The organism is Barnesiella sp. B2-R-119 (genome assembly GCF_023656675.1).
Classification (GTDB): Bacteria; Bacteroidota; Bacteroidia; order Bacteroidales; family Barnesiellaceae; genus Barnesiella; species Barnesiella intestinihominis.
In genome coordinates, this window is sequence record NZ_JAMOKL010000007.1 from 57,672 (window position 1) to 115,342 (window position 57,671).

42 protein-coding genes, 1 tRNA gene and 1 pseudogene (1 of these 44 only partly in view) are annotated in these 57,671 nt (G+C 48.2%); 17 read left to right on the forward strand and 27 right to left on the reverse strand.

Annotation, left to right across the window (positions count from 1 at the left end):
- The 6 genes and pseudogenes from ltrA to NBH06_RS12340 form a co-directional block, all read right to left on the reverse strand.
- Positions 1-777, reverse strand: the 5' portion of a protein-coding gene (ltrA, locus tag NBH06_RS12315; protein ID WP_004316241.1) for a group II intron reverse transcriptase/maturase. 879 nt of this gene lie to the left of the window's left edge; 777 of the gene's 1,656 nt are visible here — the first part of the coding sequence; its start codon is at positions 775-777; the stop codon falls past the left edge of the window.
- 636 nt (positions 778-1,413) lie between these two features.
- Positions 1,414-1,629 (reverse strand): annotated as a pseudogene (locus NBH06_RS12320) (DUF4134 family protein); the annotation flags it as partial.
- Positions 1,630-1,830: 201 nt separating this feature from the next.
- Positions 1,831-2,559, reverse strand: coding sequence for a hypothetical protein (locus NBH06_RS12325; protein WP_004304280.1), 729 nt, complete (start codon positions 2,557-2,559; stop codon positions 1,831-1,833).
- 16 nt (positions 2,560-2,575) lie between these two features.
- Positions 2,576-2,929, reverse strand: coding sequence for a DUF3408 domain-containing protein (locus NBH06_RS12330; protein WP_004291505.1), 354 nt, complete (start codon positions 2,927-2,929; stop codon positions 2,576-2,578).
- A gap of 2 nt (positions 2,930-2,931) precedes the next feature.
- On the reverse strand, positions 2,932-3,372 hold the full coding sequence (locus tag NBH06_RS12335; protein WP_004291503.1) for a DUF3408 domain-containing protein: 441 nt from the start codon (positions 3,370-3,372) through the stop codon (positions 2,932-2,934).
- 2 nt (positions 3,373-3,374) lie between these two features.
- Positions 3,375-4,424: a ParA family protein gene (locus NBH06_RS12340; RefSeq protein ID WP_004291492.1), complete on the reverse strand. Its 1,050-nt coding sequence runs from the start codon at positions 4,422-4,424 to the stop codon at positions 3,375-3,377.
- A 20-nt stretch (positions 4,425-4,444) separates the two neighbouring features.
- Between NBH06_RS12340 and NBH06_RS13575 the strand changes: the two genes are divergently transcribed.
- The 4 genes from NBH06_RS13575 to mobC all read left to right on the forward strand — a co-directional run bounded on the left by NBH06_RS13575 (position 4,445) and on the right by mobC (position 8,549).
- Positions 4,445-4,576 carry a hypothetical protein gene (locus NBH06_RS13575; protein WP_004291490.1) on the forward strand — a complete coding sequence of 44 codons (132 nt, stop codon included), beginning with the start codon at positions 4,445-4,447 and terminating at the stop codon, positions 4,574-4,576.
- 269 nt (positions 4,577-4,845) lie between these two features.
- Positions 4,846-5,274, forward strand: coding sequence for a conjugal transfer protein MobA (gene mobA / locus NBH06_RS12345; RefSeq protein ID WP_004291488.1), 429 nt, complete (start codon positions 4,846-4,848; stop codon positions 5,272-5,274).
- The gene (mobB, locus tag NBH06_RS12350; protein ID WP_004291483.1) at positions 5,253-6,500 is read left to right on the forward strand and encodes a conjugal transfer protein MobB; all 1,248 of its coding nucleotides are present in this window, start codon (positions 5,253-5,255) and stop codon (positions 6,498-6,500) included. The genes mobA and mobB overlap by 22 nt, the downstream gene beginning before the upstream one ends.
- A 30-nt stretch (positions 6,501-6,530) precedes the next feature.
- A complete protein-coding gene (mobC, locus tag NBH06_RS12355) occupies positions 6,531-8,549 on the forward strand; it encodes a conjugal transfer protein MobC (protein ID WP_004291482.1) in 2,019 nt (672 codons plus the stop codon).
- A gap of 131 nt (positions 8,550-8,680) precedes the next feature.
- On the opposite strand, the gene NBH06_RS12360 is transcribed toward mobC, so the two are convergent.
- The 13 genes from NBH06_RS12360 to NBH06_RS12420 form a co-directional block, all read right to left on the reverse strand.
- Positions 8,681-11,935: a P-loop NTPase fold protein gene (locus NBH06_RS12360; RefSeq protein WP_004291481.1), complete on the reverse strand. Its 3,255-nt coding sequence runs from the start codon at positions 11,933-11,935 to the stop codon at positions 8,681-8,683.
- A gap of 16 nt (positions 11,936-11,951) precedes the next feature.
- Complete coding sequence (locus NBH06_RS12365; RefSeq protein WP_004291480.1) at positions 11,952-13,082, reverse strand: ATP-binding protein; 1,131 nt, start codon at positions 13,080-13,082, stop codon at positions 11,952-11,954.
- Between the two features lie 301 nt (positions 13,083-13,383).
- Positions 13,384-13,989, reverse strand: coding sequence for an RteC domain-containing protein (locus tag NBH06_RS12370; protein WP_004304269.1), 606 nt, complete (start codon positions 13,987-13,989; stop codon positions 13,384-13,386).
- 238 nt (positions 13,990-14,227) lie between these two features.
- The gene (locus NBH06_RS12375; protein ID WP_004291474.1) at positions 14,228-14,650 is read right to left on the reverse strand and encodes a dihydrofolate reductase family protein; all 423 of its coding nucleotides are present in this window, start codon (positions 14,648-14,650) and stop codon (positions 14,228-14,230) included.
- Between the two features lie 279 nt (positions 14,651-14,929).
- A complete protein-coding gene (locus NBH06_RS12380) occupies positions 14,930-16,252 on the reverse strand; it encodes a sigma-54-dependent transcriptional regulator (RefSeq protein WP_250794580.1) in 1,323 nt (440 codons plus the stop codon).
- Positions 16,245-18,563, reverse strand: coding sequence for a hybrid sensor histidine kinase/response regulator (locus tag NBH06_RS12385; RefSeq protein WP_004291467.1), 2,319 nt, complete (start codon positions 18,561-18,563; stop codon positions 16,245-16,247). Before NBH06_RS12385 ends, NBH06_RS12380 begins: the two co-directional genes overlap by 8 nt.
- Entirely contained in the window at positions 18,563-20,488 is a 1,926-nt protein-coding gene (tet(Q), locus tag NBH06_RS12390) for a tetracycline resistance ribosomal protection protein Tet(Q) (protein ID WP_004291466.1), read from the reverse strand. Before tet(Q) ends, NBH06_RS12385 begins: the two co-directional genes overlap by 1 nt.
- A 657-nt stretch (positions 20,489-21,145) precedes the next feature.
- Positions 21,146-26,962: a helicase-like domain-containing protein gene (locus tag NBH06_RS12395; RefSeq protein ID WP_004291462.1), complete on the reverse strand. Its 5,817-nt coding sequence runs from the start codon at positions 26,960-26,962 to the stop codon at positions 21,146-21,148.
- Positions 26,952-27,404 carry a DUF1896 domain-containing protein gene (locus NBH06_RS12400; protein WP_004304266.1) on the reverse strand — a complete coding sequence of 151 codons (453 nt, stop codon included), beginning with the start codon at positions 27,402-27,404 and terminating at the stop codon, positions 26,952-26,954. Before NBH06_RS12400 ends, NBH06_RS12395 begins: the two co-directional genes overlap by 11 nt.
- A 162-nt stretch (positions 27,405-27,566) precedes the next feature.
- Positions 27,567-29,654, reverse strand: a complete 2,088-nt coding sequence (locus NBH06_RS12405) for a type IA DNA topoisomerase (RefSeq protein WP_004291456.1) — start codon at positions 29,652-29,654, stop codon at positions 27,567-27,569.
- Positions 29,655-29,714: 60 nt separating this feature from the next.
- Positions 29,715-31,286: a DUF3945 domain-containing protein gene (locus NBH06_RS12410; RefSeq protein WP_004291455.1), complete on the reverse strand. Its 1,572-nt coding sequence runs from the start codon at positions 31,284-31,286 to the stop codon at positions 29,715-29,717.
- 20 nt (positions 31,287-31,306) lie between these two features.
- Positions 31,307-31,657: a helix-turn-helix domain-containing protein gene (locus NBH06_RS12415; protein ID WP_004291454.1), complete on the reverse strand. Its 351-nt coding sequence runs from the start codon at positions 31,655-31,657 to the stop codon at positions 31,307-31,309.
- Between the two features lie 3 nt (positions 31,658-31,660).
- Positions 31,661-32,086 (reverse strand): helix-turn-helix domain-containing protein, encoded by a 426-nt coding sequence (locus NBH06_RS12420; protein WP_004291432.1) that lies wholly within the window; start codon positions 32,084-32,086, stop codon positions 31,661-31,663.
- A gap of 138 nt (positions 32,087-32,224) precedes the next feature.
- Between NBH06_RS12420 and NBH06_RS12425 the strand changes: the two genes are divergently transcribed.
- Together NBH06_RS12425 and NBH06_RS12430 are read left to right on the forward strand one after the other, a co-directional pair.
- On the forward strand, positions 32,225-32,524 hold the full coding sequence (locus tag NBH06_RS12425) for a helix-turn-helix domain-containing protein (RefSeq protein WP_004291426.1): 300 nt from the start codon (positions 32,225-32,227) through the stop codon (positions 32,522-32,524).
- A 31-nt stretch (positions 32,525-32,555) separates the two neighbouring features.
- The gene (locus NBH06_RS12430) at positions 32,556-32,861 is read left to right on the forward strand and encodes a helix-turn-helix domain-containing protein (RefSeq protein ID WP_004291424.1); all 306 of its coding nucleotides are present in this window, start codon (positions 32,556-32,558) and stop codon (positions 32,859-32,861) included.
- Positions 32,862-32,938: 77 nt separating this feature from the next.
- Here NBH06_RS12430 and NBH06_RS12435 read toward each other — a convergent pair whose 3' ends face one another.
- Positions 32,939-33,301, reverse strand: a complete 363-nt coding sequence (locus NBH06_RS12435) for a hypothetical protein (RefSeq protein ID WP_004291423.1) — start codon at positions 33,299-33,301, stop codon at positions 32,939-32,941.
- A gap of 11 nt (positions 33,302-33,312) precedes the next feature.
- Entirely contained in the window at positions 33,313-34,548 is a 1,236-nt protein-coding gene (locus NBH06_RS12440) for a site-specific integrase (RefSeq protein WP_004291422.1), read from the reverse strand.
- A 427-nt stretch (positions 34,549-34,975) separates the two neighbouring features.
- Between NBH06_RS12440 and NBH06_RS12445 the strand changes: the two genes are divergently transcribed.
- From NBH06_RS12445 to NBH06_RS12460, 4 genes are read left to right on the forward strand one after another with little or no spacing between them, the layout of a single operon-like run.
- The gene (locus tag NBH06_RS12445; RefSeq protein ID WP_021891999.1) at positions 34,976-35,503 is read left to right on the forward strand and encodes a nitroreductase family protein; all 528 of its coding nucleotides are present in this window, start codon (positions 34,976-34,978) and stop codon (positions 35,501-35,503) included.
- Positions 35,504-35,517: 14 nt separating this feature from the next.
- Positions 35,518-36,285, forward strand: coding sequence for a Rossmann-like and DUF2520 domain-containing protein (locus NBH06_RS12450; RefSeq protein ID WP_250794621.1), 768 nt, complete (start codon positions 35,518-35,520; stop codon positions 36,283-36,285).
- Positions 36,286-36,296: 11 nt separating this feature from the next.
- On the forward strand, positions 36,297-36,821 hold the full coding sequence (locus NBH06_RS12455) for a KdsC family phosphatase (RefSeq protein WP_250794582.1): 525 nt from the start codon (positions 36,297-36,299) through the stop codon (positions 36,819-36,821).
- Positions 36,822-36,843: 22 nt separating this feature from the next.
- Positions 36,844-37,425 (forward strand): Maf-like protein, encoded by a 582-nt coding sequence (locus tag NBH06_RS12460; RefSeq protein ID WP_008862306.1) that lies wholly within the window; start codon positions 36,844-36,846, stop codon positions 37,423-37,425.
- A 117-nt stretch (positions 37,426-37,542) separates the two neighbouring features.
- On the opposite strand, the gene NBH06_RS12465 is transcribed toward NBH06_RS12460, so the two are convergent.
- The 3 genes from NBH06_RS12465 to NBH06_RS12475 all read right to left on the reverse strand — a co-directional run bounded on the left by NBH06_RS12465 (position 37,543) and on the right by NBH06_RS12475 (position 44,454).
- Positions 37,543-38,739 (reverse strand): TPR end-of-group domain-containing protein, encoded by a 1,197-nt coding sequence (locus tag NBH06_RS12465; protein ID WP_250794584.1) that lies wholly within the window; start codon positions 38,737-38,739, stop codon positions 37,543-37,545.
- A 481-nt stretch (positions 38,740-39,220) separates the two neighbouring features.
- On the reverse strand, positions 39,221-41,575 hold the full coding sequence (locus NBH06_RS12470) for a PKD domain-containing protein (RefSeq protein ID WP_155013202.1): 2,355 nt from the start codon (positions 41,573-41,575) through the stop codon (positions 39,221-39,223).
- Between the two features lie 14 nt (positions 41,576-41,589).
- Entirely contained in the window at positions 41,590-44,454 is a 2,865-nt protein-coding gene (locus NBH06_RS12475; protein WP_250794586.1) for a T9SS-dependent choice-of-anchor J family protein, read from the reverse strand.
- Between the two features lie 410 nt (positions 44,455-44,864).
- Here NBH06_RS12475 and NBH06_RS12480 point away from each other — a divergent pair, with 410 nt between their 5' ends.
- Positions 44,865-46,034 (forward strand): hypothetical protein, encoded by a 1,170-nt coding sequence (locus NBH06_RS12480; RefSeq protein WP_215664287.1) that lies wholly within the window; start codon positions 44,865-44,867, stop codon positions 46,032-46,034.
- Positions 46,035-46,973: 939 nt separating this feature from the next.
- Positions 46,974-48,311, forward strand: a complete 1,338-nt coding sequence (locus tag NBH06_RS12485; protein WP_250794594.1) for a DEAD/DEAH box helicase — start codon at positions 46,974-46,976, stop codon at positions 48,309-48,311.
- Between the two features lie 10 nt (positions 48,312-48,321).
- Here NBH06_RS12485 and NBH06_RS12490 read toward each other — a convergent pair whose 3' ends face one another.
- On the reverse strand, positions 48,322-49,005 hold the full coding sequence (locus NBH06_RS12490; protein WP_008862313.1) for an RluA family pseudouridine synthase: 684 nt from the start codon (positions 49,003-49,005) through the stop codon (positions 48,322-48,324).
- Positions 49,006-49,332: 327 nt separating this feature from the next.
- Between NBH06_RS12490 and NBH06_RS12495 the strand changes: the two genes are divergently transcribed.
- The gene (locus NBH06_RS12495) at positions 49,333-51,486 is read left to right on the forward strand and encodes an outer membrane beta-barrel protein (RefSeq protein ID WP_250794596.1); all 2,154 of its coding nucleotides are present in this window, start codon (positions 49,333-49,335) and stop codon (positions 51,484-51,486) included.
- Between the two features lie 70 nt (positions 51,487-51,556).
- On the opposite strand, the gene fabG is transcribed toward NBH06_RS12495, so the two are convergent.
- Together fabG and NBH06_RS12505 are read right to left on the reverse strand one after the other, a co-directional pair.
- Positions 51,557-52,303: a 3-oxoacyl-[acyl-carrier-protein] reductase gene (gene fabG / locus NBH06_RS12500; RefSeq protein ID WP_040296157.1), complete on the reverse strand. Its 747-nt coding sequence runs from the start codon at positions 52,301-52,303 to the stop codon at positions 51,557-51,559.
- 59 nt (positions 52,304-52,362) lie between these two features.
- On the reverse strand, positions 52,363-52,941 hold the full coding sequence (locus NBH06_RS12505; RefSeq protein ID WP_008862316.1) for a TetR/AcrR family transcriptional regulator: 579 nt from the start codon (positions 52,939-52,941) through the stop codon (positions 52,363-52,365).
- A gap of 240 nt (positions 52,942-53,181) precedes the next feature.
- Here NBH06_RS12505 and NBH06_RS12510 point away from each other — a divergent pair.
- From NBH06_RS12510 to NBH06_RS12525, 4 genes are all read left to right on the forward strand, one after another.
- Positions 53,182-53,253 (forward strand) — tRNA-Met (locus NBH06_RS12510).
- A 735-nt stretch (positions 53,254-53,988) separates the two neighbouring features.
- Positions 53,989-55,572 (forward strand): hypothetical protein, encoded by a 1,584-nt coding sequence (locus tag NBH06_RS12515; RefSeq protein WP_250794598.1) that lies wholly within the window; start codon positions 53,989-53,991, stop codon positions 55,570-55,572.
- Positions 55,573-55,609: 37 nt separating this feature from the next.
- Positions 55,610-57,190, forward strand: a complete 1,581-nt coding sequence (locus tag NBH06_RS12520; protein ID WP_250794600.1) for an NAD(P)/FAD-dependent oxidoreductase — start codon at positions 55,610-55,612, stop codon at positions 57,188-57,190.
- Positions 57,187-57,612: a GtrA family protein gene (locus tag NBH06_RS12525; protein ID WP_021890853.1), complete on the forward strand. Its 426-nt coding sequence runs from the start codon at positions 57,187-57,189 to the stop codon at positions 57,610-57,612. Before NBH06_RS12520 ends, NBH06_RS12525 begins: the two co-directional genes overlap by 4 nt.
- Positions 57,613-57,671 lie beyond the last annotated feature (59 nt).

The window sequence follows — 57,671 nt, forward strand, 5'->3', positions numbered from 1 at the left end:
GACACTCTTTTCCAACAAATCTTGCAGTCCGTCAAGTGCCATGTTTGCAAGAGTTGGGGATATTATGCCACCTTGTGGGGTTCCCTCTTCCGTAGGAAAGAGTTCTCCATTGAACACATATCCGCATTCGAGCCATTTGCGTAGTATCTCCTTATCCATAGGGATATTGTTGATTAACCACGCATGGCTGATATGGTCGAAGCATCCTTTGATGTCCCCCTCAAGAATCCATTCGGGAGCGACCGAACGAGAAAGAACGATGTAGCATTGCTCGATGGCATCATGTGTACAGCGATGTCTGCGGAATCCGTAGGAATGGCTGTCGCCAGTGGTTTCCGCTATCGGGTCAAGTGCCATTAGGTACAATGCCTGCATCGCACGGTCTTTCATCGTTGGTATTCCGAGTGGGCGTAATTTCCCGTTCTTCTTTTTGATATTTACACGTTTTAAAGGTTGTGGCTTGTAGCCATGTCTTTTCAGAGTGAATATGGCTTTGGCTTTCGCCAATGGAGAAGACCATGTAATCTTGTCAACGCCGGAAGTAGATTTTCCTTTGTTAGTCGTAACTCGTTTTACCGCCAATGCTTTGGCGTAGAACGAGTGGGTAAGCATCCATTGCAGGGCTTTCACCTTGTTATTTCTGCCTTCCCTTTGAGCCTTTACAATACGTGCTTGCAGCTTTTGGACAAAACGCTCACATTTGTCCCAGTCGATTTTCGACCAGAGTTCGTGAATGTCTATGTCTTCGGGCGCACACGCCAATTTCTTTGCGTTCATTTGCTTTCCTTTCTTTAAAAGTTCTGTAAACTATCTTGTAAAGTGTCACCATAGGCGGAAGTCTGCCCACTTTCGTGTCGGATGATGTTACCTTTACCAACCCGTGATATTGGCTCAATCCGTATCCTCCCCATTACAGGGAGGCATTCGCTTTTTCCGCTATCCTATACCCACACCCCATGTAGGCTTGCCTTGCGGCTTGCTTACCAGCTCTGATGAACTGGAGAGATACGGGCTTACCGTGTTTTACATAAGTGATAAATAAGCGGGTTAGGTCCTGTCTATTCCACCGGCAGTGCTAATGTCCGTGTGCCCCCAAAGTTCAAGAGGACAGCCGACTGCTTACCTTTTGGTCCGAGCCTGTCAACAGCCTTTGGCTCGTTATACCTTACGATGTTTATCGGACAGTTCACTTTCGTTGACCATACCGCTAAGCCAAGCTCCTCGTGCTGAATGGTGTTATCAGCCGTTGATTTCCCCTCACGGTTCAATCTTCTCCTTTTGGAAAGGCTACCTTGTCGGGACAGCTCCGTACAAAAGGATTACTCCCAATGCACGTGTCCGTAGGCTACTCCAGACGGAACTGGAGGTGTAATCTTGATGTTACACAATCACTTACGCAACTTCACGTCGCACAAACTTGCCGTACACTTTTACGCCCCCGATAAGCCCGACGACTGCACCGATGGCGTATATCAGTTTAGTTCCGGGGTCGAAATAAGAACTCACCATAGAGGTGGCTTCGTTGATGCCCGCGATGCCGTTTCCCTGCGCGAAAGCGGAGGCGGTTGCGGCGATGACAAGTGCCGCGGAGAGGATTGCTTTTCTGTTTTTCAAGATGTTCTTGTTCATAAACTGTTCTTGTTTTTTGCCGTCAAAAGGGTGGATGGTCCTTTGTCGGGCGGTTGATACTTTGTTTCTTTACTTTGGTTTTAGTGGATGCCCGTTTGTTTCCACGGACGTGGGCGTGTCCGTTGCGGATGGGGATGCGCCTTGCGTTTCCTCGCCGCGTGGGTTGATGTCATTCTTTCATGTTCATTTCTTTTATTGTTGTCATACATAGTTGCGAATGTCGAACTCCTCGATGTTGTCCGGCACGACGAACTCCTTTTCAGATTTCTTCAGCCGAATCTCGATAAGCCCCTTGATGCGGATGCCTATCTCCGAAGAGCCTTCCATCATTTTCTCGTACAACTCCGTGCCCTCCATGTCGGTGAACACCTTAGCCGCCTTTTCACGTTCCGCCTGTGTCGCGTCCGGGTTTTTGGCGGTCTTGCAGGCGTCGTCAATCTCGTCAAAGCTGCTGCCCGAAGCCCGTGGCGTGTCCGAGGCGTCCTCTTCCGGTTCGTCGTCCCCGTATCCCAGTTCCTCCGGCGGTATGCTCGTGAAGGTCTCATCGAGTTTTTCCTCCGGGACTTGTGCCGGGCGGGATGCGTTTCCCGTTTTTCCGTCGTCAAAAGTAGCCTCTTCCTCCGACAGCTCAATGCCTTTTTCAATAGTGGCGGCTTCTTGCGTCGGTATGGCAGCGGTTGTCCGGGTGGATGCCATCCTGAAACGGCTCTTGCCGATGATGTCCGCCTTTTCCGCAGGGACTTCCTCGTGTGCCGCTATGCGTTTAGCCTCATTCCCGTCCAGTGACCGCCATAATCCGACAATGCCCTTGAAGAAGCGGACAATCCGCGTGTCCATGATGCGCTCGTAAAGGAGCAGGAACAGGAACCAGAGGTTGCAGCCGACCGATACCGCCAGCAGAATGTCTGTCATGCTGATTGTGTAATTCATATCCTTCCGTTTTTGGTTAGAATACTGAATTGTAATTTCGGGCATAAAGGCTCTTTATCGCATCTTCGCACTGGTTGAAGTGGTGCGTCAGCACATGGTCGATGTAAGCGGACAGCGTAAGCCGGTCATGCCCGATTACACGGGTGATACGCATGATACGCTCGTGGTACTCCGGGCGCACATACGCCATCTTCCCCTCACGTGCCTTTACTTCCGGGTCGCGGATGAACAGGCGTTCATAGTCCTTCTCACTGCATTTGCCGCTTACCGGGACAGGCGACAGTATTTCCACACTCGCCTGCACTTGGGTAAACATACCTCCGCAGTCTTGCTGTGGTCTTTTTTCATTCGGTGTCATTTCTTTTTCCATTTTCAAATCAGATCTTCACGTTGTTTCTTGTACAGTTCGTTGATTCTCTCCTTGTGCTGTTCCAGATGCTGGCGCAGCACGGTATCCACATATCCGCCTACTGAGATTTCCCCTCCGGCGATGTCGTTCACGATTCTGAGGATCTTGCCGTGGACGTCACGGCTGATATAGACACATTGGCGGGTCTTTATCTCGTTGCGGCGCAGGAATAGCTCGTTGTAGTCCTCGTCCTGCCTTTTCCGGCGTCCACTTTCCCTCTGCGCTTTTTCCCGTGTTACGGGTTGCACAGGAGATGGTTCCGGTGCGGCGGTGTCCTCTTCGGTCGGTGCAGCTGCGGGTACTTCCTGTGCGGGGCGCAGTGTCCCGTCCTGTGTGCGCCGCCCGATGGAGGCTAACAGCAGTTCCTCGTCGATGCCTTCCGTGTTCACTTTCCTGCTGCCCATGCTCACTGCGGTCTGATGATGTCGCTTATCTCTTCGGAAAACTCCCGGATGCCACTCCCTTTCAGCAGTGCCGTGTCCATCGGGAAGATGGTGGAGCGGAAAACGCTCTTGCGCTCTTCCGAAAGGTCACGGCGGAACTTCTTGCTGTCGGGCAAGCGGGTGGAAAGTACCGGAAAGCCCATTTCGGCTATCACTTCCTCGTAGATGCCGTACAAGTCGTTCCTCTCCCTGCCGTCCACCATCGTCCAGAACAGATGCAGCCCCTTTGTTTTCGCCTGTCCGGTAGTCATCAGCCTGTCGCGGAACATCGTGACGAATTTCAGGGTACTCTCCACGACAAAGCGGTCGGCACTCAGCGGAGTGAAAATGTAGTCCATCTGCGAGAGCGTCTTTATCACGCCGTTGCTTCGGAGTGTGCCGGGCATGTCGAAGAACACCACGTCGGGTTTCACGTCCTCAGTGGCAATCATCCTCTCGGCATCGTCGAGGGCGTTCACCGCATTGCTTTTGACGATGGTGTAGGCGTTCTTTTTGATCCGGCGGAAATGGTCGCAAGCGAGAGCCTTGAAGTAGGTGCTGCTGTCGATAAGCCCCATTTCGTGTTCGCGCAGCCCGTGGATGCTGTGCTGCGGGTCGTCGCAGTCCACGACGGCGACATTGTAGCCTTTCACGTTGTGCAGGTAGCTGGCGGCAAGTGCCGTGACAGTGGATTTGCCGATGCCACCTTTCTGTGTTGCGAATGCAACGAAGATTTCCTTACTCATAGTTCCATTTATTTTAATTGTTGATGATTTGTTTTTCTGTTTCCATACGGATTTGGCTGTCGCACCATCCGCTTCCGTGACTACACACGCAGGCGGGTCGTCGCGTATCCGGTTCTGTGGTGAAGCGGTGCGTCGGACAAATGGTGATTGACGACATTGCGTCATGAAGTCATTGAATCCATACGTCACCGAATTGTCGGAGAACCGGGTTTCCGACGGTTCGGGTATCCGTTTCGGCAAGTATCCGAAGAAGCGGATTTCCGGGTATTTGAATGTTCCGTTTATCATATCTTCAAATCGTTCGTTTCTTGAATCATGCTGCAAATAAACAAGTATATTTTGGAACCTGTATCACTTCTCCGGCAAGTGGCGGCACGTTGCGCCGGTTGGCAGTCATTGACCGGGTCAAGCATCTGTCCGATACCGCTTTAAGGGCGTAACTTTGCACCCGGACAGCAGGGTTCGCCGATGACGCGCGGCCCGGAGTCCTGAAAGGTATTTTCCCAATCCGTCCCCTGACGGATTTTTATGTTCACCTGAACATAGCAAGATGTCTTTTCAGCCGCTCAAAATATTTTGAGCAGCCACGAAAAGCACTTGCCCTTGCAGGGGGCGGGCTTTCCCTCCGAAGTCGGGAAGCCTTTCAGAACTGCGGTGCTGTAATCCGAAGCGGCGGCTTATGCCGTCAATCCGCTAAATCCAAAGTAATATGAAAGAGAAAAGGAAAAGCAAATCAGGGAGAAATCCCAAACTTGATCCGGCGGTGTACCGGTACACCGTCCGTTTCAACGAGGAGGAACACAACCGTTTCCTCGCCATGTTCGGAAAATCGGGTGTCTATGCACGGTCTGTTTTCCTCAAAGCGCACTTCTTCGGGCAACCGTTCAAGGTGCTGAAGGTGGACAAGACGTTGGTGGACTATTACACCAAACTGTCGGATTTTCATGCACAATTCCGTGCCGTGGGTACGAATTACAACCAAGTCGTGAAGGAACTGAGGCTGCATTTTTCAGAGAAAAAGGCGATGGCGTTGCTCTACAAATTAGAGCAACACACCGTCGAACTCGTGAAACTGAGCCGCCGGATTGTGGAACTTTCAAGGGAAATGGAGGCAAAATGGTCGCAAAAATCAGTGTAGGAAGTTCGTTGTACGGCGCGATTGCCTACAACGGGGAGAAGATTAACGAGGCGCAGGGGCGGCTTCTCACCACCAACCGCATCTACAATGACGGTTCGGGAACGGTGGACATAGGCAAGGCGATGGAGGGTTTTCTCACCTTCCTGCCACCGCAGATGAAGATCGAGAAGCCGGTGGTGCATATCTCTCTCAACCCGCACCCGGAGGATGTGCTGACCGATATTGAGTTGCAGAATATCGCCCGCGAGTATCTGGAAAAACTCGGTTTCGGAAACCAGCCTTATCTTGTATTCAAGCACGAGGACATCGACCGCCACCACCTGCACATCGTGACGGTCAACGTGGACGAGAACGGGAAAAGGCTCAACCGGGATTTTCTCTACCGCCGCAGCGACCGTATCCGCAGGGAACTGGAACAGAAGTACGGATTGCATCCGGCAGAACGTAAAAATCAGAGATTGGATAATCCGTTGCGCAAGGTGGCCGCATCGGCAGGTGATGTGAAGAAGCAGGTAGGCAACACCGTGAAGGCTCTGAATGGGCAGTACCGTTTCCAGACGATGGGCGAATACCGTGCGCTCCTTTCCTTATATAATATGACGGTGGAGGAAGCGAGGGGCAACGTGCGCGGACGGGAGTATCACGGGCTGGTCTATTCCGTCACGGACGACAAGGGTAACAAGGTGGGCAACCCGTTCAAATCCTCGCTTTTCGGGAAGTCCGCAGGCTATGAAGCCGTACAGAAGAAGTTTGTCCGTTCCAAATCGGAAATCAAGGATAGGAAACTGGCAGACATGACGAAACGCACCGTCCTTTCCGTGCTGCAAGGCACTTATGACAAGGACAAATTTGTATCCCAACTCAAAGAGAAGGGCATCGACACCGTACTGCGCTACACAGAGGAAGGGCGCATCTATGGGGCTACCTTCATCGACCACCGCACGGGATGCGTGCTGAACGGTTCGCGCATGGGTAAGGAGCTTTCGGCGAATGCCTTGCAGGAACACTTCACCCTGCCATACGCCGGACAACCGCCGATACCGCTATCCATCCCTGTGGATGCTGCGGACAAGGCACACGGGCAGACCGCCTACGACAGTGAAGATATATCGGGCGGTATGGGCTTGCTCACTCCCGAAGGTCCGGCGGTAGATGCCGAGGAAGAGGCTTTCATCCGGGCGATGAAGCGCAAAAAGAAGAAAAAACGCAAGGGCTTGGGTATGTAATCAGAGTATCAACAATTAAAAAATCAATGTATGTCACAACAAGAAGACGATTTGAGGGCATTGGCGAAAATCATGGATTTTCTGCGTGCCGTGAGTATCATTTTAGTGGTCATGAACGTGTACTGGTTCTGCTACGAAGCCATCCGGCTGTGGGGCGTGAACATCGGCGTGGTGGACAAAATCCTTCTGAACTTCGACCGCACGGCGGGGCTGTTCCATTCCATTCTCTACACGAAGCTGTTTTCCGTCCTTTTGCTTGCCTTGTCCTGTCTGGGTACGAAGGGTGTCAAGGGTGAGAAAATCACTTGGGGGAGAATCTGGACAGCATTTGCCGTCGGGTTCGTGCTGTTTTTCCTGAACTGGTGGTTGCTGCCCCTGCCGCTGCCGCTTGAAGCGGTGACGGGACTGTATGTCCTTACCATTGGAACGGGCTATGTCTGCCTGTTGATGGGTGGTCTGTGGATGAGCCGCCTGTTGAAACACAATTTGATGGAGGATGTTTTCAACAACGAGAACGAGAGTTTCATGCAGGAAACGAGGCTTATCGAAAGCGAGTATTCGGTCAATCTGCCGACACGTTTCTATTACAGGAAACGCTGGAACAACGGTTGGATCAATGTAGTTAATCCCTTCCGTGCGTCCATCGTGTTGGGTACGCCGGGCAGCGGCAAGTCCTATGCCGTGGTAAACAATTTTATCAAGCAACAGATTGAAAAGGGCTTTAGTCAATACATCTACGATTTCAAGTATCCCGACCTATCTACTATTGCCTACAACCATTTGCTGAACCACCCGGACGGCTACAAGGTAAAGCCGAAGTTCTATGTGATCAACTTCGACGACCCGCGACGCTCTCATCGGTGCAATCCCATTCACCCGGATTTTATGGAAGATATTACGGATGCCTATGAGAGTGCCTACACAATAATGCTCAACCTCAATAAAACGTGGGTGCAAAAGCAGGGCGACTTCTTCGTGGAGTCACCTATCATTCTGTTTGCCAGTATTATCTGGTATCTCAAAATCTATCAGAACGGGAAGTTTTGCACGTTTCCCCATGCTATCGAGTTTCTGAACCGCCGTTACGAGGATATATTTCCGATACTGACCTCTTATCCGGAGCTGGAGAACTACCTTTCGCCGTTCATGGATGCGTGGCTTGGAGGGGCTGCGGAGCAGCTCATGGGTCAGATAGCGTCGGCAAAAATCCCGCTTTCGAGGATGATTTCACCGCAGCTCTACTGGGTGATGTCAGACAGCGAGTTTACGCTGGACATCAACAATCCCGAAGAGCCGAAAATCCTCTGCGTGGGTAACAATCCCGACCGTCAGAATATCTACGGTGCGGCACTCGGTCTGTATAATTCCCGTATCGTGAAGCTCATCAACAAGAAGGGGATGCTGAAGTCATCGGTCATCATCGACGAGTTGCCCACAATATACTTCAAAGGGTTGGACAATCTTATAGCTACCGCCCGAAGCAACAAGGTTGCCGTGTGTCTGGGCTTTCAGGATTTCAGCCAGTTAGTGCGTGACTACGGGGACAAAGAGGCGAAAGTGGTGATGAACACTGTCGGCAATATTTTCTCCGGTCAGGTGGTGGGGGAAACAGCCAAGACGCTCTCCGAGCGGTTCGGTAAGGTGTTGCAGAAACGGCAGTCCATCTCCATCAACCGGCAGGATGTTTCCACCTCCATCAACACGCAGATGGACGCGCTCATTCCACCGAGTAAGATTTCCGGGCTTACGCAGGGAATGTTTGTCGGTTCTGTATCCGACAACTTCAACGAGCGTATCGAGCAGAAGATTTTTCATTGCGAGATTGTGGTGGATGCCGAAAAGGTGAAACGGGAAGAAAGTGCCTACAAGAAAATTCCCGTCATTACAAACTTCACGGACGAGGACGGCAACGACCGCATGAAGGAAACGGTGCAGGCGAACTACCGGCGCATCAAGGAAGAGGTGAAGCAGATTGTGCAGGAGGAACTGGAGCGTATCAAAAACGATCCGGTGCTGTGTAAACTGCTACCAGATAATGAGACTGTCTAACAAGTCCCCAAAATTGAAAATTATCCCTATCGAAGTTTGAAGTGACCCCCAAAAGTTGGATACAATTTTTTTGGGGGGCACTTCAGTTCTGACGGGTAAAATCGTAAAATTCGGACTTGTTAGACAAATACTTACGCGGTTTCAACCTCAGGTACTGAATCTATCGAATTGACAAATTTAACCAATTGCGGATCTGAATCTTTTTGTATGAGGTTTCGGAGACTCTTTTTCAATTCATAAGCATCATCCCCTGCTGTATTTATTAAATCCATATAAAAATCTTTGTTTTGCAGAATCAATGAACGGCATGCCCCATCGGAAATTACAGGTTTCACTATTTTATCAATAACGTCTCCAGCTTGACTTTTCAAATTACCATGCGATCTAAGCCATGTTTCGAAAAATTGAAACTTTATTGCATTGATAGTCTTTTTACCGATGCAGAAATCATTTCTTATATCGGTAACTGTCGATTTAATTTTTCGTTTATCCAATCTTTCAACTATATTCTTGAAACAATTAGGGAAAGGATTCAAACTTTGAGTTCCAGAAGCAATATCCATCAGAATCTTTTTGCCAAATTCAGTCAAGTTATCTGGCAAGGATTTGATTTTAGCCAGTAAATGTTTTATTGCGACAAACCAATAATATGATGTATGTGCTGTTCTTTGGGCGTATAATGTATCAACACTTATTTCAGACAACGCTTCGAACGCTATTTTATTGATATGATCGGTCAGGACATTGCTTATTTTAGTGGTCAAATCGTAAAAAGATGCGTCAGGAATTACATCTTTAATATTGTTCTTAGTGATATACTTATCCAAATCGGTATTCCACTCTGCTAAATGCTCGATAAATACCTCATCCGTTACACCTATTCTGTTCTTAATATCTTCAAATTGGGGCAATATGTCTGAGAGCAATAATTTATAGCCAAGTTTATGATTTACCATGTATTGTAGTGTTTCATTTAATAGCGGTATATTCCATCCCACACTATTTACTAATAAGTCTCCATGATCCACATAATAGTCCATGAGTTCTGCAACATATTTTATATCTCCACCCTCTATTAAGGAAACGGAATGACCATGTGCCAATTGCATGGCGACTAAATCGTAATATCCAGACTCTTTAATGTTTCGGCCATCAGTTTCTAATTCAGAATGCAACTGATTTATGTAGGTTGAATCTAACGTTACAGGTAAAGGTCTTTCTTCGTCAGATGCCAATAAACGATAGGTTGTAAATATAGCCCCTATATTATCTTTATTTACATTCTGTTCATCAATGCAATTCGTGATCGCTTGCAAAAGCGTTGGAAACGTATAGGTAGAATTATCTTTTAACGTTTTTACAATATCTGCATGGTCGAAATTATCGGGTAGTAAGTTTGCCAAATAATTATCGAGCGCCTCCGAATTTGTTGCTACTTGATAATATTTATATGCTTTAGTTGTCGCGTTATCCCGATAGGCAGCATCTGTTGCATTTGCAGCTTGAATATAATCGATAAATGTATTTGGCTTGACTGTTTTTGCTTCAATCAATGACGTAAAATCGCACGCCAACTTATTTTGCGCAATAAACCTGTCTATTGCATCTAACGTTTTGAAATAGTCGCCGCCATTGAAGTCATTGAACCGAACTATCTTCTTATATAATTGAGCAATCACATGGTTTTGGCTTTCCGTGTCTAAATGCAACAGCAGTTCTTGGTATTCGACAGGGAACACCTGCTTCTCTATGGATTCTTTTAATTTCAATTGTGCTATTCTTTGCCATACACGCAGAATAACATCGCTCTTTCGAGTTAATTTATGCAAACAATGTATAATCTTATCGATAAGCGCATTGTCCATACATTGTATAACTTCTTCTAATACAGTGTCAAATTGTTTATTAGTCTCTGCATATTGATTTATGTCGTGGTCTTCTTCTCCGTTGATGCAGCCTTCAATATATTTTTTCAATGGAATTTGTCGAGCATCTTCAACATCGACACCATATACCAAAGCTGCAATTTCGCGTTGTGTTTGCAGATCATTGTTAATTATTGTTTGAATGCCATTCAGATAGTCGCCGGACAATATTTGTTCTACTGGATTTGCCAGAATATCCGTCTTCTTCAAACAGAACAATGCTATGTTTATCATCAAAATTTCGTTACACCACTCTTGTTTAAGAGCGACCATCTCATTGATATATGATATAATTTCCCTAACATTGGCATTAGGATTTACCAATCTGAATATCCGATTTATAGTTTCTTTCGCTTCATTTTCTGTTTCTCCAAATGCTTCAACAAACAGTTTGTTGAATATACTTCGATAGTCGGTAATAACAGGAGGAGCAACACGATAAACAATAGGGAAAGTTTTATTGATAAAATACTTGGTCAGTTGTTTCGTTTGTTCGTCGGTCTCATCTCCGAATGCACAAGCTAAATGTGTTTCATCGAAAGGAATAACAGCCCAAACATTTTCAAAACCGCTATCGGCGAAGAACGTATGGATAGAAGACCATAATTCTTTTACTTTTTCAGCGGGGAGACGATCCATGTTGTCAAAAACAAGGACTAATTTACGTTGTCCTTTTTCCTTGATAAAATCAGAAATGTCTTGCATCCATGTTTTGAACTCGTAAACCGTTGGTTCGTCTTCGCTCAAAGTCTCATAGCAAACGTCCTTTTCGACTTTATCTTGATAAATAGCTAACATATAACTCCATCCATATTTATGATCTTTGCTATATGCCCATTTCCAAACGCACAATGCAATAAGAACTGGCAGTGCAGCTATGATAATAGACAATAAAGAAAACCACCATGTTGTGGGTGTAGGTTTTACTGCATACGCAATAAATGTAAATATCGGAGTTAAAACTGCAACCAAAAATGCCGCAACCATACCATTACTGATAAGGGGATATTTTTCGGTTACGGTCTCCGTTTTACGGGCTAATAAATATTTCAGCTTTTCAGACCATGATACGGTTTTCGTACCTCCACCTTTGACTTTTATTGTTGCATTTCCAGATAGGATACCATCATCAATAAGTTTGCTTGTAAGCAATTCCAATATAGAGCGGCGTTGCAAGTCCTCTTGATGTCCCCATGCGTCATACTCAAAAAAGTAATAGTCGTCTGATAATTCACGTTCCAACATTTTAACCACGTTGGATTTTCCAGATCCCCAAATACCTTCGATGCCGATAATTCGAGGTAAAGTACATTCCTCATCCAATGAATCATTCTGACAAAAATGGCGAGCAATAGTTTTTGCCAACCTTTCTTGCGAACCTCCATCGAATTTGTCAATACCACACGGTTTATTTTGGATAAACCGCGGATATTGCTGTTTGGATTGTAGTTTTGTTTCCATATACGTAATTTATTGATTATACGAACTCCAAATAATTCTCCCGATTTACCACATGAAACTCGGCATAGGGATAGGCTTCTTGGAAGGCTTTCGGTGCGGCCGGCATTTTATTTCCCCACTTGAACTCCAAGGCGGTAAGACTGTCGGCACTCTCCTCAATCAGGTCGATTTCCTGTTTGTCGTAGGTGCGCCAGAAATAGAACTCCCTGTGCAGTCCCTCATTGAAGTTCGCTTTGCGCCGCTCTCCGATGATGTAGTTCTCCCACAGCGCACCGACATCCTGCCGAATGGCCAGCGGTGAGAAAGCCCCGATAATGGCATTGCGAATGCCGTTGTCGTAGAAGTACCACTTGCCAGCTTTTGTAACCTCCTTGCGTAGGTTACGCGAATAAGCCCCCAGACGATAGATAACGAAGACCTTTTCCAATAGGTCGAGGTATTTTTCAACGGTCGTCTTGCTCATGCCGAGTTGTTTACCTAACTCTTCGTAAGAAACTTCGCTGCCCAACTGAAAAGCTATCAATCGCAGTAGATCGCGCATCTTGCTCGAATTTTTTAAGCCGTCAATTGCTAAGATATCTTTAAGCAGGTATGCACCGACAATATCACGTAGGTAGTCTGTTTTACGTTCATAGTTCTCCATCATTACTACTTCGGGATAGGAACCGTAAATCAAGCGCGCTTCGAGGTTCTGGCGGGTTTCAAGTGCCGTTTCCGTCTGTGCGATTTCCCGTTGCGAGAATGGTGTAAGGAGAAATTGCGTACTGCGGCCGACCAACGGTTCACCAGTCTTATTCAGCAAATCGAATGACGAAGAACCACTTGCCAAGACACTTATTCCCGGTATTTCATCAACTATCAACTTCAGAATACTACCGATTTGTGGTATGTTCTGTGCCTCATCAATAGCCAGCAAATCAATACCATCCAATAAATGCCGATAATTGGCTATTGAGCGATTCTCCAATAGTGCTAATGTGTCGTAGTCTTCGCCGTTGAGCATCATCGTCCTACCTGAATAGTTGTCCACAATTTTACGCATCATTACCGTTTTACCAACACGGCGAGCACCAAAAATCAGTACTGCTTTATTGGGCGCGATTCGTGCTGTAATCTTCTCTTGAAGTATTCTATTTACTGTTTCCATACCTTATAAAATATAATGCAAAGATAATCATATTTTTTTAATTGGCGAATTTTACAAAAAAAACGGGCTATTAAATGGCGATTTTTACAACCACAATCTTATGGAAGTTGTTTCATTGTTTTTAGTAATGATATATGTTCATACTATGATGACTCAATAATTTACCAGACATACGTTTCTGAAATTTGTCCTTATAGGAATGAAAAACTCACATATATTGTGCTAATTAATATATAATTAAATGAAAATAAAAAGACAGGATACGAGTATTCCTGTCTTCTCATATGTAATGGATATTTTTTTATTTTCTCATCCGCTCCAACTCCTCATCACGCAACATTCTCTCGTTCAGTTTTTCCTGCATCCTGTCAATGAAATAGGTGCGGCTTTCGTTCTTCCGGCGTTTGATATCAGTGTAGAAGCGGTAGCAGTCTTTAGAATCAACCCCGAATATCTTATAGAGAAGTGGGGCGAGCTGTTTGAGCGGCATATTGCCGTTGTTGATGCAGCCCATCACGTCTATGCCGTAGATAAGTTCCACGAGGTCGATGGCATTGCCCGTCCATTGAAGAAGGCTGGCGGTGGTTTCTGTTGCGTTGTTGGCGGATATTAGTGGTGGCACTTGGGGCGTGGCAAGGAATTTCTGCATCTTTCTTACGAAAGACAGAGCCTTGCTGACGTAGGCGGCAATCTCTCTTTTTTCTTCTGACAGATTACGTACGGGATGGTGCTGCAACTCGATTTCGATGTAGGCAAGCGCGATGACGGTAAGGTTCATGTCCATGCCGCCGTTGCACAGTTCGATCACTTGGGTGGCGAAAGCCGTGTATGCCGTTTCCATATTGCAGTCGCCGGCTTCGTTTATCAGGCGGAAAAAGTCGGTTTCCGCCAGCAAGAAATAATTCATGGTTCTGTCAATTTTGAAAATTACACTTTGTTTTCTGCGTGCGCACATGAATATAATTGGCAAAAAACGCGGCAGAAAATAAAAAATCCAACACTCAATTTTACAAAGTGCTGGATTTCAGAGGTATAAAATTCAGTATTTTTTCACAAGGACAAATTATCTCCGACTTAAATTGTTTGTAATCGGAACATTTATTCTATTCCTGAAAATAGAAATGTATGCTTGCCGCACATTTTGGCTATCTTGCTTTTTTATCAAGGATATAGATAATGCGACATACACCGTTGGGATAGCTTTTCAAAGAGGAAAGCGTCCAGTGTTGCTCTGGCAGAGCCGACTTAAAAAAATGTCGTCCGCTTCCGGATATGAAAGGAACGGTGTATAGTATGATTTCATCCACAGCGTGCATCCGCAGCAGTCCGTTTATATAGTCTGCCGTGTCCGGTGTGGCTTCCGCGAGGTAACGGATGTTTGTGCAGTCTTTTCTCCATTCGTGCAGCATTGAAATGGAATAGTCCGGTGTCACACGGTAAAAGGCTTTCTTCCTGATTTCATCAAGACCGCAACGGTCAAGGCACAAATCCTGATGTGCTTTATCATATAACTCTGAAGAAAGACATCCGTCCATCGTCAGTACGGCGAGAATCTGAACTTTACCCATAATCGTTTCCTTTCGTTAGGCAAGGGTAAAAAAGTAGCGTGCAATTCACACTACCTTCAAGCGATGGCTCTGGTAAAGCCTTTACGGAGAGTACGTGAATGCACGCTATGCGTAAGCATAGCATAAGCATCACGCAATCGTCTCCGTAGTTCCAATTTACCAGATTTTCGCTTGAAACGCCTTGCGGTCTTATCCTATATGTTGGCGGCGAAAAGCTCCTGCCAATCGCCGTTTTTCTCAAATGTTATGCAAAGATAGCCAAATTCAGTGAATTACGGGCTATGATTGCTTGAATTTATATTTAAGTCCATACTCTTCAAGTTTGCTGTATAGTGTTGTCCTGCCTATGCCGAGCAGTTCTGCGGCGACACTCCGGTTGCCGTTTGCCTGTTTCAACGCACGCAATATCCGCTCCTTATCCTCCGCGTCATTGCGCAAGGCGAAGCTGACAGTAGAGGTCGGTTTCGTCACGGCAAGTTCCAGATGCTCTTTCATGACAACACCTTCCTGCGCCTGCAATACAGCACCCATAACTTTCTGCCGAAGTTCCCGCACGTTGCCCGGCCATGCGTGTGTCAGCAACGCTTTACGTGCTTCGGAACTGAACCCGCTCACGCTACACTCCAGCTCTCTGTTTGCCATATCACGGAAGAACTCTGCCAGCGGCATAATGTCTTCTTGACAGTCACGCAACGGAGGAACGGTTATCCCGAAGTCGTGCAGGCGGTACAGAAGATCCTGCCGAAAACGCTTTTCATTCACCGATACCTCCAAATCTTCATTGGTAGCAGCGATGATGCGGACATTGAAATTCCGGTCTGCCTTGTCTCCGACCGGGCGATACCGCCTCTCCTGTATGGCACGGAGCAACATCTGTTGGGTTTCCAACGCGAGGTTTCCTACCTCGTCCAGAAACAACGTGCCGCCTTCCGCCTCATGGAAATATCCTTTCTTGGCATTGTCCGCACCTGTAAATACACCTTTGACGTGTCCGAAGAAAGCCGACGGTGCAAGCTCTTTGGAGAGTGAACCGCAGTCCACCGCCACAAATGGCTTGCCTGCACGTTTGCTCTTGTCATGCAACAGGTGGGCAATATGCTCCTTGCCCGTGCCGTTCTCACCAAATATCATCACGCTCATATCGGTGGCGGCTACCAGCCTTATGCGGTGCATGATTTTCTGAAAGGCGGAACCTTCACGGGCGAATATAGGCATACGGCGTTGTCCTGCCTGACGTTCTTTCAGTATGGAACGGATCAGGGGGACAAGTTTATCCTCCACAAGCTGTTTGGGAATATAGTCTATCGAGCCGAGTTTCATGCTTTCCACGGCGGTATTAACTTCGGCGTAGTCGGTCATAATGATGAAGGGCTGCATCTTTCCCTCCTTTCGCATCCAGCACAAAAGGTCTATGCCACTGCCGTCAGGCAGACGCAGGTCGGCAACCACGATATCATTATCTGTTGCCTGTTGCAGATGTTTCTTCGCGGTTGAGAGGTGGTAAGCCTTCATATTGCGGTAGCCCTCCCGTGACAGCATATTGCAGACATATTCGCAATACACGATGTTGTCTTCCACCACAATTATTTTTGTCTTATTCATCTTCGTATTTTCTCCTTTCCTCTTCTGCCAACCGTATTATTTCCACTCCCTTATCCAGCACGGCAGTCACGGCATGGCTTAACGCTTCACCATCCGGGAGAGCATCGCCACGAAGCAATCCGTAAAGTACATTCAGCGGTTGGTCGGCACGGAGCACCTCCCACGAACTGCGCAGGTGGTGGATCAGGGAATCCAGCTTTTGCAGGTCTTTTTCTTTTGCTGCATCCCGTACCGCCTGCATTTCCTTTTCTGTTTCAGTTATCAACTTTTCCAGCATGACGGCTTCATTGCCATAGGACAATAAGGCGGAAAAGTCCGGTTTCCCGTCCGGTGTCGCTTTTATGGCACACCTGTCGGAAACCTCCATCAGTTCCGATATGGAGAACGGTTTGAACAGGCATCCGGCAAAGCCTTTTGCCAATAGTTCCCCTTTGTTACAACTGCCCGAAGCGGTTGCCACAACCACCGGGATTGTTGGTGAATTGCCCACGTTGGACGAACGCAACAGTTCCAGCAATTCGAAACCGTTTATATCGGGCATATTCAAGTCTGTCAGCAACAGGCTGTATTCTTTCTGGCGTATCATTTCCATCAGTGCCGCAGCATCGGTGCAAGTGTCGCAGTGTATTCCTTCTTGGGAATACATCTCTTTCAGCATCAGAAGTAATACCTCATCATTGTCAATGGCGACAACATCATGGAATTTATTGTTATGATAAACAGGTGTATTGCTTGTATATCCAAGCTGTTCTTCAGCTTCCTGCATAGAAATTTCAACTGTGAAACGACTGCCTTTCCCTTTCTTGCTGTCTAAACGGATTGTTCCGCCAAGCATCGACACAATATTACGCATTATGGCAAGCCCAAGCCCGAAACCCTCCTTTGCGGCGGCATTTGATAGACGTTCAAACGCACCGAACGCTTGTTTCTGTTCCTCTTCTGTCATGCCTGTACCTGTATCTTCAACGACCAGTGTCAGAACTCCATTATCATATTCAGTAATCAAAGAAACACCGCCTTCTTCTGTGAACTTGACAGCGTTTGACAGCAGGTTATTCCCGATTTGTATTATTCGCTCTTTGTCGGTCAATACAATGGCATCGTGTCCAGTCTTCACGGACAAGGACAGCCCTTTGTTCACGGCAACAGGCATGAACTCCGTTTCAAGTGTGTGCGTGATTGCTGAAATCCGGCAGGGTGACAGACGGGGCTGTTCCTTGCCGTTGTCCAGGCGGAAGAAGTCAAGCAAAGTGTTAAGCATATCCCGCATACGGTCGGAGGATTGCAGTATGTTTTGGATATACTGCCCGGACTTATCCTCACACTGTTCTTTCCGTATCAGTCCGGCATAGCCTGTTATTGCTGTCAGCGGTGTGCGCAGTTCATGGGTGATAGTATGTACCGCCTTCTTCCTTGACGTTATCAGTGCCTCGTTCCGTTGTACGGATTGTTCCAGTTGCCTTATCAAATCAGTTGTCTTGTGCTTGTATTGTTTAATGCTTTTTGCATCACGATGTATGATGATGTAGGAAATTAACAACAATAGAAGAACGAATCCCATTAAACCGCCTACTTGCATAAATGACTTTTCACGCATGGCAACTATTTCGTTTTCCCGGCTTTGCAGTTCGGTTTGTACCTTTTCTTCTATTTGGCAAATCAATTCTTGCAGTTGTCTGTTAAGTTCTGCATTACGAGCTGCAAGGCTGTCGGCTTGTTCCGACAATTGGCGATCCTGCACTTTCTGTTCGCTGATTACGTTTCTATTGACCGAATGAAGGATAGTGGTTGATACTGCTGGAGTTACTTCCTTTTTTTTGCCGAATATGCCTAAGAAACCTTTTCGTTTTGGCTTTTTGGACTGTTCCTGCACACTTTTCTGTACAATAACCGGAATTTGATTGGCTATCTTCTTGTTAATAGATTGTTGTTCATCCATTAACCGGACTATCTGGAACATCTGTCGTTCCTTATCCTCTAAAAGACTGCGCACACTATCGATGCGCTCTGCTGGATAGGTGGCCTTGAAACGGCAGAGCATACTGTCCATTGCCATACGCCGTGCATGGTAATGCTCGATATCTTTATCGTTCCATTCCAGTATTGTTTCACCCAATAGAGAAAATTTTATCATTTGAATATTGATATTGTTTATTTCTTTTCGGAGCTCGTCTATTTTTTTATTGCCAAGTTCTAATGCTTCTATCTCCTGCCATTCATAGAGGCTATTATATGCCATACATCCGATAAGAATGGAGATAAGTATATATCCCAACCGTATTGCCTTATAGAAATTTCCTGACCGCTCCATTATTTTAATGACATTGATTTTTGGAACATGAATAAAAGTTTATCTTTTTCGTTCATGCGGATATTATCAGAATAACCGTCTTTTGTTATTTGATACCCACATGGCTTAACCATAAAAATGCCTAAGCCCTTAGTGTACGAACTTACTTCTGAGGCATAGTCTTTACTTGTATTTAATGGAACTTTCCCTTTAATATGACACCACTCATTATTACAACTGATGTCTTCAATCTCAGACATCAGTTTTTGCAAATCTGTAATAGCTTTGGAACTCGCTACTTGGGGTATCTGCAACTCAAAACAGAGCATCGGTTCGAGAATGTCCACACCTGACTGTTGCAAAGCCAGCCTGAAGACATAAGGGGTCAGCTGTCTGAAATCAGCAGGTGTACTTACCGGGCTATAATACTCGGCTTGAGTAAAAGTTACTTTCAGATCTGTCACTTCCCATCCATGTAAACCAGATTGGCAAGACATACGAATCCCTTCAAAAACGGCATTTTGAAAAGAATGGTTCAGATAACCATAGGAGATGTCACTTTCGATTTGCAACCCTGCCCCTAACGGTAAGGGTTCAAGAGTCAGCCCTATTGTGGCCCAGTAAGGGTTGGGTGGTACTTCGATCTGAATAATCTTATTGACCTTTTTTATAGGTCGTTCTTTGTAGATAGTCTTGATCTCATCAAAATGGACCTTTACGGAAAATCGTTCTTCCAGCAATGTCTGTATGATTTCCTTTTGGGTCAAACCATATAACGAGATTTCCAATTCATCACTATATGAGTTTATGGAAAAGGACAAAGACGGGTCTTCAATCCACAATGTATTCAGAGCGGATATCACCTTGCTTCTCTCTTCGGGCTTATTTGGCCGGACGGAGGATTTGAGAGCGGGATGCTGATGAGATAATCCTTGAATCAAACAAGGTTTAGCACCTAAATAATCTCCGATTCGAAAATCTTCTATATCTTCTACAATCGCGATATCATTGGCACCCACTTCATCAACATTTATCTCTCTGCCCTGATAAATAGTCTTTAGATTTTTAATCTTGATGAATTTTTCCGAATCGTTGATTCTTACAACGTCTCGAAGTCTCAGACTTCCGTCAATTATTTTAAGAAAACTTCTTTTATGCCCTTTGGGGTCATGCTCTATCTTATAGAGATAAGCTGAAAGTCTGTTTGAGACTGATGCCGGAGGAAGTATAAAAGAAGAAATGGCGTCCAACAACTCATTGATACCGATATTGAACATTGCTGATCCATGTAGCACCGGATAGACTTTGGCTTTTGCCACAAGAGCGATTATCGTATTCCAATAATCAGCCGGTGAAATTTCGCTATCCGCCAAATATCGTTCTAATATATCGTCGTCATGGTTGCATACAAATTCTTTGTATTCTTCCTTTATATATGTTTGGGAGCAAACCGGATAAACCGATCCATCGACAACAGTTTGCATAAACAGGACATCTTGCGACAGATTTGTTTTTATATCCATATACAAACGCTCCAAATTCACACCGGCACGGTCAATCTTATTGATAAATATAATTGTCGGGATTTGCAGCTTTTGTAAAGTACTGAACAGCAACTTTGTCTGCGCTTGTATGCCTTCCTTTGCGGATAAGATGAGGACTGCTCCATCAAGCATTTTGAATGTCCGCTCCACTTCCGCAATAAAATCCATGTGTCCCGGAGTGTCAATGATATTGCATTTCACTCCATTCCAGATAATAGATGTCGTAGAAGCCCGGACAGTAATTCCTCTACGTTTCTCTATATCCATAGAGTCCGTTATGGTGTCACCATTATCCACACGGCCGCACTTTTCCGTTGCTCCACTGGCAAACAGCAGATTCTCGGTTACGGAAGTTTTTCCTGCATCAATGTGAGCAAGAATTCCTAAATTTATAATATTCATTTGGATTAAGCAATAATATACTACAGTAGATGCATTGTCGAAACGCACCTTTTAATACCTCCTCGTAGCATATGAGAACTACAGGATTACTAACTCGTATTAATATGTATATTATTACTGCCGCATAACGATTACAAAATTACACAAAAAAATATATCTAACAAAAGTGGGAGGATTTTTTAACTTTTTACCATAGACATTTTATTAGGGAAGCGTAGGTTCAACTGGCAAGTACAAATAAGTAGAAATGTTTGAACAACACCGTTTTAGGAAGTTGAAAAATCAAGTTTCTCTCTCGGTATAGCGTTTATTTTGGCCAATATCTTCTTTAGTTTAGCATTTGTGTATTTCCCATTCGTGTTCTATTTAGCTCCTTATTATGAGTATGTAGCAAGTTACTTATCAAATTCAGCCTCTTTGAGGGTCAAATATGGTTTTGCAAATGGTGACTGACAAGACATAAACAAGGTCAGCAGGAATTTTTTACATAAATGGACATGAATGTATATAACCTAAAATAAGAATAAATTTTAATAAGGGCTGCCCAAAAAGAAAAAAATGCAGTTGCCATCCTATAGATACTTGCAGAAAGGATAAAATTTACTTTTAGACCTTTTGGGATAGCCCTTATTAATACTTCAGATAAAATTCCTTAGGTTATATTTTCAATCCTTTGGACCGGGTTTCCTCCTTGGCATACAGTCCCGGACGCCCGATTATGACATGGTTGGCAACGATACTATCCGCCGGACTGCGTATCTGCGGCGGTGCATTTTCGGGATATTGCGCCTGCCTGTTCCTCACATCTTCCGCTTCCGGCTTGAGCTGTTGCCCTTCATTCTCCTTTTCTGCGACTTCGGGCGTGGGTGGCGCAAGCTCCAGCTGAATTTTTCGGTCAAGGGCGGCAAGTTCGGACTTCAACTGCTTCAGCTCGTCCTCCTTCTTCCACACCTTACCCGCTATCTCCTGTAACTGCGGTATCTCCATCTCCAGCACCTCGTTCTTCGCCTTGTACTGGTCGATGATGGAGGGTATCCTCTCCATCGCGTTGAGGAAGTTGCGGGCGGCGGCCAACGGGTCAGCCATCGCCAGATGCCCGTTGTTGTAGGTGTACTTGTAGTTCCCCTCGACCACGAAGCGGTTGTCGGTGAACTCCAATCCCTCTTTGAGTATCCTTTCGCTCACCACCTTTATCGGAAAACCGTAAAGTTCACCGACCTGCGTGTACAACCCTCCGGTCGTGGCATTCTTGGCTATCTCCTGCAAACGCTTTCCGATGACCTTCTCATCGGCGGAATCCACTCCGTCCACCTTTATTATATTAAGGCGGTTGCCCTCCTTGTCGGTCTGCACCACCGACAGGAAGCGGTTCCAGTCCTCCGTCATGGCATCTATGAAAGCCGTGTTGTTGCGCAACTCGCCGGTCTTTGACTCCAGCTTGAACTCCGAATCACGCTTGCCCTTGTTGAACGACTTGCGTTCCCCTTCGAGCGATGCGATCCGCTTTTCCAGTTTCGCCTTGTCCAACAGGTCGGTATTGCCGGAGAGCAACGCCATGTATTCCGAGAAATTCATGCCCGATTTTTCGTCCATTGCCCCCTCGTCGATGGTACGCGCACCCATCGCACCGCTTTTGAGCTGGCTTATGAAAGTCTGCTTGCAGTGCAGGAGGTTGAACTTGTAGCTGTCCAGTGACTTCTCCACCGCGTAGATGATTACATCCACGTTGTTCCCGGCGAAATGTTTGGCAATCTCATTACCTGCCCTAACTCCGCGTCCGTCACGCTGTTGCAAGTCGGACGGTCGCCACGGCGTATCGAGATGATGGATAGCCACACACCGTTTCTGGGCGTTCACACCCGTTCCGAGCATAGAGGTAGAGCCGAACAGCACACGCACCGTCCCGGCGTTCATGGCGTCTATCACCGCCTTCCGCGCCTTGTCGGTCTTGCACTCCTGAATGAAGCGCACCTCGCTTGGCGGTATACCGTAGTCCTCCGTCAGTTTGCGCTTGATTTCCGAATAGACGTTCCACCCGTCGCCCGGCTGGTATGTCCCCAAATCAGAGAAAACGAACTGCGTGCCTTTCTGGGCGTCGTATTTTTGATAATACTCCGCGATCATCTTGGCACAGTGACTCGCTTTGTTGTCGGGATGATCTTCGTAATTCGGGTCTATCATGCGCATGTCGAGTGCCATTTTCCGGGCATAGTCCGTGGCGATGAGCATCTTCGCCTTTTCTTCCGTTTCCGAAAGCGGCAGCCTGCCCAACAAGGTGGCATCGCCCGTCTTGGCGAACTGCATCAGTTTCTGTATGAAGTCCTCCTGTTCCGGCGTGGGCGGTATATGGTGCAGTATCTCGTTCTTGGCAGGACGGTCAACGCCCACATCCTCCGCCGTGCGGTAGTCCGTGATTTCATTATAGAAGGCGGCAAGCTCCGGCACTTTGATGAAGTAGCGGAAACGCTCCTTCTGGACCACATTGTTCGTCACGTTAAATTCAAAATCCGTCGTCTTCTTGGCAAATATCGCCGCCCAAGCGTCGAAACACCTTATGTCCTGCCGTTCCAGCTCCTTCGGGCGCAGGTACTTGAACAGCAGGTACAATTCAGTCAGTGAGTTGCTGATAGTCGTGCCGGAGAGGAAGGTCGCACCCAAGTCTTTTCCTGTGCGCTCCTGTATGGTGCGTATGGCAAAGAGCATGTTAAGTGCCTTCTGGCTTCCCTCGCTGTTTCCCAATCCCGCCACACGGTCGTGGCGCGTGTTGAAAGTCAGATTCTTGAACTGGTGGCTCTCATCTATGAAGATGTGGTCGATGCCCATCTGCTTGAAATCCACCACGTCGTCCGTGCGTGACTTTATGGCGTGTTCCACCTTCTCCAGCTTCGCTTCAAGGTTGTGCTTGCGCTTCTCCAATCCTTTCAGCATCGCCCGCGACACGTTCTTTCCCTGCTGCCGTAGCACTTCGAGGTTTTCCTCCACCGTGTCAAGCTCTGCTTGCAGGATGCGCTGCTGCAATTCCGGCGACTGCGGTATCTTGCCGAACTGGTCGTGCGACATGATGACGCAATCGTAGTCGTTGTTCTTTATATTATTGAAGAAGCGCACACGGTTGGCGGTCGAAAAGTCCTTCTCCGAAGCGTACAGAATACGTGCGTTGGGATATGCCGCCTGATAGGTGGCTGCAATCTCCGCAACGTTGGCTTTCAGCCCGATAATCATCGGCTTGTGTGCCAAATTCAGACGCTTCATCTCATGCGCGGCGATGCACATTATCAGCGTCTTACCGGTTCCCACCTCGTGGTCGCAAATTCCGCCGCCGTTCTGTTTCAACATCCAGACGCAATCCATCTGTGAGGGATAGACGCTCTTGATACCCCGGCTTGCCAGCCCTTTCAGGTTGAGGTCGGGAAAGGTCTGATGGGAGCCGTCGTAGCGCGGGCGCACGAAACAGTTGAACTTGCGGTTATACATCGTCACAAGCCGCTCCTTGAACTGCGGCGACTGCTCTTCGAGCCATTCGGAGAAGCCGTTTCGTATCTCGTCAATCTTGGCGTTGGCGAGTTGTATTCCCTCGCTGTCGCGCATCTTGATGTCGTTGCCATGCTCGTCCTTGCCGATGGACTTCATCATGTCAGGGCAGGTGTTGTGCAGGGCGTGTTTTAGGAGGTGCATACCGTCATAGTTCCGGTAATACCCCTTCACCAGAAACTCGTCCGTGATTTTCATGGTGCGGTAGCCGCACACCACCGAAAACTCGTCCATGCTTGCGGAATAGGCGATTTTCACCTCCGTGTCGAACAGCCGGCTCATGTAGGCGGCATAGACACCCGTCGGAATCCAGCGTTCCCCGAAATTGAAGTCCAGATCCTCGAAGGCGATGCGCTGCGGCTCGGCATCTTTCAGAGCCTCCAACGCCTGCTTCACCTCCGGCATACGCTCATTTTCGGGATTGTCACCCATCCATGCCTCTATGCGTTCCGCTTTCTCTATGACATTTCCGGCGATGAAACGGTCTTTGATTTCGTAACCGGTCACGAGCGGATTGTAGTAGATGCGCCCTTGCAGGGCAGTGAGCAAATCCTCCGCCGTGCTGTCGGTTATCTCCCGCATATAGTCGAGATTGACCGTACCATATTTGTTGAGCGACGCAGACAGGGCTTCTTCGGGAGAGCCTACGTTGGCATGGCTCTCCACCGCGAAGGAAACAGGATGCTCGAAGATGTCCGCCTTGACGAACTTTCCGTTTTCCATCCGTTCCAGCGAAAGGATGTCGCGCCCGCCCGCATCCATCATCACTAACTTCACGTTCTGCTTGGCGTTGAGGTTGCCGTAGCGCATGACAAACTCATCGTAACAGGTATTCAGATGCTCTCGCCACGGAACATTTGCCTCGCGCCGGAGCGATTCATAACGGTACAGACGCTCGTAGGCGTCACGCAGCGACACATACAACAACGCCTTTTCCTTCTGGTATCCTTTCAGGTCGAGCGGCTGGAATGTCGCCCCGTATGGCGTGATGTCTTTCAGGTAGCCGATGTTATGACGCCCCCGGTCAGCCACCAGCGACCCTTCGCGCAGGTGCATCTCCGGCGTGCGGTGGTAGGCACGCGGAGAAAGGTCCACGACTTCCTCCTTCGGCTTTTCCGCTTCGATGTCGGGGAAAAGGAAAGTCCCCACCGCTTCCGATGGGGTATCTGTAACGGCAGGTGCGGCGACTGCCTCCGGCTGTGTTTCCTCCTGTCGTGGCTGCTCACGGGAAGTTTCCGGCACGGCTTTCACTTCCGTCTTTTCCGCCACTTGTTTCTCGTTATGCTGCCTTGCCAGTTCCCGAAGTTCTTTCCTACGCTCCGGCGTCAAACCCATCATCATTTCATAGAAACCGTTGATGGGAGGATTGGTATCCCAGTCCAGTGTGGCATAGATGTCGTCCGGGTCGGCAGGCTTGGCGGTGTTCTCCGCTTTCACCTCCTTATTCTCCATTGCGGGTTTTGCAGTTGGAGCTGTCGGTGTAACCGTGACTTTCGGTTTGGGCGGAGTGGACTTTGCCGTAACTGCCTTTTTCACCGTCTTTTTCTTTTTGGAGGTTTTCGGTTGGCTGACCTCTTCCGTCATCCCCCAGAGGTCAAGCAGGGTGAGCTGCACGCCTGCGGAATATTGCGGGCGCGGTTCTATCTCCGGCTTTTCATCTGCGGGTTGCGGCTTTTCTGTCGGAGTTTCCACCGTCTGCGCCGAGGATACTGTTTCCAATTTTATGGCAGGACGCTCTACTTTATTTTGAACGGCAACTTTTTCTTCCGTTCCTGCCTGCCGGATTGAACCCGAATACAAGCGCATGGCAAGCCTGTAATGGAAATCCTCGTCGAGCATACGGCGCAAATCCCCGGCGATGCCTGCTGCCTTGCCCTCGTGCAGATAAACCATAGCGGGCTTCCCGTAGGGGTCTGTGTCAAGTTTCGCCATCGTATGCACGATGCGTTCCGGGTGGTGGATGAAATAGGCGTTGTCGGTCAGGGCGGTTTTCGTGTCCGTCTGTATCACGGTCATCAGCCGCTCGTCCTGCGACATTTCCTTCTTGCTGAGGTTCTTTTGCAGGACAATCAGGTCACTGCCCACCTCCGTGCCCGCGTTGTCCGTGAACAGGTTGTTGGGCAGGCGTATCGCGGATACCAGATTGGCCTGACTGAACAGCTCGTTACGCACGGAGGTCTTGGTGCTATTCAATACCCCTTGCGAGGTGATGAACGCCACGATACCGCCGTCACGCACGGCATCCAGTCCTTTGAGAAAGAAATAGTTGTGGATGGTTTTCTGGGCGGAGCGTCTGCCGAAAGAGTCGCTCCGCTGAAACTCCGCGTCGAACACGGCAATGTCACCGAACGGAATGTTGGACACCGCCAAGTCGAAATAATTGTTGAACGGTCTTTCGATTTTCTCAAAACCGCAGGTGCGCATTTTCTGGTCGGGATAGAGATGCCTCAAGATTGTACCCGTGAGCAGATCCTTCTCGAAAGCCATCACATCCGCATTGGGGCTGTGCCGCAGCATGGAATCCACGAACACGCCGACACCTGCCGACGGTTCGAGCATACGGGCGGGGCGGACGCTGTAATCTGCCAGCACGTCCGCGATGGTGTCGGTTATCTCTTTGGGGGTGTAGAAAGCGGTCAGCACGGACGCTTTCAGCGAATCCACAAACCGCTTGTACTCTGTTTCGTCCTTGCTGTTCTCACGGATAAGCCTGTGCAGCTCCACCGTCGGGGCGAACAGTTCGAGGTCGGATTTCGCCCACCGGACGGCATCCGTCAGTTCCTTTGCAGGGTTGAGGATACATTTCAGACCGCCGAAACCGCAGTACCTTTGAAGTATGGCACGCTCTTCGGTTGTCGCTGTCCTATTTTCCCTGTCAAGGATGAATGCCGTCCGTATCGCCTCGATGTTGTCCCGCAGTTTCTGTTTGCGGTTAAACGCCATATTCGTCTAAGTAAAGGACGGTTGCTCCCGTCAGCTCCGTGTAGAGCAGGTCGTAATCGGAAGACAGGGCGAAATTGTCATCCGAGAGGTCATAGACGGAGAACACGTTGCCGACAAGCGGCAGCAGTTTCAGGACAAAGGCTTCACGCTTCTCTTCCGGCACTTCATCGGCAAACTCGTTTTCCACGACTTCGCGGAGGATGGCGTAACGGGAATAATGCAGCCCGCGCAGCAGCGTGTCCATCGCCAGTTCCTGCGCACCATCGGCGGGATAGCCTTCAAGCCGTGCCCTCTCATACGTTTCGGCGGCACGGTCGGCCCGTTCCCGTATGAAAGCGGTGTCGTCAGCCTGTTCAAACTTGTTCGTGCGGAGATAGTCCAGCAGGTACAGACCGTAATAGGAAAAGTCGGTCTGACCCTCGTTTTTCTTCTTGTTGTTCATTACTTTGGATTTAGCGGATTGATAATTAACGGGATAATCGGTTGGAAAAAGGAAGAAAAAGGCACTCGGTATCCCTCCGAGTGCCACCACTAAATCCAAAGTATGAGTGTAATCCGGTATCGAAGAACAATTCATTACTCTGAACAAGTGGCAAAGTTAATACTATTTCTTCCGTCCTGAAAATTTCTTGTCCTTTTTAGCCTCCGGGAACACAAAAGTCGTGTTATATTCCCCGTCAAAGGCGACAACAGCATCGAAACTCTTGCCCTGTTTGCTCTTGAACCCTTTGAGCAGCTTGGTATGCCCTTCGGTGAGCAGGTCTTTGATTTCATCGTCGGACAGGGTGCGTCCCGCTTTCAGCCGGAACACGGGCAGTCCGCACTCCGTGTTGTCGCAGCGTACCACCTTGCCGTAGAACCGCATCCTGCCCGTGCCACACTTGGGACACGCGCAGCCGGAGTCACGGCTGCCGAAGAGCTTGTCGCACGAGATCAGTTCGGAGGTTATCTCACGTGTGTACGCCTCTATCTCCTTGCGGAAGGTGTCGTCGGACAGTTCCCCGCGCTCGATACGCGCCAGCTCCTTTTCCCATTCGCCCGTCATGGCAACATCGGCGATGCGCATCGTCTTGACGACGGAATTGAGGGCAAGTCCTTTTTCGGTGGGAACAAGCGACTTCTTGCAGCGTTCCATGTAACCGCGCTTGAAAAGCGTTTCGATGATGGAGGCGCGTGTGGCGGGAGTACCGATGCCACAGTCCTTCATCGCCTGCCGCAGTGCGTCGTCCTCAATTTCCTTGCCCGCCGTTTCCATTGCCGAGAGCAGGGTGGCTTCGGTATGCAGCGGCTTGGGTTTGGTCTTTCCTTCGGTAATGGACGAGCCTTTCGGTGTCAGCGTGTCGCCTTCCTGCCAGCCGGGGATGGTAATTTCCTCTTTTTCCTCGCCATAGACGGCACGCCATCCGGTTTGCTTCACGACGCTGCCTTTTACGGTAAACTCCACTCCGGCACATTCCGCCGTGACAGTGGTCACATCCTTGACGCATTTCTCAGAGAATGCCTCGACCATGCGCCCGGCAATCATCTGATAGATGGTATTGTCCTCTTTGGAGAGGAAGAGCGGTTTCTCACCCGTGACGAGCAGGGCATGGTGGTCTGTCACCTTGCCGTCGTCCACGCTGCGGCGTGTCGGGGCGGCTTTTGCCCGCACCTTGTCTTTCCATTCGGGCTGTGTGCCGATGAAAGCGAGCAGTTTGGGAATTTCGGCAAACACGTCTTCGGGGATGTAGCGGCTTCCCGTTCTCGGATAGGTTATCAACTTCTTTTCGTAGAGTTTCTGCGCGATTTCAAGCGTCTGTTCCGCCGTGAAGCCGTGCTTGGCGTTGGCTTCTTTCTGGAGCGTGGTCAGGTCGTAGAGCAAGGGAGTTTCCTCCGTCTTCTCCTTGCGCTCGGCTTTCGTGACAGTGGCGCAACCTGCCGCCTTTACCTTATTATATAGTTCCATCGCCGGTTCTTTCTCTTTCCATTTCTCGGAGGATGAGAATTTCACGACTTCGCCGTCGCAACCGTCCGTTGCGATATGGAGCTGCCAGAATGCTTCGGACGTAAAGCGGCGGTTCTCCCAGTAGCGTTCACATACCATAGCCAACGTTGGTGTCTGCACCCGCCCCACGGAATACGTGCCGTGTCCGGCGGCGATGGATAACGCCTGTGTGCCGTTGATGCCCACGAGCCAGTCGGATTCGCTCCGCGCTTTGGCGGCGAGGTAGAGGTTGTCGTATTTGCTGCCGTCTTCGAGTTTCCGCAGTCCCTCGCGGATAGCTTTGTCGGTGAGAGAGCTGATCCACAGGCGCACGAAAGGAGTGGTGCAACCCGTATAGTGGTAGAGGTAGCGGAAGATAAGCTCTCCCTCGCGTCCGGCATCGGTCGCCACGATGATATGTTCGCTTGTGTCGAACAGTCTTTTGATGACTTTTATCTGCGACACCACGCCGCTGTCGGGCTTGTAACCTTTCTCCGTCCTGACCTGACGGGGGACGAGCGTGAATGTGTCGGGAATAATCGGGAGGTTGTCACGGACAAATCCGCGCACGCCGTAGCCGTCGGGCATGGCAAGCTGAACGAGGTGTCCGAATGCCCATGTCACGGCATAACCGCCTCCCTCGAAATATCCTTCCTCTCTCTTTGTCGCGCCCACGATGCGGGCGATTTCACGTGCCACGGAGGGCTTTTCTGCAATGATTGTCTTCATGTCTTCTTCTTTTTTGTTGATACTTTGGATTTTATTTTGGATTCAGTGGCGGACACGGGATTACATTTTCATGCCCTTGCCCGTTTTCTTCTGCGGCTTCTCCTGCTGCTGTTGCTGGCGGGCGTCCTTCGGGTTGGTCTGACCTTTCTGCAACGGCTCTCTCAGATTCTTTGTAGCCTCGTTGGTCTTGCCATCGTTGTTCACCGCCACCTGCGTGCGGCTCTCGTTGGACGGAGCAACCTGCTGTGCATTGTCAGGGTTCGTGTCGTAGCGGTACGGGCGTCCCTTCTCCGGGTTGAACTTGATATACATCGTGGCATGGAAGCCCTGCTTGTCGGTCACGTTCTCCAGCTTCACGGCTTTACCCGCCACATAGTCGGCTTTCTGCTGGTCGGTGAAGCTCACGCCGCTCCATTTGCTGATGGGGCGGATGCTGCCGTCCTCGTTCGTCCACGTGTTGCGGCGTTGCTCCTTCTTGGTCTGTGCGGCATTTTCCCCGCCCTGCGCCTGACTTTTCGATGTGTCGCCTTTGGTTTCCTGTGTCTGTGCGGTACGGGGCGACTTGCCGGTTCCCGGCACGAACTCCACGCCGCGCTGCTCCACGTTCACTTGCAGGGTGGTGACGAACTTTCTGCCGTCGTTGCGCTCGATGAGCTTGTCGCGTACGGGCAGTCCGGCGCGGAGCATGTCCCGCTCCTGCGTGGTGATTTCCGTCTTGCCGATGCGCTCCGGGATGCGCACCCTGCTTGCCGGAATGTCCGTGATTTCATTCGTCTTGCGGTCGATGCTGATGTAGGAGGGGATGATCTCGCCCGTTTCCCTGTCCACAATGTCCACGACCCTACCGAGATTGCCCGTTTCGCGGAGGTTCTTCCGGTCATTGTCGGAGAATTTGTGTTCCTTGTACTCATCCAGCTTCTGCTCCTTGCGGATGAAGTGCGGCACGAGGCTGATGTTTCCCTCACCGTCCTTCTTGAAGGAGAGGCGGGCGTCCAGCTCGAATGATTCGCCGCCGAAGGTCGGTTTGACCTTTACCAAGTCGGACTTGCCATAGTTGAGCATCTTCGTAAGGTCGCCGGACTTTTCAAGGTTGTCCCGCTTTACGCCCCATCTGTCCTCCAGCTCCTGCCAGTTGATTTTACTCTCGTCGATGGGCTGGTAGCCACGTTTGCCCTGCATCTGTTCGGATTTGTCCTGTTGCTGTTCTTTCCGTTGTTCCATGTTCTCCTGTTTTTGAGGTTCTTGTTTCTCTGTCTGTTGTGCTGCCATCTCTTCCTGCACCTTCTTCTCATAGTCGGAGGTGTCCACCTTGTGAGGGGCGAGCAGCTCCTTGTTCGCTTCGGGGTCTTTCAGCAGTTGCTTCATCACCTCTAAGAGATTTTCAGCTTGGTCTGCCGCAATGCGGTAGAAACCGAAGCGGCTGGGTTCCTTGCACTGCCGGAAGAAGTTCTTGAAGAAGTTGTCCAGCACGTCGCCATGTCGGTCGAATTGCAGGAAACTCTGCGCGTTCTCCGCTTTTGCGGGGGTGCGCTTGGGTGTGCCGTCCGCGTTCAGCCCGGCTACCACGCTGATCTCGCCTGTCTTCTCGTCACGGACTACCAGCACGTCCTTTTCGTCTTTTTTCTTTGCCATCTGAAAAATGTTTTAATGGGTTATTTATGAAAGAAATTATGGATACGAGCCTTGTAGAAGGCTATATCTTCCTTTTTGAAGTCCTTGATATGGTTGGAAAGGAATGTCAGCACGTCCTCCTCGCTGTAATAGGTCTTCTTGCCCAGCGTCTTGTAGGGCAATGCGCCTACGCTGCGGTAGCGTTGGAGGGTGCGTTTGCTTATCTGGAGCAACATGCACAAATCCTGATTGTCGAAAAGGCGGATGCTTTCCGTGATAGTGGGCTGTTTCCCCTCAGCCTTCATCGCCAGCAGCAGTTCGTCCTGACGGTCGAGCCGTTCCATCAGCTTCTGCATCCAGCCCTCGAAGTTGTTTCGTGTGAGCAGTTCCATGACCTATGTCCTCCTTCCTTTTGGTTTGCCGCCCGTGCGCAGCGTGTGGTTGTGGAACAGGGTGTCTATTGTCCCTTCCTCGTTCCTTACTGTGTTGTCCTCCAATAGCCGCAGTATCTCGGAAAGGCGGTAGCGGCAGCTTCCGCGTACCACCACATACTCGATACGGTGGTCGGTGCGCATACGCTGCATGGTGCGCTTGCTCACGTTGAGCATCTTCGCCGCCTGTGCCGTGTCAAGCAGCTTGTCTTCGGTTTCCCGCTTCCGTTTCTTCTCGTCCCTTGCCTCGCGGATGTACCCTGCGATGTTCGCAATCTGCGCCATCATCTCCTTGTAGGCGGAACTTTCCATTGTTATCACTTTCATGTTCAGTCCTTTCTTTTTGTTTCTGCGACAAAATTCGGCAATAAACAAAAGGGGCTTTAACAACTCACTACGTGACTCACGTAAGATTTTTGCGGAAGATGGCTCCGTAACCCGGTCAAACGGCGCAACAGGCAGCCTTTCAGCGGAAAACGATACGTCTTGTATGCCGTTTCGTTACCTTTGCGGCAAACTCTAAATGACATGAATATGGAAATAGTATCTATCGAGAAAAAGACTTTCGAGATGATGGTGGCGGCATTCGGCGCACTCTCGGAGAAGGTCGCCGCCCTGAGGCGCAAAAGCGACACGGGGCGCATGGAAAGATGGCTCACGGGCGAGGAGGTCTGCGGGCAGTTGAGAATAAGCCCGCGCACGTTGCAGACGCTGCGTGACAGGCGGCTTATCGGCTACTCGCAGATAAACCGCAGGTTCTATTACAAGCCAGAGGAGGTGAAGCGGCTGATACCGCTTGTCGGCACGCTCTATCCGCACGGCAGATGATTTGATTTATTCACCCACTGAATCCGAAGTTATGATGAACGAGAACAACGATGTTTTTACGATGGAAGACGAGCCGATAGCCTCTGTGGTGCAGGATATGCGCAAAGGCTCGAAATGGCTGTCCGCATTTCTGGAAAGCTACCGTCCTCCGCTGGACGGGGAACGTTACCTGACGGACGGCGAGGTGTCGGAACTGCTCCGTGTGAGCCGGCGCACCTTGCAGGAATACCGCAACAACCGCGTGTTGCCCTTCATACTTTTGGGAGGGAAGGTGCTTTACCCGGAAACGGGGCTGCGCGGGGTACTGGAAGCGAACTACCGCAAGCCGCTGGAGTGAGGCGGTTTCATGAAAAAGTAAACGGGTGACACCTTTTGTGGTGCTACCCGTTTACTTGTCTTATGGGGTATGTGCAATCAGCAATACCCGGCTTTTCCGTTCTGTATGAACATCACGTATGTCTGCCGTTTCTCTTGTGAGAGTGCCTTTCCCACCAGCCATGTGCGGAACAGGTGGGTGTTGTAGGTATTCACCCTGAAAGCGACCGGGATGATGATTTCAAGGGCGTACACGTCCGCGTGCAGCCCGTTTTCAAGCTGCATGTAGCGGCACACCTCGTAGTCGTTCAGCACGTCCGACTTGCGGACGGCTCTGATGGCGGCGTTCACTGCCGGGACGGTCGTATGGAACAATCCGGCTATTTCGGTGGCGGTCATCCACACGTCGTTACCGGTTACGCTGACTGCCTTGTCCTCGATGATGATTGTGTCACGTTTCATGGCTTTTCTTTTTAGATGGTGCAACCTGCAAATTCCTCGACGCCGTTCAATCTTGCGGCAAGGTTCTCCATGTCCTGATTGAGCTTCTCTTTGGTTATCTTTGCGTAAATCTGCGTCGTCTTTATGCTCTTGTGTCCGAGCATGGAGCTGACCGTTTCGATGGGAACACCGTTGGAGAGGAATATCGTCGTGGCTGCCGTGTGGCGGCTCTGATGCCACGTGATATGCTTGGTGATGCCGCAACGCTTGGCGACGGCACGGATACCGGCAAGGCACGTGTTATAATGCGGAACGGGAAATATCCTGCCGTCCCCGCACAGTCCCCGGTATTTGCCGATTATGCGGTTGGCGATGTCGAGCAGGCGGATGTTGGACACCACGCCCGTTTTCTGGCGGTTGATGTTTATCCACTCGTGTTCGTCGAAGTAGGTGCGGATATTCTCTTCCGTAAGGTTGCGCATATCCGCGAACGACAGCCCCGTGAAGGCGCAGAACAGGTAGAGGTCGCGGTACAATTCCTGTTTGGCGTTTTTCAGTTTCCCCTCCATCAGCAGGCGGATCTCATCTTTGGTCAGGAAACTGCGTGTTGTTTCCTCCTTCTTGATTTCATACTCGCGGAACGGGTCGCGCGTCAGCCACTCGTTGTTGATGGCGATGAATACCATCGTCCGTAACGGGCAGACGTACAGCCACACGGTATTGGTGCAGCAGTGCTTGTCCGTGCGCAGGAACATCTCGAAGTCGGAGATGAAAGCCGGGGTAAGCTCTTTTAGGGCGATGTCCTTCACATGGTAGCGGATGTCGAGGAACTCTTGCATGTGCTTGTAAACGGTGCGGTACTTCAGCAGCGTGCCTTTGGCTTTCATGCCTGCCTCCACCTGCTTCTCGTAGTCCTCGTTGTGCTGGCGGAACACCTGCATCAGCGTGTGGTAGCGGTGTTCCAGTCCGAGAAAGGCGTTCTTCACCTTCTCCGCCGTGACGAAGTTGTCACGCTCCATGATTTCCTGATAATGCCTGTTGATGCGTACCCGCATCTTGTCAAGCATACGGTTCGTTTCGAGTGCCGCCGTGCTTCTGCCCGTGACACGTCCACCTTTGGTGTCCCACAGTTTCGGATCGACAGTCAGTTTGCAGCTGAACTGTGTCTGGCTGCCGTCCACCGTGATGCGTCCCATGACGGGAACTGTCCCGTCCTTTTTCACTACCTGACGCTTGAGGTAGTAGATTACTGAAAATGTACTCTTCATTGTCCTTAATTTTTGGGTTTCAAAATTAGTTGGTGAAGAGTCCGGTGTTGGTACGCAAAACGGGGAGGAACGGCGCAATCTTTTTCCGTAACCTGATTTTTCGCATGAGTTATGGATAACTCACTATTCCTTAGAGCCTTGTTTCGCTATTCGTACCCGTTTGTCGCATTTTCGGGCATGGTTACGAACAAGTAACGTAGCGGCGTCAGGATTTGGCTTCGGCAGGGATTGTAATGGCTTCACGGATTATCGCCACTTCAACCAAAACCCTTGTAACTCAATTCTATCACTATATCTTTCCGCATTTCACTTTTTTGTAGTAACTTTGCTATGTAAAGATGATTTGTATGGTGACAAAAAGGGTCTTTACTCTTTCAGACAAATCAAAATGGATAAATTTCATAACAAACTTAGAACCTCTATCCTTATGAAAAGCCTGCACGACTTGTTGATTCATCGGCGGAGTATCCGCAAATACACCCAAGAGGCGCTATCGCCCGAAGCCGTAAAAACCATTCTCGAAGCGGGATTGCTCGCTCCTTCGTCCAAACGCTGCACTCCGTGGGAGTTCATTGCGGTGGAAGACAAAGAAACGCTCGCCCGTTTGTCCGAATGCAAGACTTCGGGAGCCAAACCCATTGCCGGAGCTGCGCTCGCTATCGTCGTCACCGCCGACATGACCCTTACCGATACGTGGATCGAGGATGCTTCTATCGCTGCCATTCTCATGCAGTTGCAAGCCGCCGACCTCGGTTTGGGAAGCTGCTGGATACAGGTGCGGGGACGATTCGGAGCTATGGACGAACCTGCCGAAGATTTTGTGCGGGAGACATTGGGAATCCCCGAAGAGATGGGAGTGCTCTGCATTCTCTCCATTGGACATAAAGACGAAGAGCGCAAGCCTTTCGACGAAGAAAAAATGATGTGGGAAAAAGTTCACATCGGCAAATGGTAATCCCCTGCATCGACATGAAGATTATTCTCATCGGAGCCGGCAATTTAGCCACGCAATTAGCGGTCGCTTTACAAAAAAAGGGAATGACTCCGGCTTATATATACAGTCGTACCCGAGAATCGGCCGAACAGCTGAGCGAACGATTGCGCGATGTGCCCCATTCCACCGACATCAGCCAAGTCCCCACCGACGGAGATCTCTATATCTTCGCCGTGAAAGACTCCGCTCTGCTCGATTTGGTTTCCCGCATGCCCTCCAATCGAGGCCTTTGGGTACACACGGCGGGAAGCATGGACATGGAAGTATTCGCCCCGTATACCGCGCGCTACGGTGTATTCTACCCCATGCAGACATTCAGCAAAGAACGGGTAACCGACTTCGACGATATTCCTATTTTTGTCGAAGCGAACCATACGGACGATACCGAACGTTTGCAAGAATTGGCAGGTCGGTTGTCTACAAAGGTTTACGAAGCGACCTCCGAACAGCGCAAGTACCTGCATTTGGCTGCCGTGTTCGCCTGCAACTTCACCAATCACCTCTACGCCTTGTGCGACCGCATTCTGTCGGAACACGGGCTGCCGTTCGAGACCATGCTGCCGCTCATACGGGAGACTGCCGCGAAAGTCGCCGACATGCCGCCGGCACAAGCTCAGACCGGACCGGCAATCCGATACGACAAAAACGTCATAGACAAGCAAATGGCTCTGCTTTCAGACCCGACCATGCGGCAGATTTACGACCTGATGAGCCGGAGTATTCACGAAACCAATAAACATTAAAAACAACGACTATGAGCCGAACCGATTTCGACCTCTCACGAATAAAGGCTTTCGCCTTCGATGTGGACGGTGTCCTTTCTCCCGACACGATACCCCTGCATCCATCGGGCGAACCCATGCGAATCGTCAACATCAAAGACGGGTACGCCTTGCAGTTCGCCGCCAAAATGGGCTACCCCATCGCCATTATTACCGGCGGACGCACCGAGGCTGTCCGCAAACGTTTCGAAGGATTAGGATTAAACCATGTCTATATGGGAGCCACCGTAAAAATCGAAATTTTCAAAAAATGGCTGGACGAGTGCGGGCTGCGCCCCGACGAAGTCATGTATATGGGCGACGACATTCCCGACTACGAGGTCATGCAGATAGCCGGTCTGCCGGCTTGTCCCGCCGATGCCGCCCCCGAAATTAAACAGATAGCCCGCTACATTTCGCCGTTCGGCGGCGGACAAGGTTGTGGGCGGGACATCATCGAGCAAATCCTGAGAGCACAAGGCAAATGGATGTCCGATAAAACAGCCTTCGGCTGGTAACTACACAAAACAACGAAACACCATGTTATCGCATCTCAAAAAATACGAAATTCTGTTGGCGAGCAATTCACCCCGTCGCCGGGAACTTCTCGCCGGATTAGACATCGACTATCGGGTAACAGCCCTTCCCGAAGTGGACGAATCCTACCCCGACACCCTTTCGGGCGAAGAGATTCCCCTCTACATCTCGCAAGAAAAAGCAGCCGCCTACCGCCGCTTTATGAAGGATAATACGCTCCTTATTACTGCCGACACCATCGTCTGGCTCGATGGGAAAGTATACGGCAAGCCTCGCGATATAGCCGATGCCAAAGCCATGTTGCAAGCCCTGTCGGGAAAAACCCACACCGTCATCACCGGTGTCACGCTCACCTCTCTGCAAAAACAGATCTCCTTCGCCGTCTCCACCGAAGTCACTTTCGCCGCCCTCGGTGACGATGAAATCGATTACTACGTGGAGACGTACCGCCCCCTCGACAAAGCCGGAGCATACGGCGTACAGGAATGGATAGGCTACATCGGCGTGACCGGACTCAAAGGCAGCTATTACAACGTGATGGGATTGCCTATACAACGACTGTACACCGAATTAAAAAAATTTTAGAAGCTGTTTTAAATTTATTCCGAGACAGGGGTTCAATAGGGCCGGAACATACCTGCTTGCAATGATAATATTATTTCTCTATAAATTTAAAACAGCATCCAATATCTCCCGTCGATATCATTTATATGGAGAAGCCCAAAACCACGACTCATTCGAAGTACTCCACCGTTTATCGTAAGGTTCGCCCGTCGGAGACAGCGTGATGTACACAGGACGCCGTTTCCCCTCGACATAAGTTTCATTGTTAAAGCCACTGCAATCGGAACATTGCAGATAATAAAGGTTTTTGCTCATGTAATAATCCAAATAATAATCGTTGGTACACGGAGTTTTATGATTCCAGTTAGCGTCCTCGTTAACCGTCACGAACTCACCTTTTTTCAATCGGTCTCTGACCTCCGATATACTCAACAAATTACCTTTATCGTCCATGACATAGGCATTCCATGTGGGGTCTACCCACAACCACTTGTCGAGAGTGTTGGAATAAACGACGTTGATCACATGGCAATCGTTTATATAGCTTTTCGGAAGACAAGTCACATAGCGGGACTTGAATCCCATAGCCAGATAACACTCGTTCAACATCTGTGCCATCATACGGCAATTAACGCCCCTATCCTCCTTCTTGCAAATTTCATATAGAGCTATCGCATTTTTCTCTTCGGGATTATAGGACGAACCGTCGTGACGAATCGTATTGTGTACCCACGCCAACAGATTTTTTATCTTGGATATTTCGTCACCAGCTCCCGCAATACTGTCCAAGTTGAAATATCGGCGCACCCGTACCAAATCGCGGTCGTTGGGATCCATATATGTGAATGCAGGTAAAGAGTCGGTAGATGCAGCATCGTCATACCCCGGTGATTTTCGGAGTATATATCCGAAGTCGCCTACCTCACGCAAACGCTCCATCGCCTTCTGAAAACGTTTATCGTCCCTCACGTTATCCAAATCGCTATCTTTTTGGGCATGGGCATAATCGTAATAACCGTATTGAATAGCTTTCTCAAAAGCATCGACCGCCGCTTTTTTCCGTTTCATCAAGGATTCGCAGCAAGCCACATTGTAATATGTGTCGATAAAACACCACGAACACTGTTTCAAGACAGAATCTGGCACAGACTCACAAGTTTTGAGGAACTGGCGATATGTTTTCAATACCAACTTATGATCCTTCCAATTTTTCTGAACGACAGGAGTCACACTCCGGCTAAAATAGACTTGTACACTATCGGCATTCCAATCGGATTCCGCTGCCACACCGCTGAAACAGAATGACAAAAACGCTATCCATAAAAACTTTTTCATAAACATTAATTTTTAAGTATATTAAAGAGACGGAAAAGTACTAAAAACATAACACAGACTCTTAATAAATTAAGAAAGGATAACATTATAATAATATTATAAAAAATATCGAAGGAAGATATGCCAAAACTCAATTTTACCAAAGATTTTTAAATTGGAATTTGAGCCTCCCCAAAAGAAAAGAAGAAGCCGTATCAAACTCTGTTTCGAGTAATGATACGGCTCTTTCAGATTCTGTAATTACAATCCGCAACTTTTTACCCTCCCCTTAGGAACCACCGTCAAACCTCCTCAACCTGTATTCTGAAAAATAAAAAAGTCAACCATTAGGCCACCAAGAGATTTATGTTCCGTTATCAGGTGTAGCTTTTTCACCCTCCTCCCCTGCCGTGTCCCGTAGCATTGCGGGGTGTTTTGTACGCAAAATATAGGGGAGGTGGCACGTAGTGACGGAGGGGTTAAACCATACAATGTTACCCAACTATCTCTTCACACCCTTAACGACTGTGATTTCATGTTTCCCGACGACCCGAATAAAATACGTTCCCGGAGCCCACGCCGAAGCATCTACGGTCACAAGACGAGCTTGCGAATCGACATGCTGTCGATACACCTCCCGACCGCCTTCGTCCAACACGGAAATACTTCGGGTATTCTCAGGAACACGTACAATAAATTCGGAGTTGAAAACAGACGGATAAATAGAAGCCTTCTCTTCCGTAACTTTCTCTACCGAACTAACTCCGTTCACATTTTGAGTGACTTTGATGTCATAAGTCGAAATACTATCCGAGACCGTGAGCGTAGCGACACGTTCCTCAATACCGTCCGGCAAACGATCATAGGAAATTTGCAAGGTGTCCAATGTCAAGCCATTCGGCTTACCCACGACCCGACACCACTCGGCATCACTCCGAATAGGAGTTTCATAACCGTATATCGAATAGAAAGGATATTTAACCGTACCGGCAGCTTTACCCACCACCAGCGGTTCACGGTCTACCGGCATAGGCGACATAACCGAATGAACGATCGAAGGCATAATCATATAAGAAGTATGATTCGCTCCTGCGGGGAAATAAGTGCTCACGTCTCGCCACTCTCCATCTTTCAACATATAAGCCGTGTTACCGTGATCCCGGAAATCGGCCATAGCGAACGACACATCTACACTGTCGTTCTTCTCGGGAATACCGTCCACTACAATGAAAAACTCGTCGTCGATCACCGTCGGGTCAAATTCAAATTCCGTAGCGGTCAATGAACTGCCCGAAGGGGTTTCCAATTCGAATACCCTCCACCACATCGAGTCGAGTTTCTTGCCCGGCAATCCGTTCTCGCTGGTATACAGATGCACGCCCACATCGGCAATCTGGTCGGTTATACTCGCAGCCGAAGCACTCACAAAATAAACATAGGCTCCGAATACCAATATCGGACGGGACGGTTTGGAAAACTTCTCGGCATAAGCAGTAATATTCAATTTATTCGTCCCGGGGAAAGTTCCTCTATCTTCCAAATCGAACGTCGCAGCCCTATCTCCCGGCTCTAAATTCGTAATTAGCCCACTGTACTCGACCGACACCTCTACGGTATCGTTCGATTCGCCATGTTCGTTCTCCACACGCAGACTCACCCCTTGTTTATGCATATAGCTATATCCTACGATAGGGTTTTCTTCGTGCGACGTCACCCGGGCATACGGTTCGGGATCGACACCGTCGAAAGTCCACTCCCACGAAGTAGGATAATTGGTCGAATTGTCCCGATACTGCACCCCCACCAGCGGAGCTACCATCGGCAAACGCGTTTCGCTGAACCGGAATGTAGCCGGTGGTAATATCCGTGCGAGCGGTGCAGATCCGGTAACCTTCACGAATCCCGTGCGGGTCTTCGTATCGCTCCCATCGGCATTACTTACCGTCAACGTCACATCGTAAACGCCGTCTCGCGTATAGAACACCCGGGGATTCTGGTCGGTCGATGTCGACGGAGTTCCTCCCGGAAACGCCCATTGCCATGCCGTAGGCGAACCCGAGGACATATCGGCGAAAGCAATCACCTCGCCCGTGGCTGCCTCGACTTGTTCTACGGTCGATACTCCGGTAATTTTTAAACCGTCGATAGCGAAATCGCCCATATAACCACCGGTTCCGAACGAATCGTTTTTTCCGGGACCATACGTAAAACGAATCTGAATCTTCCGACCGGAATATTTCTCCAAAGAAACCGAAAACTCATGCCAACGCCACGGCTTCTCTCCGTCCTCGTCGGCGCTATTCCAAAGAATTTCCGAAGTCTCAAAAGCATCTGCCGAAACAGAAATCTGCAAGCGACAGTAATCGTCCATATTTTGGGTAAACCCTATATATCCTTTCAACATAGCATTTGCAGGAACATCGATCTGCCCACTTGTCGCCATAGCGATTCCTCGTTTGAAAGACTGATAAGGGCCCTCTATATACAACGATTGAACATCGTCTGGATCATAAGTAGAAAAATCTCTACTGGGGTCAGTCGTACTCGTGATTTTTTTCACAGTCCACGAAAAATCCTCGGCATTGGTAAATGTCCAGCCATCTGTTCCGTCGTCAAAATCCTCTTCCCACACAGTTATGGCACTACCGGCACTCTGACAACTAAAATCGGCAGTCACACTCGCCGCAGCCGATTGAAACAAATTCGGTCCCTGTTTTTTCCCCACGAATTGAATACGAGGAGCTTCTTTCGTAGCGACCTTATCGTGAACTCTCTCATTCATCGGCCGCTGAGCGCTCATCGGTATACTCACCCAAAGAGCACCTGTTAAGATTAGGCTTGAAATAAAACTTTTCATACACTTCCTATTTATTATTTGATAAATTTTATCTGTATCGTTTTCCCTTCTTCGGTCACGACATGAGCGATATAAAGTCCGGCCGGAAGTTGGGACAGATCCATTCGTCCGCTTTCCGATTCACAAGACACTACCGTTACCCCTGCCGCATTGATAATTTGAATATCGCCACCCTTGTCAAAAACTAACGAATGGTTACTACGATCGAAATAAACTTCATTCATACACTCCAAACCATCGATACCGGAAATGACATTACTGATAATCGAACATGAACTTATATACAATCCCCACGGATCCCGGGTAGTAGCATGTAAACCGATATACCAGACACCGTCTGACGGAACACTGAAATCTACTGTATAAAGTTCCGACAAAGTCGAATTGATTTCCGGGTACGAAGCGATCACCGTTTGGCTTTCACCGGGTAGAACATCACTGCCCAATGTCACTTCAATGGACTCAGGATAACGATATTTCTCTGCCCGGGCCCTAAATTCAAGCGTATGCGAACCCTTCTTAGCTTCGAACGGCGGCGTAAACAACCAGTCGTCGGCAGCCGAATAGGCCGTATATTTCATCTCCTTCTCAGTAGCATCATATACCCAACTTTTCGTATCGTTATTAGCATCGACGATAGTCCATAAAGCCATCTCATCGGCGCTATCCATACTCGTCTCATACGGAAGTCCCAATGCACTGCCGAATACCAACGCATTCGAGGTTACCGACTCGCTTTCCATATCGCCCGACAGCGTCGTTACCGTATAGCGATACAAAGCCAAAGAAAGGTCATCGCTATCGACATAAACCGTATCGGTCAAACTTTCCGTCAACATCTCGCTCCCGGGATCCCGGACGATTCTGTATCTCAAATTCCCCACATCGATATATCCGCCATTCACACCCTCTGCGGGAGCTCTAAAAGTAACTTGCGGTTTGCCTTCCACATCGGTCAATTCCACATCGGTTACCGATTTCGGAGTATCTGCACCTATCCAAGCCGATTCCACCACGGCGGCCTCACCGGCATTCTCCTCGACATAACCGATGACTCTATATTCATATTTGCCCGGAGCAGGCACATCTTCATCGATCACCTGTTCCGAACCTCCTTTTATCGGATCTTCTTGTGTATAAATAAGAGTTTCGCCCCGATACAACTCCATTTTCGTCAACATCGGCAGTTGCGTACCGGCAGCCGAAAGAGAAGGATTGGTCCATGCAACCGTGGCAGACATAGCGCCCTGTTCACCGGGAGCGACGGTCAAATCGGAAACGACGGCCGGGACAACCACTGTTTCGTCCACCGACAGGTCATCGATGAATATAGCATACCAATTGGTCTGTCCGTAACAATGGAAACCTATATGGTATCCACCCGACTCGGAAACAGAAAAGACAACCTCTTTCTCTTCCATCAAAGCAGACTGAATTGTATCTCGAAACAATCGGGTAGATTGAGCTTCCGCCGTGGCGGCCCGACCAATCGTCACGCTCAAATCCTTATAACTTTCCTCAGAAGCCGCATTTTCAAGCCCGGTTTTGAAAAGTAGTTTATAATTCTTCCCGACCACCAAATTCAATTTAGGCGTAATAAGCCATTCATCGGCATCACTACCGCCCCAATACTGAACCATTTTTTTCGAGCTCTCATATTTCCAAGTCGAATTATCCCCGTTGGCACTCAATATAGTAAACAAATCGAGCGACGATTCGGTATCGAAACTCTCGCTATACGGTAATTCTCTCGCTCCTCCGGCAACAACCTTATTGGAAGCGACCGATACGCTCGCTTTACCATCGAACATTGCGACGACCGTATAAACATAACTGCCCAATTCCGGGACTTCATCGATATAAGGGAATGGTCCCGAAAAACTTTCGGACAAGACACCACCCGGGGTACGGCCGATTTCATACGTAAGCGCCTTGGTATCGATATATCCACCGTTCTTTCCGACTGTCGGTGGCGTAAACGAAAGGCTCACAGTCGCATCCTCTGCCGAAGCCACCAAATCGGTAACTGCCATAGGAGTATCATTCCCTATCCACGGGGAAGTAACGGTCGTTGCTGAGCCCGGAGCATCCCCAAACGTATTATATGCGACCACTTTATATGTATAATTTCCGGCTGTCTCGATAGAAGAATCTATCCAACCAGCTTTTCCTCCCACAGTAGCCGTATCGAGAGTAGCGACCAAATCTGTCCCCCGATATATTTTAGCGCCCAAGAGGTTCGAAAGCGCACCGCCCAAATGGTCGGACGAAGGCCATGTCCATGAAAGAGTCGCCGACATCGCTCCCCTCTCCCCCGCAACGATAGAAAGGTCTGTAATTTGTACCGGATAAACGGGAGCCTCTTCGATAACGATCTTCTGGAAATAGAGATCACCCATATACGATCCGCTGTAACAACGCAATCCCACATAAAAAACACCGCTCTCCGCCGGTGAAAACGTCCCCGATTTTTCCACGAACAATCTACTTTGAAAAGATTCGTCATAAACCAACCGGGTCGTCAGCCCTTCTACCGTAGGCGCCGTCCCTATTTTCAATTCTATTTTTTGTTTATCCGAACCAAATGTAGAAGAATGCTTCACATAAGCCGACACCTTATAGGCTTTCCCGACTTCGAGGGTCACCGCCGGAGCGATTAGCCAATCATCGGCGGCATTACTCTTATCTTGCGTATACATCGCATTGCCATCGTTATAGGCCCACGTATTGGCACTTACGTTGCTATTGACATCGATCACTGTCCAATCACGAGCAAAAGTCTCGGCATCGGTTATTTCCAACGTACAAGGAGGAACAGTCTGAGCCCACCCTACCGAAAAACAATAGAAAAGAAAAAGAACAGAAGTAATTTTTTTCATAGCTATTCTATTTTAATTAATATGAAGAAAAAGCATCTTTTATTCAAAAACTATCGAAATGCCATCTCGAATGCAAAGTCTCTCTATTCTCCCACTCCTAAAAACAGGCAACCGAAAACAACGAAAATTGAGTTTTACATAGTCGAATTTAATCTTATCTATATGCAAATATAATATTATTATTTTACAATCTGCAATCATTCTTTGATTATTTTTTTTAAAAAATATAACAATCATCTCCTTTTAAAAAAATATGACAACATTCATCGGCATTTTGCGACAAATGGGAAAAGCCCGATATTCGTATAAATCGAGGGCGTAAGCAATCCGACAGGGAAAACAAATACATTTGTTCGATAAAGTCTCTTCCCTTTTTCCGTATCTTTGCCCCATAAAAAAAACGGCATATCATGAACCTCTATCTGTTCAATCCCGAAAATGACTTGGCCATAGCCTTCGGTGGAGAAAATTACACCCCTCCACCGGCAGCACAACTCATCGGGAAAGAACTCTCCACCCTTCCCCTTTGGTATGCCGACGACGACACCACGATATACATACCCGATAAATTACCGTCCGATTTTCTTCACACATTAGCCCCGCTCAATTTAAAGATTTCTACGGTAACACCCGACCGGCTCGATGGAGCACAAGTAAAACAGATACATGTTTGGGGGTGGAACCGCGATTTGATAAAACGTTTGAGATTAGCGGGAATCGATAAAACCCTATTACCGTCCGCACGACAATGCGATACCATTCGGGAACTATCCCACCGAAAATTTTCCGCCGAAATCGGGAAATACCTTCGTAACCGCATCGATTACCCTTTTCCCGAACTTCCGGTAGAACTACACACAGCCGACGAGATTCGATCCTTCACAGAACAATCCGATCGTAAAATCCTGAAAGCCCCGTGGTCGGGTAGCGGGCGCGGACTCTATTGGAATCTTTACGGATATGACACGGCATTGGCTCAATGGAGCAACGGAGTATTGCAGAAACAAGGTATGCTTATGGGCGAACCGGTCTATGACAAAATCAGCGACTGGGCTATGGAGTTTCACAGCGACGGATTCGAAGTAAAATTCGCTGGATATTCCTCGTTCCTCACCGACCGTCACGGAGCATATAAAGAAAACCGGTTGGCAAGCGATGCCGTTTTAGAACTCGAACTGACCCATGCCGTCGGCCTCGAAATCATCACTGCCGTCAAAGAATCGCTTATCGACTTTTTCACCGAACGCATAGCCCCGTACTACACCGGATATTTCGGGGTAGACATGATGGCCTATCGCGACAAACGAGGAAACACACTCTTGCACCCGTTCGTCGAACTCAATCTACGCATGAATATGGGTATGGTCGCACGCAAACTCGCCGACCGCTTTTTGCCTCCGGAGACGGAAGGGCGATACCGTGTAGACTATTATCCCAAACCGGGAGAACTCCACAACGACCACGTCGCCCGACTAAAAACAAATCCACCCCGCATAACCGACGGGAAGCTCCTGCACGGATACCTCGCACTCACTCCGGTCTCCCCCCACAGCCGATACAGGGCAAGTATAGAAATCTAAATCCCCATATGTCCCTCTACGTCAAAATGCACTACTGTAATTAAAATAAGAGAAGGAAAAACACACTTTAAATAAAACAACGGTTGAATATACCGCCCACATAAGCCATCTAAAAAAATAAACGAGCTGCAAATTCAAAAACATATACGATTGAAATATAATATTTTCCACCCCCTCCGGCTTTCGGACTCCTCCCCTATGTTTTGCAATGCAAAACATAGGGGAGGAGTGCACAATGTATCCTTATACCGAAACTGAAACGCCACTTCCAATCCTCTCCCCCTGTGTTTCCGTTAGGGAATATAGGGGGAGTGCCCGCAGGGCGAGGGGGTTGAAACGACGAAGAGGTTAAAAAAAAGCAACAGCAACAATCGGGTATCATACTCTCCCCCGGCCGTGTCCCGTAGCATTACGGGGTGTCACATAACGATATAGGTGCACCTCACAATGAATAGAGGGTTATTTAAACTCCTCCCCTGTGTTTTGTAACAACGAAATATAGGGGAGGTGGCACGTAGTGACGGAGGGGTTAGAAAATAGTTAGGAGTATTTATTACCGTTGTAAAATAAAGGGGCTATCAAACAATATGAAATAATGAATAGGCAAAAAAAAATTGATTGTCTCACGACAACCAATCTTTGTTAACCTTAATCTTAATCTAATACTATGAAAAACACATTGCAAATGTATGAATTTTCTGTTATACAACATAATTTTCAAACACAATTCTAGCACATTTAACATTATTTCAAATATAAATATACTTGTACTTTATTGGATCGTCATTTTTTTCAAATTATTTTTCAATCCGATTCTCCATTGTAAAAGCAAATCGATGCGCTTTATTTTTCTCGTTCTTTGTACAACACCAAAAGGCAGAGTTCCGACATAAACAAATAAATTTGCTTCGACCCTCGGCTTACATTATCTTTGTAGACATGAAAGAAACATCGGCTCTTATCGACAAAGCGTGTCGCAACTTGAATATCGACTCACTGAACGGCATGCAGAAGCAAATGCTCGAAACGGCTACACGGCCAAACGACATTATACTGCTCTCACCCACAGGCTCGGGAAAAACATTAGCATTCCTTCTGCCCGTACTGTCTCGAATCTCCCCCAAAATTGCCGGAGTGCAAGCGCTCGTCATCGTTCCCTCCCGCGAGCTCGCTTTACAAATCGACAACGTATTGCGTAAAATCGCCGCAGGTATAAAAATAGTTTGCTGTTACGGCGGCCACTCCGTACGGGAAGAAAGTAAATCGCTCGCCGTAGCTCCCGCTCTTATCGTGGGAACTCCCGGAAGAATCGCCGACCATATACGCCGGGGACGAATCGTACTCGAAACGCTCGATACCCTTGTCCTCGATGAATTCGACAAATGCCTCGCCTTAGGCTTTCAGGACGAAATGCAAGAAATTATCGCTCCCTTGAAAAACGTAAAGAAAAAGATTCTCACCTCGGCAACCGACAGTGAATCTCTACCGGCCTTCACCGCTTTGAAAAAACCGATAAAGCTCAATTTCCTCGGCTCGCGGAAAGACAGCGAGACTACGCCGACCGACAGACTATCGCTCTACCGAATCGACTCGCCGATAAAAGACAAATTGGAAACGCTGCTTGCCCTATTACACAACCTCAAACCGGGACTCACCCTCATCTTTTGCAACCAACGTGAAAGCGTAGACCGTGTACGGCAGTTCCTCACCGACCGGGGCATTATCGCCGAAGCCTTCCACGGCGGCATGGAACAAGCCGACCGAGAGAGGGCGCTTTGCAAATTCCGCAACCACAGCAGCTACATCTGCATCTCTACCGATCTGGCCGCACGGGGACTCGACATTCCCGAAGTCAAATACATCGTACATTACCACCTGCCCGTCGACTTCGAAAGTTTCACGCACCGCAACGGACGCACCGCCCGCATGCATGCCGAAGGAGAAGCATTTATCATTCTCGGCCCCACAGAACAAATGCCCGAATACGCAACCGAGGCGACCGACTTCCGAATCGACCCGAAAGCCAACTTCCTGCAAACTCCGCCAATGGCCACATTCCATTTCGCAGCCGGGAAAAAAGAAAAAATAAGCAAAGGAGACATCGTGGGATTCCTCACTCAGAAAGGAAAGCTCGCAGCCGACGAGATAGGGCTCATCGAGATTAAAGACCATTACAGCTATGTCGCTGTAACTCGCGACAAAGCGCACGAAACGCTCACCCGCCTCAAAAACGAAAAGATAAAAGGGAAAAAAGTAAAGATTTCTTTCGGGTACTGAAAAGCACGTTCTATTTTCCTTCCACCATTTTTTCGAATGCCTGCCACAAATTATCGGACGGGACAGGAGCCGTCACGCTCACAAGCTCCTTCGAAACCGGGTGGACAAACTCGATATGACGGGCATGTAACGAAATCCCCCCATCGGGATTGGAACGCTCCGCTCCGTACTTCAAATCCCCCTTGATAGGCGAGCCTATCTTGGCAAGCTGACAACGGATCTGATGATGCCGGCCTGTTTTCAAATCCACTTCCAACAAGGTATAACGATCGCCCCGAGCCAAAATTTTATAATCCAATACAGCACGTTTCGCACCCGGTTTCTCCCGGTCGTATGCTACCGACTTGTTACTCTTCTCGTTTCTGACCAAATAATGTACGAGTTCGTCGCTCTCCTTTTCAGGAGCTCGTTTCACGATAGCCCAATAACTTTTCTTTACCTCGCCGTTACGAAACATATCGTTCAATCTCGCCAGTGCCTTGCTCGTCTTGGCAAACACTACCAACCCGCTCACCGGACGGTCGAGCCGATGAGTTACTCCCACAAAGACATTACCCGGCTTATTATATTTCTCTTTCAACCACGCCTTCAACATCTCGCTCAACGGAGTATCTCCCGTCTTATCGCCTTGCACGATCTCAGAGCAATTCTTATTGACAATAATCAGATGATTGTCTTCGTAAAGGACTTCCATAATTTACACAAATTTCAATTTTGTGCAAAAATAGTACAAACCGAGCGCAGAAACAAATGTGCTTGGATATATCAAGACTCCGCCTATTTTTTCGCAAGCCTTGCAAAATAGCGCAAGCCCAAAAAAAGACAAAACGAACTTTTCGTTTTTCCTATCGAATCGTAACTTACCTTACCTTCACTTCTCTTGCCCCGACCGAGCCCCCTATTAAAATATATAGAAAAACTTATAACCAAAGACAGGACGATAAAAAAAATTTATTTTTGCACAGTTTTTTTGCAACCGAATATAGAGAAATTACGTCTCTATTAGAAAACGACACATACAATGATAAAAAAAGCACTCCTCCTTGCAGGTATATTAGTGGTCTTTCCCACGACAAAAGCACATCCCGCAACCGACAACGATACGACAGAAGTAGTTTATGCCGACACAACGGGAATCGACATCGACTCCATAGAAGCCTCGATAGATCACATAGAACTCGACGAAGTAACCGTAGAAGCCTCCGCTTGGGTACGTAAAGCCGATCGCAATCTGCTTTTCCCCAATGCCCAACAGATAAAACAATCGAAAAACGGATTGCAATTACTGCAAAAACTGCAAATACCGGGCATCGTCATCAACCCCACCGACAATAGTATATCGTTGACCGATAAAAGCGAATTAAGTCTCCGTATCAACGGACGTCCGGTCACGGAAAAAGAAATACAAGGCATTTCTCCCGAGCAAATCATACGGGTAGAATACATCGATAATCCGGGAATACGTTATGGCGAGGCAGGAGCCGTACTCGACTTCATCATTAAAACGCCCACTTCGGGTGGTAGTTTCATGGGGAATTTTACACCTTCGCTAAACCGAGGGTGGGGACAATATTGGACTTCGGTCAAAGTCAACACCGGCAAATCAGAATTCTCCTATTCCGGGTGGTTCGCACCACGCTGGAATCTGGAAATGGGTCGTAGCAATACAGAAAGATACGAACTTGCCGATGGTTCCCGGTATGTCCGCACCGAGCAAAGCCAAAAAGGAAGCGGGTTCGAGGCTTGGCACAACGGACACACATTGAACTACAACTTCCTCGACCCTCAAAAACAAATGTTCAATGCCTCGCTCAATCTCAATAATAACAATTATAAAAACAAATACAAAGGCATTTTGACCGACGAGCGTCTCGGAGGAATCGAAAACAACATGTACGACCGCACGGAATACATATCTTTACATCCTTCGCTCAACCTCTACTACCAAAATAATTTGAAAAAAGACCAACTCATCATGGCAAATCTCGTGACCAGCTATGAAACATCGCACAGTCACAGACTTTACAATGAAAACGATTTAGCCACGGATGCCCCTATGGTAAATATCGATAACCTCATCAAAGGGAAAACATTCTCGGTACTCGGCGAAGTCGATTACGAGAAAACTTGGAAAAACAGCCGGTTTACCGCCGGAATACGGCACACGCAGTCATGGATACAAAACAAGTATGTCGAACAAAATACCATCGATCGCATGAATCAAGGCAACAGCTATATTTTCGGCGAATACTGGTTACGCCTCGGGAACCATTTCGATGGGTCGGTCGGACTCGGATACAGCCTCTATCACTATGCGCCACAAAACAGGCAGTCCCACACCTACTCCATTTGGCGCCCCCGGTTCACGGCCCGATATACCATCGACGACTATTCCTCCCTACGATTCAACTTTGTCCGCATGGGCAGCGTAATCACCCTCGATATGCTCAGTCCGGTCGTTCAAGACATAGACGGGATTCAACAATCGACCGGCAACCCCGATGTAAAACCCTATGCCACCTACAAATACGAACTGCAATACCAATACACCCGAGGAATATTTTACGGAAAACTCGGCGCATTCTATACCCACGCTCCCGGTGCGATCATGCCCGAAAAATACTGGGTCGGGGACAAAATACTCAGCCGGGTAGACAATCAAAAGAATGCCGAAGAATTACGATTCTACCTCAACACACGCATCAATGTCATTCCCGGCTGGCTCACCCTCAGTGCTGCCCCGGGTTGGCATAGATACTGGATGCGAGGAAATACCTACACACATACCTACAACAATTTTTTCATCGATGCCAGTATCGATATTTCCCATTGGGGATTTACGCTCAACGGCATACTCCAAACCAATTTCAATCGATTTTGGGGAGAAACCCTCACAGGAGGTGAAAATGTACACGGAATTAAACTATCCTATGCCTACAAAGACTGGAACTTCGGGATCATGGTTCTCGATCCCTTCATCAACAATTACAAAGTAAAATCCGAAAACTGGAACCGCTATGCGGGATATTACAGAGAAACGACAACCAATATGATTAAACAACTCCTAACTCTCGACATAAGTTGGAATATCAATTGGGGACGGAAACACGAAGCCGGACAACAACGAATCAACAACTCGATCAACAGCGGCTCGGTAAACGCCGCCGGGAAATAAATGTAGGAATAGTACAGGGGCTATATCATTCAGATATAGCCCCTATATATATCTTGTCGTGCAGACCCGATTACATATTCATACCGCCGCAGCAGTGGATAACCTGTCCCGTTACATACGACGACAAATCCGAGGCAAGGAAAGTAGCTACATTAGCCACATCTTCGGGCGTACCGCCTCGACGCAAAGGAATTTGTTTAGCCCATTCGGCTTTCACTTCGTCCGAAAGAGCCGCCGTCATATCGGTAATGATAAAACCCGGAGCGATAGCATTGGCACGCACGCCGCGAGAACCCAGCTCTTTGGCAATGGACTTCGCCAAACCTATCATACCGGCTTTCGAAGCCGAGTAATTACACTGTCCGGCATTACCCGATACACCGACGACCGAAGCCATATTTATAATACTCCCGCATTTCTGTTTCATCATAATAGGAGTTACGGCATGGATAAAATTAAATGCCGATTTCAAGTTCACAGTAAGAACCATATCCCATTGCTGCTCCGTCATGCGCATCATCAAACCGTCACGAGTGATACCTGCGTTATTCACCAAAACATCGATACGGCCGAAATCCTTTACAATTTCTTCCACCACCTTGTGAGCCTCTTCGAAATTAGCTGCGTTCGAAGCATACCCTTTGGCTCTCACGCCAAAAGCGGCAATCTCTTTTTCGGTAGCTTTACCGTTCTCGTCGATAACAAGATCCGTAAATGCGATATCAGCTCCTTCCGAAGCGAATTTCAGGGCGATAGCCTTTCCTATGCCCCGTGCTGCGCCGGTAATCACAGCGACTTTTCCTTCAAGTAATTTCATAACTCTTTTTTTCATAATACAGGGACAAGACATGCGCCTCGTCCCTTTGGTTCATATTTCTATCGTTTTATTCCGTATAAAATAAAATCCAATATATAATCCTTCAATCTCGATCGGTCTATTCCCGATTCCGAAAAATTATTGCGGATATAAGGGACGTCCAGCCCCCGAAGCGCATAATGAAGCACCGAAGCGGTAGCCGTCACATTAGGAATATGAAATACACCTTGCTCCACGCCCTCGCTCAATATGCTCCGCAACAAGGCCACTTCTCGCAAGTCTATACTCCTCCGGGCCTTCTCCACTTTCCAAATATCCCTGAAAAACTCCGCTCGCAATGTCCCGTTACGCACGACAGCTTCTTTCACAGCCTCCAAACGGATATTGATATAGTTGAGCAACTTCTCTTCGGGAGGCAAATCCCGGTTTGTAAGCCCCTCCAATCGAGCGTATAAATGCTTCGATTCGGCTTCCACGACGGCCCAATAAATCTCATTCTTATTCTTGAAATAGGTATAAATCGTACGGCGACCCTTTCCCGACGCCTCGGCTATATCGTTCATCGTCGTAGCGGCCACACCCTGACGGGCAAACAACTGACGGGCAACATCGATAAGCAATTCTCGTGTACGAACCATAATCCTAATTCATCTATCTGCACATCTGTACAAAACTTGTGCGAAATTACACATTTTTATCATGAAATACCAAAGTATGCACCCCGTTTTTCCTTCATACCACGGTATTTACATTTTTAACAATAAAATAATCTTCTGTCATTCAACAACTTAACAAAACTACAAGAACAAACTATATATATTTCTCTTCAAAATATTTGCTATTTAAAAAATTATCCATACCTTTGCACTCACAAACATCGCGGGGTGGAGCAGTGGTAGCTCGTTGGGCTCATAACCCAAAGGTCGTCGGTTCGAGTCCGGCTCCCGCAACTACACAAGGACTGTATATTACAGTCCTTTTTTATTTTCCCCCTTTCAAATCTAACACCTCGTCGAGTTCAATAATAAGAATATTATACCCCTCCTTTGCTTAGACTGCAAAAGAACCGCTTTAACCTCTCCCCTGCCCCGTAGCATTGCGGGGTACTACAAAACGGCAAAGAAAAAAGACCTATACCCGACTTCATTTCTGAAGCTGGTATTACCCTCCTCCCCTGCGTTTTGTAACGCAAAATATAGGGGGAGAGCTGAGGAGCGTAGCGACGAGGAGTGGGGTTAAAAATACCAGAAGTGGAAGTAATAGAGTTAACCCTCCTCTCCCCCTGTGTTTCCGTAAAGGAATATAGGGGGAGTGCCCGCAGGGCGAGGGGGTTGAATTAGAAAAATATAGCCCACTCCTTCTATTCATCGCAAATGAATAGAGAGCTACTTCTAAACTCCTCCCCTGCCGTGCCCCGTATGCGGGGGTATCGCACTGCAATGAGCGGAGGGTTACTCTCAATCTCCTCCTCTGTGTTTTGCACCGCAAAATATAGGGGAGGTGTCCGCAAGGACGGAGGGGTTAATAAAAACAGCAGCCCGAACGGTTCGTTCTTCTCGCCACTAAAAAGAATAAGCGAATAAACCCTCCCTCACGAAAAGATTGAAATATGGCAAAAAATTTCATTCCATATAAAAAATAGATTATTTTTGTTTTAATATTTTTATAATAACATATCGATAATTATGAAGATCCAGAAAAACCGAACCATTTATATAGGGTTGTTGACCATCATATGGGCATGTGCCTACGTTTACATTTTCAATGAAAAAATAGATATAAACGGGGACAACTGCCGGTACTATACATTTGCCTCGTCTCTCGCTTCTGGACAAGGTTATGCCGATATATCGGCTCCCACCCCTCACCCCACCAATGCCTTTCCCCCGGGATATCCTTTATTGATGACCCCGCTAAGATTTTTTACCGACAGCATCATAGCTCAAAAAATACTCAACGGGCTTTTCCTTTTAGGCGGAGCTTTGTTACTGTTCTTTTTTATGATCAAACGCAAAATACCCGAAAGCCTTGCACTGGTAGGAGCCTGCGCCGCCATTCTGAGCGATCGGGTACTTCACTTCTCCACGATGATGATGAGCGAGATGTCTTGCTTTTTCGTTTCAACCGCGGCCATTTTCCTCTTAGCGAATATGAAGAAAGAAAAGCCATTCTATAAAGACCTTTCTTTCTACGGCATGTTAGTCATGGTCATACTCTGCTACCACATTCGTACACAAGGAGTTGCTCTATTCGCCGCCGTCGTGCTCTTTTTTCTCTGTACGAAAAAGTGGAAAGAAGCGGCAAGCACAGTCGCCGGATTCATCATCGGTTGTCTCCCGTGGATATGGAGAAATAAATCGTTAGGTATCGGGCAAAGCCGTTATTTCGAGTCCATTGCACAAGTAAATCCGTGGAGACCCGAAGACGGATCGCTCGATCTGAGCGGTATTATCGACCGCTTTTTCGAAACGCTCGGTATGCTGGTTTTCAAAGCCCTGCCCAACTCGGTAATCCCCTATTTTAAAGTCAATTACTCCGCCGAAGTTTCCGCCGGATTTTTCATGTGGATCATAGCGATACTGCTCATTTTTCTCATCATACGCGGTTTTTGGGCTTTCGGGAAGTACCGTTGGGCACTCATCGGTTACACCGTTTTCACTTTCGGACTCGTTTCCATTTTCAGTACCCCCAGTGAAAACCGCTACATTACCACACTTATTCCCTTCATGAATATGGGATTACTCGTAGGCATCTACGCCGTGGCGACGGATACGATCCATCGTTTCAAATTAAAATACACTTTCTCCCCGTGGGTACTCTCCCTTTTATTGCTCACCGGCATAGGAAACATACAGGAGTTACACGCCATGAACAAAATGCCGTTCCCGCCGGCCTATCAAAACTTTTTTCGATTGGGTCTCGTGTTAAAAGAACATGTTTCGCCCGAAACCGTAGTAGCCTCCCGAAAAGGAGAATTACTCTACATGTTTTCAGGGACACGGGTCGCCGGCTACGCCTATTCACAAGACGACCGCGCTGTAATACAGAAAATGCTCGACGACGGGGTGGAATATGTCATTCTCGACCAGCTCGGATACAGCTCTACCCCCCGATACCTTTACCCGGCGATACAAAAGAACGACGACCTTTTCTTCGTCGCTTCCCATGTACCCAACCCGGATACCTATCTATTAAAATTCGACAGAGAGGCCGCCAAGAAAAAACTTTCTCAATCCCAACGGCAAGATGGAAAAAATACGCTACCTTAGAGCCGGGAAGCGATCCTTTCAATTTCAATCGACAGATATGAATACAATCGATAAAAATAAAAAGCAAGCCGTCATCGCCGGAGCCGGTCCCGCAGGGCTCACCGGAGCCTACGAGCTACTCAAACATACAGACATTCACCCTGTCGTATTCGAGGAGTCCGGTGACATAGGCGGTATTTCCAAAACAGTTCGATATCAAGGTAACCGTATGGATATAGGAGGACATCGTTTCTTCTCCAAAAGCCAACGAGTTACCGAGTGGTGGAACGAAATCATGCCGTTACAAGGTGCCCCCTCTCTCGATGACAGGTTGCTGGGAACCACCGGCAAAGAATTTGCCCCAAAAGGTCCCGATCCTGAAAAGACCGACCGCGTGATGCTCGTAAGAAACCGCATATCCCGCATATTCTACCTGCATAAGTTTTTCGACTATCCCATATCGCTCAAACTGAAAACATTCACCAACATGGGACTTTTCCGCACCATCGAAGCCGGTTGCGGATACGTATGGTCGGTATTCTTTAAAAAGCCCGAAACATCGTTGGAAAGCTTCTACATCAACCGGTTCGGCAAACCGCTTTACAGAATGTTCTTCGAGGACTACACCGAAAAAGTCTGGGGCGTACACCCCTCGAAACTGGGAGCCGACTGGGGTGCACAGCGAGTAAAAGGACTGTCGGTATTCGCCATACTCAAAGACATGCTCAAAAAAAGTTTCTCCAAAAAGGAAAACCTCAAAGAGGTGGAAACCTCGCTCATCGAGCAATTCGTTTATCCCAAACTCGGTCCCGGACAACTCTGGGAAACTGTGGCCGGCGAAGTATCTGAAAAAGGAGGCGAGGTCATCACGGAAACCCCGGTCAAAGAGATTCACATCGAAAGAAATCGGGTAACAAGTGTCACAGTCGAGACACCTTCGGGCGAACGGAGAGAAGTACCCTGCGACTATTTCCTTTCGTCCCTCCCGCTAAAAGACCTCATACGGTCTATCCGGGGAATCGATGTACCCGACGATGTGAAACGCATTGCCGAAGAACTGCCTTACCGCGATTTTATCACGGTGGGACTATTGATGAAAAAACTATCCATAAAAAATCGAACCAAAATAAAAACTTTCGCCGATCGCATCCCCGACACATGGATTTACATACAGGAACGCGATGTGCGAATAGGCCGTCTGCAAATATTCAACAACTGGTCGCCCTATTTGGTAAAAGACTACGAAAATACGATATGGATAGGGTTAGAATACTTCTGTACCGAGGGCGACGACTTTTGGGAAATGTCCGATAAGGACTTCACGCAAATGGCTATCGGTGAGCTGGCCCAAATAGGGATCATCGATCCCGACGATGTCTTGGATTCGGTACGCATAAAAGTCAAAAAAGCCTACCCCTCTTATTTCGGCAGCTATTACGAACTCGATAAGGTAAAAGATTTCTTGAACAAAATAGAAAACCTTTGGTGCATAGGCCGCAACGGGCAACATCGGTACAACAACATGGATCATTCCATGATGACCGCTATGGTCGCCGTCGATCACATCGCCACCGGGAATAACGATAAAAGCGAGGTATGGTCGGTAAATACAGAAGAAGAATATCACGAAAGCAAATGAATCCGACTGATAAATTCAAAAAAATCTTCTACGGAGCATCCGATAATCTCCTTATCCAATTCGTGCGATACTTCTTTGTCGGAGGATTCGCTTTTATCGTAGACTTCGGGCTATTGTATATCCTCACCGAATACGCCGGACTGCATTATCTCCTCTCGGCGACCCTCTCGTTCATAGCCGGGTTGGTCGTCAACTACATCATCAGTTGCATTTGGGTATTCAACAATTCGAAATTTAGAAACCGCATTGTTGAGTTCCTTTTCTTTGCCGCAATAGGAGTAGTGGGGTTAGGGTTCAACGATCTTCTCATCTGGCTCTTCACCGACTGTATCGGCACACACTACATGTTCTCCAAAATCGTCGCTGCCGCTATGGTCTACTTGTGGAACTTCTTCGCCCGCAAATACTTGGTATTTAAATAAACGGAAGAGCAGACGAGCCACAGGAGTCTCTTACCAGTCTGTCCAGAACATAAAAAAGG

Excerpts from the sequence above, each read along its gene's own strand:
- mobB (WP_004291483.1), top strand. The coding sequence starts at position 5,253 with ATGGTCGCAAAAATCAGTGTAGGAAGTTCGTTGTACGGCGCGATTGCC.
- NBH06_RS12410 (WP_004291455.1), bottom strand. The coding sequence starts at position 31,286 with ATGGCAAAGAAAAAAGACGAAAAGGACGTGCTGGTAGTCCGTGACGAG.
- NBH06_RS12520 (WP_250794600.1), top strand. The coding sequence starts at position 55,610 with ATGAATACAATCGATAAAAATAAAAAGCAAGCCGTCATCGCCGGAGCC.
- NBH06_RS12470 (WP_155013202.1), bottom strand. The coding sequence starts at position 41,575 with ATGAAAAGTTTTATTTCAAGCCTAATCTTAACAGGTGCTCTTTGGGTG.
- NBH06_RS12435 (WP_004291423.1), bottom strand. The coding sequence starts at position 33,301 with ATGAAACGTGACACAATCATCATCGAGGACAAGGCAGTCAGCGTAACC.
- NBH06_RS12330 (WP_004291505.1), bottom strand. The coding sequence starts at position 2,929 with ATGGAAAAAGAAATGACACCGAATGAAAAAAGACCACAGCAAGACTGC.
- mobC (WP_004291482.1), top strand. The coding sequence starts at position 6,531 with ATGTCACAACAAGAAGACGATTTGAGGGCATTGGCGAAAATCATGGAT.
- NBH06_RS12505 (WP_008862316.1), bottom strand. The coding sequence starts at position 52,941 with ATGGTTCGTACACGAGAATTGCTTATCGATGTTGCCCGTCAGTTGTTT.
- NBH06_RS12360 (WP_004291481.1), bottom strand. The coding sequence starts at position 11,935 with ATGGAAACAAAACTACAATCCAAACAGCAATATCCGCGGTTTATCCAA.
- NBH06_RS12490 (WP_008862313.1), bottom strand. The coding sequence starts at position 49,005 with ATGGAAGTCCTTTACGAAGACAATCATCTGATTATTGTCAATAAGAAT.
- NBH06_RS12465 (WP_250794584.1), bottom strand. The coding sequence starts at position 38,739 with ATGAAAAAGTTTTTATGGATAGCGTTTTTGTCATTCTGTTTCAGCGGT.
- NBH06_RS12395 (WP_004291462.1), bottom strand. The coding sequence starts at position 26,962 with ATGGCGTTTAACCGCAAACAGAAACTGCGGGACAACATCGAGGCGATA.
- NBH06_RS12425 (WP_004291426.1), top strand. The coding sequence starts at position 32,225 with ATGAATATGGAAATAGTATCTATCGAGAAAAAGACTTTCGAGATGATG.
- NBH06_RS12365 (WP_004291480.1), bottom strand. The coding sequence starts at position 13,082 with ATGGAAACAGTAAATAGAATACTTCAAGAGAAGATTACAGCACGAATC.
- NBH06_RS12495 (WP_250794596.1), top strand. The coding sequence starts at position 49,333 with ATGATAAAAAAAGCACTCCTCCTTGCAGGTATATTAGTGGTCTTTCCC.
- fabG (WP_040296157.1), bottom strand. The coding sequence starts at position 52,303 with ATGAAATTACTTGAAGGAAAAGTCGCTGTGATTACCGGCGCAGCACGG.
- NBH06_RS12400 (WP_004304266.1), bottom strand. The coding sequence starts at position 27,404 with ATGAACAACAAGAAGAAAAACGAGGGTCAGACCGACTTTTCCTATTAC.
- NBH06_RS12325 (WP_004304280.1), bottom strand. The coding sequence starts at position 2,559 with ATGAATTACACAATCAGCATGACAGACATTCTGCTGGCGGTATCGGTC.
- NBH06_RS12450 (WP_250794621.1), top strand. The coding sequence starts at position 35,518 with ATGAAGATTATTCTCATCGGAGCCGGCAATTTAGCCACGCAATTAGCG.
- NBH06_RS12375 (WP_004291474.1), bottom strand. The coding sequence starts at position 14,650 with ATGGGTAAAGTTCAGATTCTCGCCGTACTGACGATGGACGGATGTCTT.
- NBH06_RS12455 (WP_250794582.1), top strand. The coding sequence starts at position 36,297 with ATGAGCCGAACCGATTTCGACCTCTCACGAATAAAGGCTTTCGCCTTC.
- mobA (WP_004291488.1), top strand. The coding sequence starts at position 4,846 with ATGAAAGAGAAAAGGAAAAGCAAATCAGGGAGAAATCCCAAACTTGAT.
- NBH06_RS12340 (WP_004291492.1), bottom strand. The coding sequence starts at position 4,424 with ATGATAAACGGAACATTCAAATACCCGGAAATCCGCTTCTTCGGATAC.
- NBH06_RS12385 (WP_004291467.1), bottom strand. The coding sequence starts at position 18,563 with ATGGAGCGGTCAGGAAATTTCTATAAGGCAATACGGTTGGGATATATA.
- NBH06_RS12485 (WP_250794594.1), top strand. The coding sequence starts at position 46,974 with ATGAAAGAAACATCGGCTCTTATCGACAAAGCGTGTCGCAACTTGAAT.
- NBH06_RS12515 (WP_250794598.1), top strand. The coding sequence starts at position 53,989 with ATGAAGATCCAGAAAAACCGAACCATTTATATAGGGTTGTTGACCATC.
- NBH06_RS12475 (WP_250794586.1), bottom strand. The coding sequence starts at position 44,454 with ATGAAAAAAATTACTTCTGTTCTTTTTCTTTTCTATTGTTTTTCGGTA.
- NBH06_RS12405 (WP_004291456.1), bottom strand. The coding sequence starts at position 29,654 with ATGAAGACAATCATTGCAGAAAAGCCCTCCGTGGCACGTGAAATCGCC.
- NBH06_RS12370 (WP_004304269.1), bottom strand. The coding sequence starts at position 13,989 with ATGAATTATTTCTTGCTGGCGGAAACCGACTTTTTCCGCCTGATAAAC.
- NBH06_RS12440 (WP_004291422.1), bottom strand. The coding sequence starts at position 34,548 with ATGAAGAGTACATTTTCAGTAATCTACTACCTCAAGCGTCAGGTAGTG.
- NBH06_RS12335 (WP_004291503.1), bottom strand. The coding sequence starts at position 3,372 with ATGGGCAGCAGGAAAGTGAACACGGAAGGCATCGACGAGGAACTGCTG.
- NBH06_RS12380 (WP_250794580.1), bottom strand. The coding sequence starts at position 16,252 with ATGAATAAGACAAAAATAATTGTGGTGGAAGACAACATCGTGTATTGC.
- NBH06_RS12445 (WP_021891999.1), top strand. The coding sequence starts at position 34,976 with ATGAAAAGCCTGCACGACTTGTTGATTCATCGGCGGAGTATCCGCAAA.
- NBH06_RS12415 (WP_004291454.1), bottom strand. The coding sequence starts at position 31,657 with ATGGAACTGCTCACACGAAACAACTTCGAGGGCTGGATGCAGAAGCTG.
- NBH06_RS12525 (WP_021890853.1), top strand. The coding sequence starts at position 57,187 with ATGAATCCGACTGATAAATTCAAAAAAATCTTCTACGGAGCATCCGAT.
- NBH06_RS12460 (WP_008862306.1), top strand. The coding sequence starts at position 36,844 with ATGTTATCGCATCTCAAAAAATACGAAATTCTGTTGGCGAGCAATTCA.
- NBH06_RS12430 (WP_004291424.1), top strand. The coding sequence starts at position 32,556 with ATGATGAACGAGAACAACGATGTTTTTACGATGGAAGACGAGCCGATA.
- NBH06_RS12480 (WP_215664287.1), top strand. The coding sequence starts at position 44,865 with ATGAACCTCTATCTGTTCAATCCCGAAAATGACTTGGCCATAGCCTTC.